43 protein-coding genes, 1 tRNA gene and 2 pseudogenes are annotated in these 54,216 nt (G+C 62.3%); 22 read left to right on the top strand and 24 right to left on the bottom strand.

Going from position 1 to position 54,216, the window contains the following annotated elements; all coding sequences use genetic code 11:
* Nucleotides 1-161: 161 nt before the first annotated feature.
* Nucleotides 162-1,250 carry a TRAP transporter substrate-binding protein gene (locus ACVIHF_RS30250; protein WP_456778864.1) on the bottom strand — a complete coding sequence of 363 codons (1,089 nt, stop codon included), beginning with the start codon at nucleotides 1,248-1,250 and terminating at the stop codon, nucleotides 162-164.
* Between the two features lie 308 nt (nucleotides 1,251-1,558).
* On the opposite strand from ACVIHF_RS30250, the gene ACVIHF_RS30245 reads away from it, so the two are divergent.
* The gene (locus ACVIHF_RS30245; protein WP_456778865.1) at nucleotides 1,559-2,644 is read left to right on the top strand and encodes an NAD-dependent epimerase/dehydratase family protein; all 1,086 of its coding nucleotides are present in this window, start codon (nucleotides 1,559-1,561) and stop codon (nucleotides 2,642-2,644) included.
* A 234-nt stretch (nucleotides 2,645-2,878) separates the two neighbouring features.
* Here the strand turns inward: ACVIHF_RS30245 and ACVIHF_RS30240 are convergent, their stop codons facing one another.
* The 5 genes from ACVIHF_RS30240 to ACVIHF_RS30220 form a co-directional block, all read right to left on the bottom strand.
* Entirely contained in the window at nucleotides 2,879-4,186 is a 1,308-nt protein-coding gene (locus ACVIHF_RS30240; RefSeq protein ID WP_456778866.1) for an NAD(P)H-dependent oxidoreductase, read from the bottom strand.
* A gap of 133 nt (nucleotides 4,187-4,319) precedes the next feature.
* Nucleotides 4,320-5,120: a phytanoyl-CoA dioxygenase family protein gene (locus ACVIHF_RS30235; protein ID WP_456778867.1), complete on the bottom strand. Its 801-nt coding sequence runs from the start codon at nucleotides 5,118-5,120 to the stop codon at nucleotides 4,320-4,322.
* Nucleotides 5,121-5,256: 136 nt separating this feature from the next.
* Nucleotides 5,257-5,931, bottom strand: a complete 675-nt coding sequence (locus ACVIHF_RS30230; RefSeq protein WP_092080653.1) for a GntR family transcriptional regulator — start codon at nucleotides 5,929-5,931, stop codon at nucleotides 5,257-5,259.
* 258 nt (nucleotides 5,932-6,189) lie between these two features.
* Nucleotides 6,190-7,440 (bottom strand): M20/M25/M40 family metallo-hydrolase, encoded by a 1,251-nt coding sequence (locus tag ACVIHF_RS30225; RefSeq protein ID WP_456778868.1) that lies wholly within the window; start codon nucleotides 7,438-7,440, stop codon nucleotides 6,190-6,192.
* Nucleotides 7,441-7,504: 64 nt separating this feature from the next.
* The gene (locus tag ACVIHF_RS30220) at nucleotides 7,505-8,371 is read right to left on the bottom strand and encodes a sigma-70 family RNA polymerase sigma factor (RefSeq protein ID WP_456778869.1); all 867 of its coding nucleotides are present in this window, start codon (nucleotides 8,369-8,371) and stop codon (nucleotides 7,505-7,507) included.
* 110 nt (nucleotides 8,372-8,481) lie between these two features.
* On the opposite strand from ACVIHF_RS30220, the gene ACVIHF_RS30215 reads away from it, so the two are divergent.
* Nucleotides 8,482-8,937: a carboxymuconolactone decarboxylase family protein gene (locus ACVIHF_RS30215; protein WP_456781824.1), complete on the top strand. Its 456-nt coding sequence runs from the start codon at nucleotides 8,482-8,484 to the stop codon at nucleotides 8,935-8,937.
* Between the two features lie 169 nt (nucleotides 8,938-9,106).
* On the opposite strand, the gene ACVIHF_RS30210 is transcribed toward ACVIHF_RS30215, so the two are convergent.
* The gene (locus ACVIHF_RS30210; RefSeq protein WP_456778870.1) at nucleotides 9,107-9,916 is read right to left on the bottom strand and encodes an alpha/beta fold hydrolase; all 810 of its coding nucleotides are present in this window, start codon (nucleotides 9,914-9,916) and stop codon (nucleotides 9,107-9,109) included.
* A 144-nt stretch (nucleotides 9,917-10,060) separates the two neighbouring features.
* Between ACVIHF_RS30210 and ACVIHF_RS30205 the strand changes: the two genes are divergently transcribed.
* On the top strand, nucleotides 10,061-10,603 hold the full coding sequence (locus tag ACVIHF_RS30205) for a methylated-DNA--[protein]-cysteine S-methyltransferase (protein WP_310881288.1): 543 nt from the start codon (nucleotides 10,061-10,063) through the stop codon (nucleotides 10,601-10,603).
* A gap of 182 nt (nucleotides 10,604-10,785) precedes the next feature.
* Here ACVIHF_RS30205 and ACVIHF_RS30200 read toward each other — a convergent pair whose 3' ends face one another.
* Nucleotides 10,786-11,655, bottom strand: coding sequence for an MBL fold metallo-hydrolase (locus ACVIHF_RS30200; RefSeq protein ID WP_310881289.1), 870 nt, complete (start codon nucleotides 11,653-11,655; stop codon nucleotides 10,786-10,788).
* On the opposite strand from ACVIHF_RS30200, the gene ACVIHF_RS30195 reads away from it, so the two are divergent.
* A complete protein-coding gene (locus ACVIHF_RS30195; protein ID WP_310881290.1) occupies nucleotides 11,617-11,868 on the top strand; it encodes a hypothetical protein in 252 nt (83 codons plus the stop codon). The two genes, ACVIHF_RS30200 and ACVIHF_RS30195, sit on opposite strands and share 39 nt — an antisense overlap.
* 101 nt (nucleotides 11,869-11,969) lie before the next feature.
* On the opposite strand, the gene ACVIHF_RS30190 is transcribed toward ACVIHF_RS30195, so the two are convergent.
* From ACVIHF_RS30190 to ACVIHF_RS30180, 3 genes are all read right to left on the bottom strand, one after another.
* On the bottom strand, nucleotides 11,970-12,584 hold the full coding sequence (locus ACVIHF_RS30190) for a glutathione S-transferase family protein (RefSeq protein ID WP_456792990.1): 615 nt from the start codon (nucleotides 12,582-12,584) through the stop codon (nucleotides 11,970-11,972).
* 142 nt (nucleotides 12,585-12,726) lie between these two features.
* Complete coding sequence (locus ACVIHF_RS30185; protein WP_050385678.1) at nucleotides 12,727-13,569, bottom strand: fumarylacetoacetate hydrolase family protein; 843 nt, start codon at nucleotides 13,567-13,569, stop codon at nucleotides 12,727-12,729.
* Between the two features lie 140 nt (nucleotides 13,570-13,709).
* Nucleotides 13,710-14,558 carry an MBL fold metallo-hydrolase gene (locus tag ACVIHF_RS30180; protein WP_456778872.1) on the bottom strand — a complete coding sequence of 283 codons (849 nt, stop codon included), beginning with the start codon at nucleotides 14,556-14,558 and terminating at the stop codon, nucleotides 13,710-13,712.
* Between the two features lie 119 nt (nucleotides 14,559-14,677).
* On the opposite strand from ACVIHF_RS30180, the gene ACVIHF_RS30175 reads away from it, so the two are divergent.
* On the top strand, nucleotides 14,678-15,091 hold the full coding sequence (locus ACVIHF_RS30175) for a DUF3775 domain-containing protein (RefSeq protein ID WP_225645345.1): 414 nt from the start codon (nucleotides 14,678-14,680) through the stop codon (nucleotides 15,089-15,091).
* A 98-nt stretch (nucleotides 15,092-15,189) separates the two neighbouring features.
* Here the strand turns inward: ACVIHF_RS30175 and ACVIHF_RS30170 are convergent, their stop codons facing one another.
* The 4 genes from ACVIHF_RS30170 to ACVIHF_RS30155 all read right to left on the bottom strand — a co-directional run bounded on the left by ACVIHF_RS30170 (nucleotide 15,190) and on the right by ACVIHF_RS30155 (nucleotide 19,022).
* A complete protein-coding gene (locus tag ACVIHF_RS30170) occupies nucleotides 15,190-16,365 on the bottom strand; it encodes an IS481 family transposase (RefSeq protein WP_310883542.1) in 1,176 nt (391 codons plus the stop codon).
* Nucleotides 16,366-16,604: 239 nt separating this feature from the next.
* Nucleotides 16,605-17,552 (bottom strand): NADPH:quinone reductase, encoded by a 948-nt coding sequence (locus tag ACVIHF_RS30165; RefSeq protein WP_456792989.1) that lies wholly within the window; start codon nucleotides 17,550-17,552, stop codon nucleotides 16,605-16,607.
* Between the two features lie 38 nt (nucleotides 17,553-17,590).
* Complete coding sequence (locus tag ACVIHF_RS30160; RefSeq protein ID WP_057017840.1) at nucleotides 17,591-18,373, bottom strand: SDR family oxidoreductase; 783 nt, start codon at nucleotides 18,371-18,373, stop codon at nucleotides 17,591-17,593.
* Between the two features lie 133 nt (nucleotides 18,374-18,506).
* On the bottom strand, nucleotides 18,507-19,022 hold the full coding sequence (locus tag ACVIHF_RS30155) for a CvpA family protein (RefSeq protein WP_456778873.1): 516 nt from the start codon (nucleotides 19,020-19,022) through the stop codon (nucleotides 18,507-18,509).
* 110 nt (nucleotides 19,023-19,132) lie between these two features.
* Between ACVIHF_RS30155 and ACVIHF_RS30150 the strand changes: the two genes are divergently transcribed.
* Nucleotides 19,133-19,894 (top strand): SDR family NAD(P)-dependent oxidoreductase, encoded by a 762-nt coding sequence (locus tag ACVIHF_RS30150; protein ID WP_456792988.1) that lies wholly within the window; start codon nucleotides 19,133-19,135, stop codon nucleotides 19,892-19,894.
* A 360-nt stretch (nucleotides 19,895-20,254) separates the two neighbouring features.
* Here the strand turns inward: ACVIHF_RS30150 and ACVIHF_RS30145 are convergent, their stop codons facing one another.
* Both ACVIHF_RS30145 and ACVIHF_RS30140 read right to left on the bottom strand, forming a co-directional pair.
* Nucleotides 20,255-21,862 (bottom strand): GMC family oxidoreductase, encoded by a 1,608-nt coding sequence (locus tag ACVIHF_RS30145; RefSeq protein ID WP_456778875.1) that lies wholly within the window; start codon nucleotides 21,860-21,862, stop codon nucleotides 20,255-20,257.
* Between the two features lie 124 nt (nucleotides 21,863-21,986).
* Nucleotides 21,987-23,420, bottom strand: coding sequence for a coniferyl aldehyde dehydrogenase (locus ACVIHF_RS30140; protein WP_456792987.1), 1,434 nt, complete (start codon nucleotides 23,418-23,420; stop codon nucleotides 21,987-21,989).
* Nucleotides 23,421-23,737: 317 nt separating this feature from the next.
* On the opposite strand from ACVIHF_RS30140, the gene ACVIHF_RS30135 reads away from it, so the two are divergent.
* Nucleotides 23,738-23,814: transfer RNA gene (locus tag ACVIHF_RS30135), tRNA-Met, on the top strand.
* Between the two features lie 13 nt (nucleotides 23,815-23,827).
* Here the strand turns inward: ACVIHF_RS30135 and ACVIHF_RS30130 are convergent.
* From ACVIHF_RS30130 to ACVIHF_RS30120, 3 genes are all read right to left on the bottom strand, one after another.
* Nucleotides 23,828-24,142 carry a hypothetical protein gene (locus tag ACVIHF_RS30130; protein ID WP_310881067.1) on the bottom strand — a complete coding sequence of 105 codons (315 nt, stop codon included), beginning with the start codon at nucleotides 24,140-24,142 and terminating at the stop codon, nucleotides 23,828-23,830.
* Nucleotides 24,106-24,279 carry a hypothetical protein gene (locus tag ACVIHF_RS30125; RefSeq protein WP_310881066.1) on the bottom strand — a complete coding sequence of 58 codons (174 nt, stop codon included), beginning with the start codon at nucleotides 24,277-24,279 and terminating at the stop codon, nucleotides 24,106-24,108. Before ACVIHF_RS30125 ends, ACVIHF_RS30130 begins: the two co-directional genes overlap by 37 nt.
* Before the next feature lie 194 nt (nucleotides 24,280-24,473).
* Entirely contained in the window at nucleotides 24,474-25,319 is an 846-nt protein-coding gene (locus ACVIHF_RS30120) for a hypothetical protein (protein ID WP_456778954.1), read from the bottom strand.
* A 356-nt stretch (nucleotides 25,320-25,675) separates the two neighbouring features.
* Between ACVIHF_RS30120 and ACVIHF_RS30115 the strand changes: the two genes are divergently transcribed.
* The 5 genes and pseudogenes from ACVIHF_RS30115 (at nucleotide 25,676) to ACVIHF_RS30095 (ending at nucleotide 39,055) form a co-directional block, all read left to right on the top strand.
* Nucleotides 25,676-26,011 carry a hypothetical protein gene (locus ACVIHF_RS30115; protein ID WP_456778955.1) on the top strand — a complete coding sequence of 112 codons (336 nt, stop codon included), beginning with the start codon at nucleotides 25,676-25,678 and terminating at the stop codon, nucleotides 26,009-26,011.
* Between the two features lie 807 nt (nucleotides 26,012-26,818).
* A pseudogene (locus ACVIHF_RS30110) lies at nucleotides 26,819-27,138 on the top strand (SOS response-associated peptidase family protein); the annotation flags it as partial.
* Nucleotides 27,139-27,328: 190 nt separating this feature from the next.
* Nucleotides 27,329-27,673 (top strand): annotated as a pseudogene (locus ACVIHF_RS30105) (Y-family DNA polymerase); the annotation flags it as partial.
* A gap of 1,387 nt (nucleotides 27,674-29,060) precedes the next feature.
* Nucleotides 29,061-29,504: a hypothetical protein gene (locus ACVIHF_RS30100; RefSeq protein ID WP_310881063.1), complete on the top strand. Its 444-nt coding sequence runs from the start codon at nucleotides 29,061-29,063 to the stop codon at nucleotides 29,502-29,504.
* 20 nt (nucleotides 29,505-29,524) lie between these two features.
* Nucleotides 29,525-39,055 carry a calcium-binding protein gene (locus tag ACVIHF_RS30095; RefSeq protein WP_456792986.1) on the top strand — a complete coding sequence of 3,177 codons (9,531 nt, stop codon included), beginning with the start codon at nucleotides 29,525-29,527 and terminating at the stop codon, nucleotides 39,053-39,055.
* A gap of 153 nt (nucleotides 39,056-39,208) precedes the next feature.
* On the opposite strand, the gene ACVIHF_RS30090 is transcribed toward ACVIHF_RS30095, so the two are convergent.
* Nucleotides 39,209-39,409 (bottom strand): hypothetical protein, encoded by a 201-nt coding sequence (locus ACVIHF_RS30090; RefSeq protein WP_310883511.1) that lies wholly within the window; start codon nucleotides 39,407-39,409, stop codon nucleotides 39,209-39,211.
* 35 nt (nucleotides 39,410-39,444) lie between these two features.
* On the opposite strand from ACVIHF_RS30090, the gene ACVIHF_RS30085 reads away from it, so the two are divergent.
* Nucleotides 39,445-40,014: an AAA family ATPase gene (locus tag ACVIHF_RS30085; RefSeq protein ID WP_456778957.1), complete on the top strand. Its 570-nt coding sequence runs from the start codon at nucleotides 39,445-39,447 to the stop codon at nucleotides 40,012-40,014.
* Nucleotides 40,015-40,193: 179 nt separating this feature from the next.
* Here ACVIHF_RS30085 and ACVIHF_RS30080 read toward each other — a convergent pair whose 3' ends face one another.
* Together ACVIHF_RS30080 and ACVIHF_RS30075 are read right to left on the bottom strand one after the other, a co-directional pair.
* Nucleotides 40,194-40,496 (bottom strand): conjugal transfer protein TraD, encoded by a 303-nt coding sequence (locus ACVIHF_RS30080; RefSeq protein WP_456792985.1) that lies wholly within the window; start codon nucleotides 40,494-40,496, stop codon nucleotides 40,194-40,196.
* 1 nt (nucleotide 40,497) lies between these two features.
* Nucleotides 40,498-40,824 carry a conjugal transfer protein TraD gene (locus tag ACVIHF_RS30075; RefSeq protein ID WP_310883509.1) on the bottom strand — a complete coding sequence of 109 codons (327 nt, stop codon included), beginning with the start codon at nucleotides 40,822-40,824 and terminating at the stop codon, nucleotides 40,498-40,500.
* 171 nt (nucleotides 40,825-40,995) lie between these two features.
* Here ACVIHF_RS30075 and traA point away from each other — a divergent pair, with 171 nt between their 5' ends.
* From traA to ACVIHF_RS30060, 3 genes are all read left to right on the top strand, one after another.
* Nucleotides 40,996-44,007, top strand: a complete 3,012-nt coding sequence (gene traA / locus ACVIHF_RS30070) for a Ti-type conjugative transfer relaxase TraA (protein WP_456792984.1) — start codon at nucleotides 40,996-40,998, stop codon at nucleotides 44,005-44,007.
* A gap of 116 nt (nucleotides 44,008-44,123) precedes the next feature.
* Nucleotides 44,124-44,348, top strand: coding sequence for a helix-turn-helix transcriptional regulator (locus ACVIHF_RS30065; RefSeq protein WP_310883506.1), 225 nt, complete (start codon nucleotides 44,124-44,126; stop codon nucleotides 44,346-44,348).
* A 1-nt stretch (nucleotide 44,349) separates the two neighbouring features.
* Nucleotides 44,350-44,574 carry a hypothetical protein gene (locus ACVIHF_RS30060; protein WP_456778959.1) on the top strand — a complete coding sequence of 75 codons (225 nt, stop codon included), beginning with the start codon at nucleotides 44,350-44,352 and terminating at the stop codon, nucleotides 44,572-44,574.
* Here the strand turns inward: ACVIHF_RS30060 and ACVIHF_RS30055 are convergent.
* Nucleotides 44,571-45,303, bottom strand: a protein-coding gene (locus ACVIHF_RS30055) for an IS5 family transposase (RefSeq protein ID WP_375166802.1) whose coding sequence is annotated in 2 segments (ribosomal slippage) — nucleotides 44,571-45,023 and nucleotides 45,025-45,303 — 732 coding nt in all. Because the reading frame shifts where the segments join, the coding sequence is not laid out codon by codon here. The genes ACVIHF_RS30060 and ACVIHF_RS30055 overlap by 4 nt on opposite strands.
* A gap of 355 nt (nucleotides 45,304-45,658) precedes the next feature.
* Between ACVIHF_RS30055 and ACVIHF_RS30050 the strand changes: the two genes are divergently transcribed.
* The 6 genes from ACVIHF_RS30050 (at nucleotide 45,659) to ACVIHF_RS30025 (ending at nucleotide 54,073) form a co-directional block, all read left to right on the top strand.
* Nucleotides 45,659-47,191, top strand: a complete 1,533-nt coding sequence (locus tag ACVIHF_RS30050) for a DUF1254 domain-containing protein (protein ID WP_456778960.1) — start codon at nucleotides 45,659-45,661, stop codon at nucleotides 47,189-47,191.
* Between the two features lie 117 nt (nucleotides 47,192-47,308).
* Entirely contained in the window at nucleotides 47,309-49,000 is a 1,692-nt protein-coding gene (locus ACVIHF_RS30045; RefSeq protein WP_456778961.1) for a hypothetical protein, read from the top strand.
* Nucleotides 49,001-49,068: 68 nt separating this feature from the next.
* Nucleotides 49,069-50,499, top strand: a complete 1,431-nt coding sequence (locus ACVIHF_RS30040) for a DUF1254 domain-containing protein (RefSeq protein WP_456792983.1) — start codon at nucleotides 49,069-49,071, stop codon at nucleotides 50,497-50,499.
* Between the two features lie 267 nt (nucleotides 50,500-50,766).
* Nucleotides 50,767-51,312 carry a hypothetical protein gene (locus ACVIHF_RS30035; protein WP_456778963.1) on the top strand — a complete coding sequence of 182 codons (546 nt, stop codon included), beginning with the start codon at nucleotides 50,767-50,769 and terminating at the stop codon, nucleotides 51,310-51,312.
* Nucleotides 51,313-51,791: 479 nt separating this feature from the next.
* A complete protein-coding gene (locus ACVIHF_RS30030; RefSeq protein WP_456778965.1) occupies nucleotides 51,792-52,034 on the top strand; it encodes a hypothetical protein in 243 nt (80 codons plus the stop codon).
* A gap of 17 nt (nucleotides 52,035-52,051) precedes the next feature.
* The gene (locus ACVIHF_RS30025) at nucleotides 52,052-54,073 is read left to right on the top strand and encodes a recombinase family protein (RefSeq protein WP_456792982.1); all 2,022 of its coding nucleotides are present in this window, start codon (nucleotides 52,052-52,054) and stop codon (nucleotides 54,071-54,073) included.
* Nucleotides 54,074-54,216: the final 143 nt, after the last annotated feature.

Raw genomic sequence — 54,216 nt, 5'->3', positions numbered from 1 at the left:
CTCGGAACGCGCCCGGCTCAAGATGAACGAAATAATAAGCGCTGCTCCAGCCCCGTCATTGCGAGCGAAGCGAAGCAATCCATCTCACCGCAAGCGGAGAAATGGATTGCTTCGTCGCTATCGCTCCTCGCAATGACGGCAGTGTAAAGCCATCGTCCGGTTCAGGTGCGCGTGCGCATCCGCATCATGAAGCTGTCGAACGAGAGCTCGGCGACCTGCATCCAGGCCAGCGATTCGTTGCGATAGGCGGCGAGGCTCGCATGCATCTTGCCGAAATGCGGATTGCTCTTGGAAAGATCCGCGTAGATATCGTTGGCCGCGTTGTAGCAGGCTTCCAGCACCTCCTGCGGGAATGGTCGCAACTGCGCGCCGGCCACGATCAGGCGCTTCAGCGCCGGCGGGTTGACCGCGTCATATTTGCCGGTCACCCAGGTGAAGGTGTCCTCGGAAGCCGCCTGGATCGCTGCCTGATAGTGCTTCGGCAGCGCGTTCCACTTGTCCTTGTTCATCACATTGTGGCCCTGGCCGGTGCCTTCCCACCAGCCGGGGTAGTAGTAGAACTTCGCGACCTTGACGAAGCCGAGCTTCTCGTCGTCATACGGCCCGACCCATTCGGCGGCGTCGATGGTGCCTTTTTCCAGCGCCGGATAGATGTCGCCGCCCGCGATCTGCTGCGGCACCCCGCCGACCTTGGCGATGATGGTGCCGGCGAAGCCGCCGACCCGGAATTTCAAGCCCTGGAAATCCGCCATCGACTTGATCTCCTTCCGGAACCAGCCGCCCATCTGGGCGCCGGTCGAGCCGGTCGGAATGCCGATGCAGTTGAATTCTGCGAGCAAATTGTTGAGCAGGTCGGTGCCACCGCCCCATTGCAGCCAGGAAATGTGCTGGCGCGTGTTGAGGCCGAACGGCAGCGACGTGCCGAAGGTGAAGGCGGGATTCTTGCCCCAGTAGTAATACAGCGCGGTATTGCCCATCTCGACCGTGCCGTTGGAGACGGCATCCAGCACCTGCAGGCCGGGCACGATCTCGCCGGCGGCGAACGGCTGGATCTGGAAGCGGTTGTCGGTGATCTCGGCGACGCGCTTGCAGAAGAATTCACACCCGCCATAGAGCGTATCGAGTGCCTTCGGCCAGCTCGCCGCGAGCCGCCACCTGACCTCCGGCATCGATTGCGCGACCGCGGGCGCGGCGACCGCCGTCGCAGCCAGGCCGACGCCGCCTGCCTTCAAGAATTCACGACGTTTCATGCGTATCCCTCCTGTGTGCCGATACCTCGACAAGGGGAACGATCTTGGTGTCGTCTTTCTTCGCCGATCGATCGACGTTCTGTGATGAATGTGTCCGGTGGCCCTCGACGGGCTCTTGTTGTGGAAATCCGAGTTTCCGGTTCCGCCGGTCAGGATGATCGTTTGCCGGAGGAAATCAAGCGCCTGCCTTCGTTGCAGGTGCGAAGGACAATCGGCGCTGTCGGTCTTATCCGATACCCGCCGCGATGGCTGCCGGCCCTGCTGCGATCTGCTACGCAGGGCGGGTGGGTTGATGGGAGTTCAAGGACATGGCCAACAAGAAAATCGTGGTTGCCGGCGCAACCGGCCTCGTGGGCAACGCCGCCTTGCGACACTTCGGCGCATCCGACGATTGCGAGCGCATTGCGCTGTCGCGCCGCAAGCCACGCGATCTCTACGGCGCACGGCATGTGCGAATCGATCTCACCAGCGCGGAGGATTGCCGTCGCGCCGCGGCCGAGCTCGCCGGCGCAACGCACCTGATCTACGCCGCGCTCTATGAGGCGCCCAGCCTGGTCGATGGCTGGCGCGATGCCGGGCAGATCGAAACCAACGACCGGATGCTGCGGAATTTGATGGGCGTGCTCGAACCCGTCGCGCCCGATCTCAAGCATGTCGCGCTGCTGCAGGGCACCAAGGCCTATGGCGTGCATGTCCGGCCGCTCACGGTGCCGGCGCGCGAGGGCCGTTCCGAGATGTACGAGCAGCCGAATTTCTATTGGGCACAGGAGAATTTCTTGCGCGAGCTGCAGCGGGGCAAGAACTGGCACTGGAGCATCCTGCGCCCGGTCCTGATCATCGGCGAAGCGATGGGCGGCGCGATGGACCTGATCCCGCCGCTCGGCGTCTATGCGGCGGTGCTGCGCGCGCAGGGCAGGCCGCTGGATTATCCCGGCGGCGCGCCGCGCGTCGCGCAGGCGGTCGATGTCGATCTGCTGGCACGCGCGATCGCCTGGTCGGGCGGCGCCGAGGCCGCGCGCAATGAAGCGTTCAACGTCACCAATGGCGACGTCTTCACCTGGGAAAATATCTGGCCGGCGGTCTCGGACGCGCTCGAGATGACGCCGGGCCGGCACGTGCCGCTGTCGCTGGCGCAGGAGTATCCGAAATGGATCGCGCCGTGGGACGAATTGCGCAGGACGCACGACCTGATCGCGCCCGGCCTGGAGGAATTCGTCGGCCTGTCCTTCCAATATGCCGATTACAGCATGCGCTACGGACAGACTGAAGCTGGTCCGCCGTCGATCGTCTCGACGGTGAAGATCAACCAGGCCGGCTTCACCGAGATGATGGATACGGAAGCGATGTTCCGCAAATGGTTCAGGCTGGCCAAGGCGAGCCGGCTGCTGCCGTAGTATTGAGCCCCGCTCTGTCTTCTCCCTCTCCCCGTTCTTACGGGGAGAGGGTTGGGGTGAGGGGCCTCCATCCGGCGAGCACTTCGCCGTTTGTTAAGCACCGTGCTTCGCCCCTCACCCGGATCACACCGGACGATGCTTCGCATCTCCGGGGCGATCCGACCTCTCCCCGCAAAGGGCGGGGAGAGGTGAAGGGCACACCCTCTCTTTCGGCGAGCGGAGCGACCGAAGACGTTACCGCGAGAATGCTACTTCCATCGCCTTGCGCGTCTTGATCGTATCGTTGCTCTCGTCGACCTCGACATCGCTCCAGCGCACGACAGCGCCATGGGCGACGTCGTTCTTCAGCTTCACCCGATGGGCAAGCCCGATCGGCAATGCGCCGGCGGCGAGGCTGGCGGCGGCCGGCATCAGCTTGCCCCACACGGTGTAGCCGCCTTCGCCGTCGAGCATCTCGCCGGCGCGCAGATTGCGCTTGGCCACCGCTGCGACGTCGCCGCGGAAGCCGCGCGGTTGCCCGGTCGGCTCGTTGCGCAGCGCCGCCGACAGCACGGAAATGTTCAGCTCGAGCCCGATCAGATGATACGGCTTGTACATCGCCGCATAGCGGCCGGAGGCGTCGGTCTTGAGGCCGTACTGCTTGAAGCAATCGGCGGCATAATCGTTGGGCGCCTCCAGCACCACATAGACGCCCCAGCGCAGATCGCGGAACACCGGACGGCCGTCGCGCTCCAGCGAGGACACCACTTCGACGATGCCGGATTTCTCCAGCACGCCGCCCTTGTCGCGCGGCCGCATCACATGCGGCAGGTCGTCGACGCCGCAGGGCGGAAACAGCAATCCCTCCGACGGCACCTCGAGGGTGCAGGCGTTGGCGATCGCCGCCATCTCGATCGCGGATTTGGTGCCGTCGAGGAAGGAGTTGAACATCTGCGGATTCATGCCGGCGGATTGCGCCTCGCCGGCGGTGAGCCCGTAATGCTGCCACACACCGTCCGGCGTGACGTCGTGATAGGCCGGCAAGTATTTCGTGCCCTTGCCGGCGGCGACGACGCGGAAGCCTGTCGCTCGGGCCCAGTCGACCAGCTCGGCCGTCAGCGCCGGCTGGTCGCCATAGGCCAGCGAATAGACCACGCCGGCCTTGCGTGCCTCCTCGGCGAGCAGCGGCCCCGCCAGCACATCGGCCTCGACATTGACCATCACGACATGTTTGCCGGCGGCAATCGCCGCGCGGGCATGGCGGATGCCGACGGCGGGATTGCCGGTCGCTTCCACCACGACATCGAATGCGCCGCCGGCGATCGCACGCGCGCCGTCGTCGGTGAAGGTGGTGGCGCTGATCCGCGCGTCGTCCCAGCCGACGGTGCGGCACGCCTCGCGCGCGCGGTCACGGTCGAGATCGACGATCACGGGCACTTCAAGCCCCGGCGTGTGCGGCACCTGCGACAGGAACATCGAGCCGAATTTTCCGGCGCCGATCAGGACAACGCGCACCGGCTTGCCGGCGGCGGCGCGGTTTTTGAGGAGGTGATGCAGGTTCATGATGCTTTCCAAACAAAAAGGGTCGTTCCGGGGCGCGTGAAACGCGAACCCGGAACCTCGAGATTCCCCGATGCGCAATTGCGCATCTGCGGTTCGACGCTAACGCACCGCCCCGGAATGACGGTCGAAGACTTTACTCCGCCGCCTGCCGCGGTGCACGAGCGAGCCGCAGCAGCGCGTCGTCGGCGACGGTCTTGATCGGCGTGAAGTCGCGGTGCGCAATGTAGTCGGGCCGCGTCGGGGTGCGGATGTAATTCGAGACCGCGTTCAGCGTCAGGTAGACGATCTTGCGCGGGTAGGGCGTGATGTTGCCGCTCGATCCGTGCACCAGATTGCCGTGGAACATCAGCATGCCGCCGGGCTTGCCGGTCGGCGCGACGATGCCGCCCTGCTTCACGAGGCGGGTCACGGTTTCCTCGTCCAGCGTCCACAGCGGATAGGATGTGGTTTCGAGATCGTGCGAGGCTTTCAGATCGCCCGCGGTCTGGCTCTGCGGCACCAGCATCAAGGGGCCGTTGATCGGCATCACCTCGTCGAGGAAGATCGCGATGTTCATCGCGCGCGGCTCCGGCATGCCGTCATCGCGCTTCCAGGTGCCGTAGTCCTGGTGCCACTGCCAGACGTCGCCGGTGAAGGCCGCCTTCGCGTTGATCTTGAACTGATGCATGTAGACCTTCTCGCCGAACAGCTGCTCGATGGGGTCGATCATGCGCGGATGCGCGCCGAGGGTGCCGAACGCCTCATTGTAGAGATGCGCGGCGAAGGCCGTGCGCGGCGCGCCGCTCTTCTCGCGCCACACCTCGGGGCGGTTGGCGTCATAGATCGAGACTGCTTCGCGCGCGAGGAAATCGACCTCTTCCTGGCTGAACAGCTCGGGCAGAAACAGCCAGCCTTCGCGATGGAAAAATTCGACCTGCTCTTGGGTCAGTTTCATGGTGCTTTCCTCCTGTTGTTATTGTCATTCCGGGGCGATGCGTGAGCATCGAACCCGGAATCTCGAGGTTCCCCGATGCGCAATTGCGCATCTGTGGTTCGGTGCTCCGCACCGCCCCGGAACGACGGCGTGAACGTCACGCCGCCACGTCGATTGCCCTCAGCTTCTCCTCGGTCATCCGCCCTGCCGTCTGCGCATGCGCCAGCGCCGCGGCTTCTGCCGCTGCGGCATTGCCGGAAAAAACATGCGCGGCGATGGTCTCGTGCTCGGTCCAGGCGCTGCCGCGGTAATCGAGCTCGGCGAGCACGGTCGCCATCGAGCGGCGCATATGCGGCCATTGCGGCGCGATCATCTCCTCGATCGCGGAATTGCCGGCGAGGCGATAGATCGCGCTGTGGAAATCGACGTCGAGTGCGATCAGGCGCGCCAGCGGCGTGCCGTCGTCAATCGCGCGTCCGGCTTCGAGCGCGGCTTCGAGCTGCGTACGTGCCGCGGCATCCTCCTTGACACGCGTAGCGGCAAGCCGTGCCGCCAGCGCATCGATGGCGCCGCGGACTTCATAGAGTTCGCGGATGCGCTGCGGATCGAGCTGCGTCACCTCGAAGCCGCGTCTGCCGCTCTCCGCGACGAGGCCCTGGCGATGCAACAGATGCAGGGCGTGCGAAATCGGCTGGCGCGAGACGCCGAGCCGATCGGCAAGTTCGTTCTGGGTGATGCGCTGGCCAGGCAGCAGCGTGCGGTCGATGATCGCTTCGAGCAATCGCCCGTAAACCTGGTCGATGAGGTTTGGAAGCGGGTCCAACGGGATCATACCGACCGTCCAGCTTGGAATACGGAATTCCGTGTTCGAAAAGGAGGCTACTGCGGGTTGCAGGAGCGGTCAAGGCCCCGGTTTGCGACCACGCTAAGCGATTGAGAATGGGTCGGTTTTTGACTGGGCCGCGCTGCGGCAGCCGTCCCAACGTCGTGATGGCCGGGCTTGGGCCGGCCGTCCGCGTCTTTCTTGATGCCGGGACCAGAGACGCGGATGCCCGGGACAAGCCCGGGCATGACGAGTTTTTCGGAAACGCTACTTCGCCTTGCCCAGCTCCATCAGCGTCCGCATCATCAGATAGAGCCGCGGCACGATCGAGTTGGTGTCGATGTATTCGTCGCGGGCGTGATAGCCCCAGCCGGCGAGGCCGAAGCTTTCGACCACGACGGCCTTGCCGCTGCGCGCGGCGTAGCCGGCGTCGGTCGCGCCGCCGGTCATTTCCGCGATGTCGAGCGTGCGCCCGAGCTCGGTGTAGATCGCCTGTCCCTGTCTGGCGAGCGCGCGGCCGCGATCATCGGCGACGAAGGGCGGACGGCCCGCGACGACCTTCACGGTCACCTCGGTGTCCGCGATCAGTCTGTTCTTCGCCTTCTCGTCGAGCGCGGCCTGCAGCTTTTGCACGCCGTCGGGAATGGTGAGGCGGATGTCGGCGCCGGCGGTGGCGTGATCGGGGATCTGGTTGCGCACGGTGCCGGCCTTCGCGGTGGTCCAGTTCAGCTGCGTGCCCGGAATCGATTTCGCAACGTCCTGGGTCTGCAGCAATTGATGCGCGAGCTCGATCAGCGCGTTGCGGCCGAGCTGCGGCGCGGCGCCGGCATGCGAGGCCTTGCCCTTCACATCGATCGTGCCGGTGGCGGTGCCGCTGGCGCCGAGCAGCAGGCTTTCATTTTTCGCGACCGGCGGCGCCACCGTCGGCTCGAAGGACAGCACCACGTCGTGCTGGTCGGCGAGCTCGGCGATGATCTCGCCGGAGCCGATCGAGCCGACCTCCTCATCCGGATTGAACGACACCGTGAGCTTGGCGTAGTCGCGCCAGCCTGCATCGTTCAGGATCTTCAGTGAATGCAGGATGACGGCGATGCCGCCCTTGTCGTCGGCAATGCCGGGTCCATAGATCCTGTTGCCGTCGACCTTGTAGGGCTGGGTGTCGAGAATGCCGTGCTCATACACCGTATCCATATGCGCGATCAGCATCAGCTTCTTCGTGCCAGTGCCCTCAAAGGTGCCGATCACCATGTCGGCGCCGGCGCCCTTCGTGGTCTTGCGGCGTTCGGTCTTGGCGCCGAGCGCCTTCAGCCGTGCCTCGGTGTAGTCGGCCATCTTCTTCAGGCCTTCGACATCGCCGGAGCCCGACTCGATCAGCACCATGTCGTGCAGGCTCTCGATCACCGCCGGCTGGGCCTGCTCGGCGGCCGCACGCAGCTTCTCGTCTGCGGCGGCAAAGGCGGAGGAGGAGGCAAGGGCGAGCAGGCCGGCCGACGCGAGCAATTTGATGGACAGTTTCATGATTGTCCTCCCTGCGCAGATGCAGAGAGACACTAGCATTGCGACTTTGCCGCCTCCAGCTGCGTCAGCTGCGCTCAAGCACCTCGACATCGAAGGTCTCGATCTCCGAGGCGTCGGCGGTCGCATCGATCGCCGCGATCCGGTCGCCTGAGACCGTGACCCGCAGCACGATGCGCAGCGCGCCGCCGAAGATGACGGCAACGCCGATCCCGCCGTCGACCAGAGCGGCTTTCGCCGCCTGTGCGCGTCCCTTGAAGCTTTCGGCCACCGCTGCGGCGCCGCGGATCACCGGCAGCGAGCCGAGCCGCTGTGCGGCCTGATCGGCGCGCACCACGACGTCGGGCGCCAGCACGGCCAGCAGCCCTTCGAAATCGCCGTTGCGGGACGCGGCAAGAAAGGCCTCGACGATGCCGCGCTGCCGGATGAGATCGGCATCCGGTGCGGGCGGCGCACCCTGCACGCGACGCCTGGCACGGCTGGCGAGCTGCCGCGCGGCGGCCGGCGTGCGGCCGACGATCGGCGCGATCTCCTCGAACGGCACCGCGAACATATCGTGCAGCACGAAAGCCAGCCGCTCGGCCGGCGCCAGCGTTTCCAGTACCACGAGCAGCGCGGCGCCGACGGAATCGGCCATCTCGGTCTCGCGCTCGGACGGATTGTCCGCGATCAGCTCCGGCACATGTGGGCCGATCGGCTCCTCGCGGCGCGATTTGCGCGAGCGCAGCATGTCGAGGCAGATGCGCGCGATCACCGTGGTCAGCCATCCCCCGAGATTGTCGACCGCAGCAGCGTCGGTGCGGCCGAGCCGCAGCCAGGTTTCCTGCACGGCATCGTCGACCTCGGCGGTCGAGCCCAGCATGCGGTAGGCCACAGCCCGCAAGCGCGGCCGGTTGGCCTCGAACTGTTCGCTGAGAGAATTTTTCTCGTCCATCGGTCACATTCCCTTTGTCCGCTCCGTCATGGCCATGACGAACGAAACTGCGCCGATGTGACAACAGATCGGCGCAGCGGCGTCAAAGGACAAATCAGGAGAATGACATGATGAAAGCCCGCATGAACCACCCGGTGATGGTTGTTCCCGGGGCCATGAAGGCTTTGCAGGCGCTGAGCGAGAGCACCAAGCCGGCATTGCCGGAAAAGCTGCTGGAACTGGTGCATCTGCGCGCCAGCCAGATCAATGGCTGCAGCGTCTGCGTCGATATGCACCCAAAGCTCGCCCGGCGTGCCGGCGAGACCGACGAGCGGCTGTTCGCGGTCGGTGCCTGGCGCGACGCGCCGTATTTCACCGAGGCAGAGCGCGCCGCGCTGGCGCTGACCGAAGCGGTGACCCGGCTCAGCGACCGCGAGGATCCGGTGACGGACGCGGTGTGGGACGAGGCCGCGAAGCATTTTGACGAGCAGCAGCTTGCGTCGCTGGTGCTGGGTATCGCGGCGATCAACGTCTGGAACCGGTTGAACGTCGCGGTGCGCCAGCCGGTCGGCGCCTGGAAGGTGTGAGAGAGTAGCTTTCTTACTTCGCCTCTCCCCTTGTGGGAGAGGCCGCCACCGATGCGTCGCATCGGTGGCGGGTGAGGGGTCCGCCTCCGCGGAGAGAACCCCTCACCCGGCACGATGCCGCTGCGCGCCATCGCGCCACCCTCTCCCACAAGGGGAGAGGGTGCATCGCTTACGCGGAGAGAAACTCCAGCACGATCTCGCAATAGCGCTGCGGCGCCTGCTCGAACATCGGATGCGTGGTGCCCGGGATCATCTCGATGCGCGAACCCTTCACATTGGCGGCGAGCGCGTGCAGCACCTTCGGCAGCACGCCCTTGGTGTTGGCGCCGCCGATGAACAGCGTCGGCGTCTTGATCGCCTCCGCGTCCGCCTTCGAGAATGGCGGGCGCTGGTCGCGGGTCTGGCCGATCAGCGTGGTCGCATTGTCGCGCAGCAGCTGCTTGGAGGTTGCCGGAATCCGTTTCCACGCGCCGGGGCCTTCGAGCGCGTCCATGAAGATCTGCAAGCCGCCGTCGATATCGCCCTTGGCGATTTCCGCCGCGCATGCCGCGAAGCGTGCCGCCAGCGGCGAGGGGCCCGGCTTGAAATCGGGGTCGAGGGTCTCGTCGAGCTCGCCGCCAGGCTCGGCAAGGATCAGCTTGCGTAACAGGTCCGGCCGGCGCTGTGCGGCGCGGAAGCAGATATGGCCACCGCGGGAATGCCCCATCAGGTCGACCGGTCTGGTGTCGAATTTTTCGATAAAGGCGATCACGTCGTCGACGTGCTGCGCGATCGAATAGGTGTCGCCGATGCCGTCCCACTGCGCCGGGAAGAAATGCCGCAGGCTGACCGCGATCACGCGGTGCCGCCGCGTCAGCGGGCCGAGCACCGCCGACCAGATCCGGAAGTCGCACAGCGAGCCGTGCACGCAGACCAGCGGCAGGCCCTCTCCGACATCGAGATAGGGCATGTCGAAACCGTTGACGTGGAGGCTGTGCATTTTGGGCTCGCGGAGGGGCAGGAGATGTTGTTGATTTGGCCGAAGTTCCCACGGAATTCGGGTGGATAGCAACATTCTCCAAGCCTAGATTCCGGATCAACAGCAAGCTCACGCGAGAGCTGAAGGGAACATCTGGAGCGAGCCATGACCGGCCAGCATTTTGCAATCTTCGAGACCATGATCGGCGCCTGCGGCGTCGTCTGGGGCGAGCACGGCGTCACCGGGGTGCAGCTGCCGATGGGCACTGAGGAGAAGACCCGCAAACGGATATTCCAGCGCGGCGGCGAGGTCACCGAGGCGGCGCCGCCGGCCGAGGTGCAGCACGCGATCGACGGTATGATCGAGCTGCTCGCCGGCAAGCCGAACGACCTTGCCGACATCGTGCTCGATCTCGACGGCGTGCCGGAGTTCAACCGCGGCGTCTACGACATCGCGCGGAAAATTCCGCCGGGCAAGACCATGACCTATGGCGACATCGCCAAGCAGCTCGGCGGGGTCGAGCTGTCACGCGATGTCGGCCAGGCGCTCGGCCGCAACCCGTGCCCGATCGTGGTGCCTTGCCATCGCGTGCTGGCGGCGGGCAACAAGCCGGGCGGCTTCTCGGCCAATGGCGGCGTCGTCACCAAGCTGAAGATGCTGCAGATCGAAGGCGCGATCGTGAACCACACGCCGAGCCTGTTCGATTAGGGCGGGCTCGATCTGCTCCCTCTCCCCGTTCTTACGGGGTCGAGACGAGCGAAGCTCGCTCTTAGAGGGCTGGGGTGAGGGGCTTTCACCGCGAGTAACGTCGCTGGCTAGGCCTGTACCCCCTCACCCGGATTGCATCTGCGATGCAATCCGACCTCTCCCCGCGCCGCAAGCCGCGTCGCCTACACCGTTTCGCACACAAACCCGCTGCCCTTCCGCCTGATCTTGCCAATCGACGGCGAGGGGAAATGCGCGGGGCAGCACAGCGTGTCGGTGTCGCAATAGCGCTCCAGGAAGCCGCGCCGCGCTTTTGCGGCTTGCGCCTGGTCGACATCGAACTTCGCCGACAGCTCCGGATAATGCGTCTGGATCGGCGAGTGCATCAGATCGCCCGAAAAGACCGCAGCGTCCTTGCCGCGGCCGAAGGCGAAGGCGACGTGGCCCGGCGTGTGGCCGGGCGTCGGCAGGATGCGGGCGTGGTCGCCGATCGCAAAGTCATGGCCGACGATCTCGGCCCGCTTGGCCTCGACCACCGGCAGCACGCTGTCCACGAAAGGCGGGACTTCCGCCTTCGCGTTGCTCTCGGTCCAGTAGTCGAACTCGGCCTTGTCGAACACGTAGCGCGCATTTGGAAAGGTCGGCACCCAGCGGCCGTTCTCCAGCCGCGTGTTCCAGCCGACATGATCGACATGCAGATGCGTGCACATCACATAGTCGATGTCACCGACCGAAAAGCCGGCTGACGCCAGACTGCGCAGATAGTTGTCGTCGGTCTTCATGTTCCATTTCGGCCGCGCCGGCCGCGGCTTGTCGTTGCCGATACAGCTGTCGATCAGGATGGTGTGGTGCGGCGTCTTCACGACATAGGACTGGAACGCCAGGATCAAGGTGTCGCTGTCGTCGAGTGCACCGGTGGCCTGCATCCAACCGCGGTTCTCGGCGAGCACGTCCGGCGTCAGTCCGGGCAGCATGTCGTGCGCGGGCAGGAACGTGGTCTCCTGCTCGACGATGCGATGAATGGTGAGATCGCCGGCGGCAAACTTCAGGCTCATGGTGATTCCTTGGCGTTAGCGCTTTCGAGCGAGGTGGAGTCCGGTTCGCGTGAGGAAAACGCGCAAAAAAATCTAGTTCGCGTCGCGCACGGCGGGAATGATGATGTTGGCAAGGATATCCATCGCCGCAAGGCCTTCCTTGGGCTGGCCGTACCGGGCTGCCGCCGCCATCATCACAAGGTCGAGATCGCGACAATGACGGCGAGATATTGACCGGTCGTGGTTGAGCCCGGCCGGCGATGCACAAGACCTGCGCCGGGAGGTGAGAGGCGGGGAGGCATTCGCGCGTCACATGCTCCCCGCTGTTGCCTTGGTTACGCCGCCGGCGGCGCCGAGATCTTCACCGACGGCCGCTCCAGCATTTTCTGGTAGAAGGCGTCGAGCTTGGGATAGGCCTTGCGCCAGCCGCAATCGGCGAAGCGGAAATCGGCATAGCCGAGCACGCACACGAGGCCGATCTGCGCGATATCGAACGACGAGCCGTTCAGCACGTCCGGCCGGTTCTCGAACCGCGCCATGCCGGCCCAGGCCCTGTTCCAGTGATCGTCGTGCCAGGCCTGCCACAGCGAGCCCTGCGGCCGCACCATTTTCTCGTAGCGGCACAGCAGCATGGAATCGAGCATGCCATTGAGCAGCGAGTGATCGGTCTTCAGCTTCCAGCGCCGCGGGCCGTAGCCCGGGATCAGCCGGCCGCCGCCGAACTCGTTGAGATATTCGACGATGACGTAGGAATCCAGAATCACGTCGCCATGGTCGAGGATCAGCACCGGCAGTTTCTTCAGCGGCGAGATCTTGGAATATTCGTCATTGGCCGTGCCCGGTGCGACGGTCGCCGGCACCAGCTCGATCTTGTCGATCAGGCCGAGCTCGATCGCCGCGATGCGCACCTTGCGGGCGAACGGAGAGGCGGGAGAGAAGGTGAGTTTCATTGGGGAATTCCTTGCGAAGGCTCTTTCCCCTGTCATGGCCGGGCTTGACCCGGCCATCCATGTCTTTGCCTCCGTGGAAGACCTAAGACGTGGATGCCCGGGTCAAGCCCGGGCATGACGAATTCAGGAACAGCGTGGGCGCTTACGCCCCAACGATTTCCTGGCGCTGCTCGCCGAGGCCTTCGATGCCGAGCGTCACGACGTCGCCGACATTGAGATATTGCGGCGGCTTCATGCCGGTGCCGACGCCGGGCGGGGTGCCGGTCGTGACGATGTCACCGGGCAGCAGCGTCATGAACTGCGAGACGTAGGAGATGCACTTCGCCATCGTGAAGATCATGGTCGAGGTCGTGCCGGTCTGGCGGCGCTGGCCGTTGACGTCGAGCCACATCGACAGTTTCTGCACGTCGGCGATTTCATCCTTGGTGGCGAGCCACGGGCCGACCGGGCCGAACGTGTCGTGCGACTTGCCCTTGGTCCACTGTCCGAGGCGCTCGATCTGGAAGTTGCGCTCGGAGACGTCGTTGCAGATGCAGTAGCCGGCGACGTGGTTCAGCGCGTCGGCCTCCGAGACATATTTGGCGCGGGTGCCGATGATGGCGGCGATCTCGACTTCCCAGTCGAGCTTGGTCGAACCGCGCGGCTTCTCGACCGCGTCGTTCGGGCCCGACAGTGCGGTGTTGGCCTTCAGGAAGAAGATCGGCTCGGACGGGATCGGGTTGCCGGTTTCCTTGGCGTGGTCGGAATAGTTCAGGCCGATCGCGACGAATTTCGAGATGCCGGTGACGGGTGCACCGAAGCGCGGCTTGCCGGCGACGGCGGGGAGGGAGGCGGGATCGAGGGCAGCAAGCTTCTTCAGCGATTCCGGCGTGTAGGCGTCGCCGGTCAGGTCCTTCAGATGGGCCGAGAGGTCGCGGAGCTGGCCGGATTTGTCGATCAGACCGGGCTTTTCCGCACCCTTTTCGCCATAACGAACAAGCTTCATGTTGATCACTCCCTACGATGTCCTGAGGATTGTTACTGGTATACCTCGAAACGCTTCATGGAACAGCGCGCCGGGAAATTCAACCGCCCTGAGCGCGCTGCATTGCTGCCAAGCCTTATTTCAAGGCCATTTCGGTCCAATCAGCCCAGCGCGATAAACCTGAAGGCGTCGCCGTCGCGCCTGATGTGGCCGGCATTGAAATGCCCGCCGATCACCAGCGTGGGCGTATCGGCAAAGCGCGAGAACAATTCGTGCCGCGTGGCGGCCGATTGCTTCTGATCGGAGTCCGCGGTCGACGACCAGTCGAGGTGGTACATCTGGCAGGGATGATGCGCGACGTCGCCGGTCAAGAGGCCTTCCTCGCCGCCGGACCTGATGTGGATGCTCATATGGCCGGGGCTGTGTCCCGGCGTCGGGATCAGCGTGATCTCCTCGGTCAGCCGGTGGTCGCTCGGCACCAGTTCGGCCTTGCCGGCATCCGCGATCGGCTTCACGGAATCGGCGAACACGGCGGCATGCGCGGGATCGTCGCTATGGTCACGCCAGTGCTCGTATTCGGTCTTGCCGAAGACGTAGCGCGCATTGGCGAAGGTCGGCACCCATTTGCCGCCGACGAGTTTGGTGTTCCAGCCGACATGGTCGACATGCAGATGCGTGCACAGCACGGTGTCGATGCTGTCTGGCGCAAATCCGGCGGCGGTCAGCTTCTCCAGGAACGGATCGCTGCGGTTGTTCCAGGTCGGCACGTTGCGGCCCTGCTTGTCGTTGCCGAGCCCGGTGTCGACGATGATGCGGTGCTCCGGCGTTTCCACTAGCAGCGAATGGATCGACATTTTCAGCCGGCCCTCCTCGTTGGCGAAATGCGGGATCAGCCAGGGCAGGCTCTGGATCTCCTCCCGGCCGGCCAGCGGCAGGATGAAGCGGGTGCTGCCGACGGTCTCGAACTCGACGACTTTGGTGATCCTGACCTTGCCAACGGTCCAGTGCATGCGGCGTGTCCTCTATTTTTTTGTTGCTCTTGCCGGACCATGCGGGTTTCCGCACGCCGACGCAATGGATCAAGTCGGCGCCTCCTGCGTTACCGCCTCGTTGGACGAAGGAGTGTGCAATGCCGGAACTCGCAATCTCCCCTGAAAAGGTCGGCTTCTTGATCGAGAAGGCGCGCGAATTCGACGTCAAGGAGGGGCTCGTCGATCCCGACTCCGGCTCGAACGGCGCCGACGACGACATGATCGATGTGCTGGAGGATGACGGCAGGGATCCGGTGGCGCGCGAGATCACCGGCTTCATCAACGCGCTCAGCGAGGACGAGCAGGTCGACCTCGTCGCCCTGATGCGGCTTGGCCGCGGCGACGGCACGATCGAGGAATGGGCCGATCTCCGCCGCGAGGCGGCGCGCGGACGCACCGGCCATGTCGCCAACTATCTGTTGGGCGAGCCGATGCTCGGCGATCTCCTGGCTGAAGGACTCGACGAGTTTGGCTTGGGGCCGAGCGACGAACGCATCACGCCGATCCACTAAGCAGCCGCATTGTTCACCTGACCGCGCCCCGCACGCGGCAGGGCAATCGCATATGGAATGAACCGATTCTTCCGCGCCGTCATGGCCGGGCTTGTTGTTTAGTCCGGAGACATGGCTGACACCTGTTCGGACACATCACTGACAGGTTGGCCATTGGTCAAGTCGATCGATGCGACCTGCCAGCTGGCGAAGAAGATTCCGTAGTGACCGTCGCGATCCAGCGGCCGGATGGCAAGCTGTTCGCGCGCGAAGGCCTGTGGAACCTTCCAGAAGCGTCCCTTGAAGGAGATGTAGGGTCTCGTCGATGAGACCCTGCGCACGATCTCGCCGCTGTCGTATTCGACGTTCGGGACGCGGGCCGGCATGGCACGGATACTCGGTCGGAAGCGATCGGCGGGAACGTGCATATCGAGGCCCTGGTGGGGACGCTGCAGATTGTAGACCGGCCGCCAGGCATCGAAGGCACGCTGGACTTCCGGGAGGGTGCGGAAGCGGCGCATTGCAAAGACCTCGGCCTTCAGGGTGCGATGGAAGCGTTCGTTCTTGCCGCGGGCCTGCGGGTGGCAAGGCCTGGCATGCACGACCCTGACGCCCAGCTTGAGCAGCCACACCTTCAGTCCGGTCCAGCGAATGCCGGACGTATCGCCCCAGGGTGAGCCGTTGTCGGTGTAGAACGCCTCCGGCAGGCCGTAGCAGCGGAACGTCGTCGTCAGGTGGTCCTGCACGGTGAGACGCTGCTCGTCGGCGCAGGCCTTCAGGCACAGCACATAGCGCGAGTGATCGTCGACGACCGTCAGCGGATGACACCGCGTCCCGTTGGCGAGCGGCAGGTGGCCCTTGAAGTCCATCTGCCACAGCAGATTGGGAGCCTCCTTCTCGAAGCGATGCCCTGGATTTGGCGGTGCATTCTCGCTCGGTTTGACCCGCCCGTTCCGGCACAGGATCCGGTGCACCGTCGACGGCACAGGCACCGTCTGCCCGCTCCGCTTCAGGCAGTGGGCGATCTTGCGTGCTCCCCAAGCCGGATGCTTGTCGCGCACAGCCAGGACCCCTGCCTCGACCGCGGCCTCGCTGCGCTTGGGCATCGCATGCGGGCACCGGGAACGGTCGGCCAGCTCCCGATCGCCGGCCTGCCAGCGCCGCAGCCACTTGTAGCCGACGTCAGGGCTGATGTTGAACCGACGGCAGAGCTCGCGCCGGTTGGCCCCCTCTTGCAAAGCAAGCCGCACAAACTCATGGCGCTGATCCATCACTGACACCTCACTCCAAGGCATGGACGGCCTCCCGAATCGGACCAATCCAGCCAATGTTGATGTGTCAGCTATGTCTCCGAACACCCGTCAGTGATCTGTCCGGGCTAAACACTTGTCCCGGCCATCCACGTCTTTTCTTCGCGTGGAAACGAAGACGTGGATGCCCGGGACAAGCCCGGGCATGACGAGTTTGTGGGAACTCCGATCGCCTCAAACGGCCATATGCGATTGCCCTACCGCGTACGGGGGGAGGGCGAAGATTAACGCGCGCAGTCGACGATCACGGTGCCGATCTTGTCGCCCTTCTCGACGGCGAGATGGGCGTCGGCGGTCTCGGCGAGTGCGAATTGCCCGGCGATATTGTGCACGCGGGTGCCCGACGCCAGCCATTGGGTGATGTCGGCCTGCGCGGCCGCGAGCAGCGGCGGCGGCAGCGCGAACAGCACCAGCGAGCGCACGGTGATGCATTTCTCCATCAATTCGCGCACCGGCAGTGTCGGCGTGCGGTTGCCGTTGGTGGCGTAGACCGCGATCGTCGAGTTCATCGCCATGATCTTCAGCGTGGTCGCGAGATTGCCGCCGAAATCGACGTCGATCACGCGGTCGACACCGCGGTTCTCGGTGAAGGCCATCACCTTCGAGACGACATCCTCGGTCCGGTAGTTGACGACGGAGTCGGCGCCGGCGAGCCGCGCCTCGACGTCCTTGACTTGCGAGCTCACCGTCGCGATTACGCGCGCGCCGCCCCACTTTGCCAATTGCACGGCATAGTGGCCGACTGCGCCGGCGCCGCCGGTGACCAGCACCGTTTGTCCGGAGATCGGACCGTCGGCGAACAGCGCGCACCACGCGGTCATGCAGGGGATGCCGAGCGTAGCTCCGGCTGCGAACGACACGTCCTGCGGCAGCGGCGTCACCAGATAGTCGGCCAGCGTGATGTATTCGGCCGCGGTGCCGAAGGCGCGGCCGTTGCGCTGGCCGTTGAACAGCCAGACGCGATCACCGACCGCAAAGCGCGTGACGCCTTCGCCGACCTGGTCGATGATTCCGGCGCCGTCGCTGTTCGGGATCACGCGCGGGAATTCCATCGCGCGATAGTTGCCGCTGCGGCGGCCGACATCGGCCGGGTTGACGCCGGACGCCTCGAGGCGAACCCGGACTTCACCGGGGCCCGCGTCAGGCGTCGACATCTCGCCGATGGTAAGCACCGTCGGCGCCGCGCCGGTCCGTTCGTACCAAACAGCTCTCACAACGTACCTGGGAAGGCACCGCCGTCGAGCAACAGGTTCTGCCCGGTGATGAAGCCGGCCTTGGCGCCGCACAGGAATGCGCAGGCATAGCCGAATTCGTCGGGATCGCCGAAGCGGCCGGCGGGGTTCAGCTTGGCGCGCTCGGCCAGGACTTGCTCGGCCGAGATGCCGCGCTTCTCGGCCTCGGGCTTTGCGGTGCCGCGCAGGCGGTCGGTCTCGAACGGGCCCGGCAGCAGGCCGTTGATGGTGACGTTGTTGATCACGGTCTTGCGCGACAGGCCGGCGACGAAGCCGGTGAGGCCGGCGCGGGCGCCGTTGGACAGGCCGAGGATCTCGATCGGCGCCTTCACCGCGGCCGAGGTGATGTTGACGATGCGGCCGAACTTGCGCGCCATCATGCCGTCGACGGTCGCCTTGATCAGCTCGATCGGCGTCAGCATGTTGGCGTCGATCGCCTTGATCCAGTCGTCGCGGGTCCAGTTGCGGAAATCGCCCGGCGGCGGGCCGCCGGCATTGTTGATCAGGATGTCGGGCTCGGGGCAGGCCTTGAGCACGGCTTCGCGTCCCGCCGCCGTCGTGATGTCGCCGACGATCTCGGTGACGGTGACGCCGGGGTGCGCCTTGCGGATTTCGTCGGCGGTCTGCTTCAGCGCCTCGGCGCCGCGCGCCGTCAGGGTAACGTGCACGCCCTCATTGGCGAGCGCGATCGCGCAGGCGCGGCCCAGTCCCTTGCTCGATGCGCATACGATGGCGCGGCGGCCTTTGATTCCAAGATCCACGGTTCACTCCCTGTGATATCGGTCGGTTTGTAAAGGTTTGATGGCACCAGTCTAGCCAAGCTCGGCGGCGCCGATAAGGGACGTGCAATGCATAAGTGCATGCCGGACAGGAACAGTGCGGTGGGCCGGCGGGCTAGATGCGTTGCTCGCGCCGCAGCCGCTCGATCGCCATGGTGGCTTCGGGCGGCAGCGACCGGAATCCGGCCTGTCCGGCCGCGGAGAACAACGGCCGCAATTGCGATCCGTTGAGGAATTGCGGCTGTCTGGCGAGCGGCACCAGCTGATCGAACACCAGCACCAGCGTGGTCACGACGAGGCCGACCCTGATGGCGCCGAGCAGCGCGCCGCCGAGGCGGTCGCCGATCCCGATCTCCGAGCCGATGGTGTCGTCGAGCATCGTCCGCGCCATCTTTCCGAGGATGACGCCAATCAGGAGAAAGAGGCCGAACAGCAGCACGCCATTGGGCGGAAACGGCGACGACGGCAGCGTCGCGATGTGGGGCCCGATCATCGCCAACGCGGCGACTGCAAGCGGCATGGCGACGAGATAGGCCAGGATGGTGACCGCGCTGCGCAGCAGGCCGGTCGTGAAGCCGGTCACCACTGCGAACATCAATCCGAGGATGACGGCCAAGTCGAAGAGATTCATGGATGAGGAATTCCTGCCCCAATCTCCTACTGTCCCCTGGTTGATCAAACCTGCTTACATCAAGGACAATTGTCGCTATCACTCGTCCGCTTCAATCCGGGAACCTGTCGATGTCCGACCTATTCGATGTCAGTAAAGAAATCATCCTCATCACCGGCGCCTCGCAGGGGCTCGGGCGGCAATTCGCCCGCGTGCTGGCGGCACATGGCGCCGCGGTGGTGCTGGCCGCGCGCCAGACCGCGAAGCTGAAAAGCCTCGAGGAGGAGATCAAGGCCAGGGGCGGCCGCGCTGCCGCGGTGCAGATGGACGTCGCGGATACTTCCGGCATCGCGAAAGCGCTCGACGTCGCGGAAGCCGCGCTCGGTCCGGTCACGGTCCTGATCAACAATGCCGGCATCGCGATCGAGAAGCTCGCGACCGAGCAGACCGAGGCGGATTGGGACGCCGTGATTGGCGCTAATCTGAAGGGCGCCTACTTCCTCGCCACCGAACTTGCGCGGCGCATGATGGCGCGCAAGCAGCCGGGCAATATCATCAACGTCGCGTCCGTGCTCGGACAGGGCGTGCTCAAGGCGGTGTCGCCCTATGCGATCTCCAAGGCCGGCATGATCCAGGGCACCAAGGCGATGGCGCTGGAGCTCGCCGGCAACAACATCCGCGTCAACGCGCTGGCGCCGGGCTATATCGATACCGAGATGAACCACGATTTCTGGTCGACGCCGGCAGGCGAGCGGCTCGCCAAGCGCATCCCGCAGCGCCGGGTCGGCGCCGAGTCCGATCTCGACGGTGCGATCATGCTGCTCGCCTCCAACGCCTCGCGCTACATGACCGGGACGGTGGTGACGGTGGATGGCGGGTTTCTGTTGAATTGAGGGACCGTCATTGCCGGGCTTGACCCGGCAATCCATCTCGTTTCACATCAGTGCGTAGCCCGGATGAAGCGCAGCGAAATCCGGGAAGCATGCGTGAAGGTCCCGGATTACGCTTCGCTTCATCCGGGCTACGATTCCAACGCATCAAGTCACGAGCACGGCCCGGGGCAGCCGGCGCGGTTTCTGGATAATAGAATAATGCCGCTGATTTGGCCGACGAGTCAAGTCGTCGTGTCGAAGCCGGCAGCCCCCGGTCCTTTGCATGGGGTTGTTTTCGATATTTTGGCCGTGCGGCCCTGCGACGGCAGTCTCATAGGGTGGGCAAAGGCGCTCTTGCGCCGCGCCCACCCTACGCATTGGTCACCCCGCCCGCATCTCCGCCCTGATCATGTCGGCGGCCTTCTCGCCGATCATGATGGTCGGTGCATTGGTGTTGCCGCCGATCAGGGTCGGCATGATGGAGGCGTCGACCACGCGCAGGCCTTCGAGCCCGTGCACGCGCAGCTTCGGATCGACCACCGCGAGCGGGTCGGCGGTGCCCATCTTGCAGGTGCCGACCGGGTGATAGACGGTGTCGACGCGCTCGCGCAGGATGCTGCGGATGTCGTCGTCGGTGCGGACGTCGGATGTGAATACATCCTTCTGCTGCAGGGCGCGCAGCGCCGGCGCCTCCATCAGCCGTCGTGTGGTCTTGTAGCCCGCGACCATCGATTCCAGATCGGCCTCCTCGCCGAGGAAGTTCGGGTCGATCAGCGGCGCCTGCATCGGGTCGCTGCCGGCCAGCGCGACGCTGCCACGGCTCTTCGGCCGGAGCAGGCAGACATGGCAGGAGAAGCCGGTGCCGCCGTGGCGCTTGCGGCCGTGGTCGTCGACCATCGCCATGCCGAAATGCAGCTGGATGTCGGGGATGTCGAGATCGGGCCGCGTCTTCAGGAAGCCGCCGCATTCGGCGAAGTTCGAGGTGAGGGGGCCGCGGCGCTCGCGCCGATATTGCATGATGGCGCGGACGAGCCGCGGCATGCCCTTCAGCGAGATGCCGGCGAAGTTCGGATTGTCGGACATGTAGCCGAAGATGAAATCGGGATGGTCCTGCAGGTTTTGGCCGACGCCGGGCAGATGATGCACGCTGGCGAGGCCGTGCTTGCCGAGCGCCGCGGCATCGCCGATGCCCGACAGCATCAACAGCTGCGGCGACTGGAACGCGCCGGCGGCAAGCAGGACTTCGCGCCGCGCGCGGATTTGCTTCAGCTCCTTGCCCTGCCGGTATTCGACGCCGACCGCGCGCTTGCCCTCGAACAGGATGCGCGTCGCGTGCGCATTGGTCTCGACGCGAAGGTTGGGACGCCTGCCGATATGCGGATGCACATAGGCGCGTGCCGCGCTCCAGCGCTCGCCGTTGCGTTGCGTCACCTGGTAGATGCCGAGGCCCTCATGGTCCTCGGCATTGAAATCCTCGCGGATGCGGAATTGCGCCTCCTGCGCCGCCTGCAGGAAGGTCTGCTGGATCGGATTGCCGGAGCGCAGCTTGTTGACGGCGAGCGGGCCGCCCTTGCCGTGATACTCGTCGTCGAAATCGGAATTGTCTTCCGAGCGCTTGAAATAGGGCAGCACGTCGGCGAACGCCCAGCCGGCATTGCCGAGCGCGGCCCAGTGGTCGTAGTCGGCGCGATGGCCGCGGATGTAGACCATCGCGTTGATCGCCGAGGAGCCGCCGAGCCCCTTGCCGCGCGGCTGGTAGCCGATGCGGCCATTGAGCCCCTTCTGCGGCACCGTGTTGAAGGCCCAGTTGTTGACGGTGCCCGCGACCATCAGCACCAGCGCGCCGGGCGTGGTGACGACCCAATTGTCGTTGGTGCCGCCGGCATCGAGCAGCGCCACCGACGTCGCCGGATCCTCCGACAGCCGCCCAGCCACCGCGCAGCCGCCGGAGCCTGCGCCTATCACGACGAAATCGAATGTGTCAGTCACGTTTCCCCCATTTCCTATTTGTCATTCCGGGGCGATGCGTCAGCATCGAACCCGGAATCTCGAGGTTCCCTGATGCGCAATTGCGCATCTGTGGTTCGCTTCGCGCCCCGGAACGACAGCACTTCTATGACAACATCCGCATCAGCTTCTCCAGCCGCGCGACCTTCGCGCCATAGGGCGGATAGAGATCGGCAAGCCGGTTGAAGCGCGAGCGGTAGAACACCGGCTTGAATTTGGTCAGCGTCTTGAATCCCCACTCGCCGTGATAGGCGCCCGTGCCGGAGGCGCCGACGCCGCCCATCGGTTGATAGGCCTGCGCGAAGTGGAACAGGCAGTCATTGACGGTGACGCCGCCGGACACCGTGCGCGCCAGCACCGCATCGCGGGCGGCGCTGTCGGTGCCGAACCAGTACAGCGCCAGTGGGCGATCGCGCCCATTGACGAAGGCGATCGCCTCCGCCGCATCGCGCACGCCGATGACCGGCAACAGCGGCCCGAAGACCTCCTCCTGCATCACCGTCATGTGCGGCCTCGCGTCGACGATCACGGTCGGCGGAAATTTGCGCCCCGCCTTCCACTCGCAGTCGTTCGGCGCTGCGGGCTGCATGATGGTCGCGCCTTTCGCGGCGGCGTCGGCGACCAGCCCCTCGAGCCGTGCATAGTGCCGATCCGAGACGATCGACGTGTAATCGACGTTACCGGGATCGGTACCGAACATGTGCTGCATGTGACCCTGCAGCCGCATCGCGAAGGGTTGCATCGCGGCCTGCGGCACCAGCACGTAATCGGGCGCGATGCAGGTCTGGCCGGCATTGAGCAGCTTGCCATAGGCGATGCGCTGCGCGGCTTCGTCGATGTCGGCGGAGCCGTCGACGATCACGGGCGACTTGCCGCCGAGCTCGAGCGTCACCGGCGTCAAATTGCGGCCACAGGCTTCGGCCACCAGCCGGCCGACGCGGGTCGAGCCGGTGAAGATCAGATGATCGAACGGCAGTGCGGCAAACGCCCTTGCGATTTCGTCGTCGATGTCGGTGACCACGAGCTCGGTGACGTCGAATTTCTTGGCGATCGTCTCCACCAGCAGCTCGGCGAAGCGCGGCACCAGCTCGCTCGGCTTGATGATGGCGCGGTTGCCGGCCGCGATCGCGGCGACCGCGGGCGCCAGGGTCAGCTGCAGCGGATAATTCCACGGCGCGATGATGCCGACCACGCCGAGCGGCTGCGGCATCAGCCGGTTTCTGGCCGGCGCGAACTGGACCGTGGTCGGGACCTTCCGCGGCGCCATCCAGCCCTTGAGGTGCTTGGCCGCGTGCTTGATCTCGCCGAGCACCAGCATGGTCTCGGCGATCGCGGTCTCGACGGTGGAGCGGTGGCCGAAATCGGCCGAGATCGCCGCCTCGAATCGCGCCTCATTCTCGGTCAGCGCAGCGCGCAGGCGACGCAGCCGGTCGAGCCGTGCCTGCAATGTCGGCGCCGGCTCGCTGCGCGACAGCTCGAACTGGCGATGAAAGGCCTCCTCAAGCCCATGCAGCCCCGGGCTCTTCAATGGCCGGTCCATGGCATTTCCCCCTCGGATGACGTTTTCTTGACGTATTTGTTGCGCGCCAAGCTCCGCTTTTGCGCGCGGTCTGGCAAGGTCCGGTTCCCGGCGGTAAATCGAGCCGGGACAGCCGGCGATTTCGACGTCACAAAATCCTCAAAAACCCGCATCCGGGGCTTTCCAAACCGGGCTCACGTTGATACATACGCCCCGCACCCGATGGCCTCGGCCCGGGTCGCCTTCTCAGGAAGCCCCCGGACGGATCGATCGGCGCCGTTGAAAAGCGTTGGCCGGCCGGCTCAGGCACCCTTTCTGCAAGGCACGCAACGGTTTAACGCGGGGTGGAGCAGCCCGGTAGCTCGTCAGGCTCATAACCTGAAGGTCATAGGTTCAAATCCTATCCCCGCAACCACTTCTGTCATAACTCACTCACCGTCCCGGTCTAACCGCCGGGGCGGATTCCGGGAATCAGGGATCGCGACGGTCCAGGTTCGGCTGCGCGCAACGCTATCGTTGGGGTTCATCGAGAGTGAAGGATATGCGTGGCTGGCGACGACATCTGACGCCCGCACGCTGCGGAACATCGTTAGATACATCAGGACGCAGGTGGCATAGTTCTGCTCCGCCTGTGGCCAGCCTATCTTGTTGTTGAGTTCGATTTGCTCCAGCAGCGTCTGTCCGAAGAAATCGAGAAAGCACTCCGTCAGGATGCGCGCGCCGTAGTAGGTGTCATTGAACACCCCCCGATCTTTTTCTCCGCTTCAAAGACCGGGCCGAAGGTTCGTCCGCCGTAGATCCCGTCATGACCGAAAGCTTCGAAGAGCAGCGTCTGGCGTTGCTTAATTTCTTCCGCTTTGACCTTGTCCGGTTCTGCCATCCTATCCTCCCTATCTCCCGTTCCGTGGCACGCTATGCCCTTTCCGAGCTGCTCCAAAAATCGCGTGATCGCGCCATGCTCACGCAAAAGAAGGTAAGGGAGGCACCTATTAAGTGTGCTGTCGCGTTGGCGGAACGTTCCCGCCCTAGCGCGCGAGGACAATCATTGAAATCGCTTAGTCGGGGAAACTATGGCTACTTCTTCGCCTTCGTCTTGACCTCGGCGTGAACCTTGTTGAATGCAGCGTCCAATCGCTCCAAAGCTAGGCGCTTGCTTCGTGCGGCCAAGTGTTCGTCCAGAATGACCATAATGATTTCCTGCAGGACTGGAAAATATCGTTTGCAAGTCTTTTCATCGAGCGTGTGAACGCCCGCGCTCAGCACGCCATAGGCAAGTTTGTATTTCACCAATGCAGGCGGCAACCGATGTTGAAGGGCTTCAATTTTTTGATCGAGCGGCATTCCATCGAAGCCGGCAAGAGCTTCCCCGGCGGCACGAGCTGCGTCGGCTTCATCATGGATGAGCTTTTCGAATACCCGCCGCAAGTAGACGAAAGAACCGGCGCCAACATCGTGCGAGAACAGGCCCAATGCGATCTTCAGTTCCTTCAGGTAAGCCCGATCCAGAATGGGTTCGTAGGCATCAAGCTGCGGGAAAGCCAGCTCGGCAACGGATGGTGATTGCCCGATCTTTTGGAGGGTCTGCCTTTTGACCTCGAAGATGTAGAAGTACGAATGCTTCTCATTACGCTGGCAATAAAACGTCAGCGAAAACATCCGATCATTGAGGTACGTTTTATCGTCGGGCGGGCTTCTGCCAGATCCTGCGCCTCTCGTCACACGCTCTTTGAACGTGCTTCTCTCTTTGCAATAGACGCAGTGCGCGTCGAATTGCAGATCAGGACCGCCGATTAGCCGCTTTACGTACGACCAATCACCTTCCAGATGCCGTTCGCGATACAATCCGTCTTCGGTAAACAGGGTTTGGACCGGCGGTAGTTGCCCGGAATCATCGTCGTCTTCGACTTCAGTGTCGGCCATGCATTCTCCTGCCGGATTCGGTATCGATATAGCATGCGAGCGTCCCTTGCGCACTGCAACCTGTGAGTAATACAGCATCAGTGTTGGGAAAATCTCCCGCCGAAGAACGCAGGAAGCCCGCCTTAAGCCATGCGAGTAAGGACGTGCGCGTTGAGCTCCTTAGTGGAGGCGCCCTAAGGGACTTCCGGATTATCTGCTGGCGGTGTGAAAGTGTAGATCGTCCTACCGCCCATGTGGGGGGTCGCATCGAGCTCGCTTGTCTCGTGCGGCGAGAATCCGGCGCTATCATTCTGTTGCTGCTTGTCGAGTCTCGGCCGGACCTCGTTCTCTCCGTCCTGGAGCCGCTCGTCTCTCCCGTGTCGCAAAAGCTCTCAAACTCGCATCCGAGTTCCTGGCGTGACGCCCATCTCTTTTTCCATGCGATTCGCCAGTTCGAGCCGGGCTTCCTCGAACGGATGCTCGATGGTGTCGATCCTGCCACGGCGGAGCCGAATTGGATCACGGGTATCAAGTCTCCTTCGGACATCCGACGTGCGACGGCTCTTCTGATCGACGCCGCCGTGTCGCGCGAGGATAGGATCGGTGAGATGGCCCGACGCATCCGCAAGAAGTATCCTTCGAAATCCAAGCCGACCGCCGAGGACGTCGAAGAGATCAGGCTCAGCAGCAGCAACGCTGGAAACAATCGCTGACAGGACCCGCCTTTCTCGGAGACCGCGTGGCCCGGGACGAGAAAGCTTGCGTTATTGGCGGCCGCCGGAGGTGCCCACGTTGTCTGCCGGAACACCTATGGTGTCATCGGCGGCCTTAACGCGGCAGCGCCAGAATGAGCGGTCTCGCCACCGCGTCTCCGAGCCGTACCAGAAGGCAAGCCGCTCGGTGTAAGCGTGTCGAATATCGGCGATCGTTCGCTCGTAGTCCGACAATACGTTGGGTACGTTCGATAGGTAGTGTTCCGCAGTCTCCGCGGCAGCAAGCACCGTATATAATGCGTTGAGTAACCCTGGCGATGACAGTGGATCGAAGCTGAGAGCGGCGTCGCGGGCTGCGAGCCACCACTCGCCAGTGCAGCGAGTGAGGTGCGCGCTATGCGCTGCTGTGAAACCGGAGTGCTTATACGGTGCGAACTTCACTGAGGCCAGCAGTTCACGAAGATGCCTGGTGGATGTCATGTAACGAAACATTGCGTCGCGATTGCGCGCGATTCCAGTGCTCGTCAGGTTCGCATCGGTGTGGAACGCGATAACGCGGCGGTTCTCGGGCAGCGGCGCGCTGTACCACCATCCGTCTTCGACGGCCTCTATGGTTAGGCCGTTGCCGCCGAACGACTGCCCGTGGATTCAACCGCAGGAGAGATGGTCATGCCTGATGTGCTGTGCACCGAGGCGTCGCGCAATCGGGGCCGCGCGTCCGCCGGCATCGATCAGAATGCGCGCATGTATGCCAACCTGTCCCGCCGCCGTCGACACGGACACGCACCAGGCGTCTCCAATCCATTCAAGAAAGTGCCGGTGTGGTTTGCGCCCGACGTGAGCCGGCCGCTGGCGTTTGGCGGCTTGTCGACGAACTGGACCAGCGTGCGCAAGGCGAAGGAGCGCGAAGTCACCGCGGATCTCTTCGGCTTCCTAACCTGCGATCCGAACGCCGAGGTGAAGCGCGTCCACCCGCAGGCGATGCCGGTGATCCTGACGACGACCGAGGAATATGACACCTGGATGCGCGCGCCGTGGGAGGAGGCGAAGGCGCTGCAGCGCTTCCTGACGGCGCTCTGAAGATCGTAGCAACCGGCGAAAAGAAAGACCCGCGAGCGGACTCCTAGCACTTTTCCTCGCAGCGGGTTGACCGGGGATCGCTGTCGTCGACGGAATCGGGTCCTGAAGCGGCGCCACGTCCTTAGATGGCCGGCAAATCGCCAGGAACCCCTCGTTGCCGCGGCGCGCGTTTATGCCCACGCGACATTCATGCTTCGACCTGCAGACTTGTGGATCCGGATTTCGTATCCTGCGGCGATGCCACCATCCGATCCGGATCATGACGCCACTGCGGCTTGCCAGCGCAAAATCATCCATATCGATATGGACGCCTTCTATGCGTCCGTCGAGCAGCGGGACAATCCGGAACTGCGCGGAAGGCCGGTTGCGGTCGGAGGCTCGGCCGAGCGCGGCGTGGTAGCCGCCGCGAGCTATGAAGCCCGCAAGTTCGGGGTGCGGTCGGCGATGCCTTCCGAGACAGCCAGGCGGCAATGTCCAGACCTCGTTTTCGTGAAGCCGCGCTTCGAGGTGTACAAGGCGATAAGTCTTCAAATCCGCGGGATATTCGGCGAGCATACCGCGATCATCGAGCCGCTATCACTCCCGCTGTCAGAAAATATCGATAAATCAGCAGGTGACTTCAGAGCGCGCGCAGTGATGCCAATCCCGTAGGAGATCAGCGGCGCTTTCTCTTATCGTCGCGCGGCGGTAACGGCTGTCAGCAATACGCACAATCGCGTCGTAACCGGCTGCCGGGACCGATGCGAAGTGAATACGCGTTCGCCAAGTGCGCACGCCATAGGTATAAAGGACGATGGCGATTAGACCGGAGTCGCCAATCGGCGCGTCAAAAGAGTTACAATGAAAGTCAAATTGCACGGCTTAGCTGCGCCAAGGCCGTCTGAGATACCCCGAGATACGTGATACCGCTGTAACTCAGCGAAGCAGCCCACACACGGCTAGTTGGGTCTGCCCCGGAGGCTTCTCAGAATCTTGTTGATCCCTTGCTTCATGGAAACCGTCACCATCATGGCGATAATGCCATTATGAGATGTTTTCTTTCCTTGCGTAGGAGGCTGCGTCTACGTCGTACGGTGTTGCGCTGAGCGGCAGTCCATACTTTCTAACAATACGCCAGCCGAGCGCATACCCTATGAGTCCTCCCAAGAGAGCCGATAGAAATGTGGGTAACAGGGAGCCAGAAATGAACTGACTGAAAAGCCTTTCAGTCAGTAGATCGAGCAGTCCAAAAACGACAAAGCCAATGGTCGCAAGCAAAATCGAGACCGGAACCTTCGCTCTTATGAATGTCAACGGCATTACCTCTATGTACGGAGAAGCGCCGGCTCTTATAGCGCAAAGCCTTTAAAGCTTGATCACCGTTCCGGTTCAATTCGAGTCGACGACTCGAAAAAATAGCGTCCTTCCCTCAACGGATCGAAATGTGACCCAGCGGCTGGGAGATGTCGGCATGCGCTGAACTGTCGCAGTGCTGGGCTGGTTTGAAATTTCCGGTGAGAGAGCTTGATCATACCCGTGCACCATCTGCCTCGAATCAGTAGCGTTTTTTTGAGCTGCGATGCTCAGCAGTCTCTACCGAGACTTGCCGCAAACGAGTCGCATGCGTCATCTCGCGGCTTGAGGAGTGGCTTGCAACGTATGGACGCGTCTTTTATCAACTACATTGTGGAGTTGATTTCGCATTTGAGCGAGAGAGGGGCGGATGGAGAATCGCGCGGACACAGAAGTGCATCGCAGCGCTGCACCTCGTGCCGGGCATCTCTGCTGAGCGCACTCGAATCGTCGATGCGAAACGAAGCTGCCGATCAATCGTGCCGAGCGTCGACTCGCCCAACTCGTCCGTTCTTCGTTGGACGCCAACGGGGGGCTGCTTGGCTGGCGAGCCTGCACTCTAAGGCTACAAGCAGCTGACTTCAGCGTGCTCGGGTCGGAAGAATGAAGAATATCGAGTGTACCAAGTGGAGTAACTATGGGCGTGAAGGCAATGTACGTCTTTCGGGAGCTTAACGAGAAGTACCGCTCGGAAATGCGATCGTTACTGTTGATATACTTGATCGCCGCTGCCGGATCTTGGACTGCGCTGTCGTTCCTCGTTGGTGATGCAACCACGGCTCTCTCGGGAGCGCTGGCGGTAATGCTGGTCTTTCATGTTGCCGCTCTGAGATACTTTGTGCCGACATTGAACCTGACGCTAACGGTGGGGCAGCGCATTGCTTTGATAGCTATGAGCTTAGGCATCTTCCTGCTCGTTATTTTCGCCTTCTCTATAACGACGGCGTCTACGCCAACAGCGTTTTGGCAGGCTTACAAATCGGTTCTGATCTCGGTCTCGATGGCGAGCTATCTTGCTGTCTACGTCGAGCTGGGGATCGTGTCGTTGTTGTTCAACACGTCACGTAAACGAATCAAATAATTAAGAAGCAGGCCCAGCAAATGCCCAGCTCTACAGTGTTTCTAAACTTCGAAAATACCGCTTTCCAACTATTTGACAACCTGAAGCAGGCTGTTGAGTTGGGCAATAAGGGGGACATTCTCAGCAGCACCGTAGCTCTCGGTAACTTTCTCAATGCTGGATTGACAGGTACGGGGGCTATTACTGAATTTGGTGCATGGGCCGCCGGTGGCGCCACTGCTGCGGAGATTGAAGTGTTCATGCCGCGTTTTGCGGCAGCCGGCTTAGCCCTCGATTTCGGTCTTTCGATACTAAATATTGGTCGCCTCTATAACGCTTACGACGCAAATCCGAATTTCGATACTCATAAGGCTCTTACCGACGCCTGTGCGAAGCTGTTCATGCAAGTGTTGATTGCCGGCTGTTTCTTTGCTGCAGGCGGCATAGTGCCTGCGGCGCTCGCTTTTGGCATTGCCGGACAGTTGTTCGATCCAGAGAGCCTTAAGGACTTCTTTAACGCTATCGGGTCTGGCTGGGATCGCTTTGTAGCGAACCCGTTTCACCGTGCGTTGCATGATCCGATTGTGCTTGATCTCGATGGCGACGGCATCCAGCTGTCGACCCTCGCCGGCTCTGCGGTCCATTTCGATTTTGGTGGTGACGGCTTTTCGGAAAGGACAGGGTGGGTCTCTGCAAACGACGGCATACTCGCGATCGATGCCAATGACAATGGAACGATCGACAATGGCTTGGAGCTATTCGGCTCTACAATCCAAGACGGATTTGCGATCCTCGAGAAGCTGGATACAAATCAGGACGGAAAGATCGACGCGCAGGATGCGGATTTTGGCAAGCTCCGAGTGTGGCGGGATCTGAACCAGGACGGAGTGTCGGATGCCGGCGAACTGCAATCCCTATCGAGCGCCGGCATAACGTCGATTTCCCTGCAGCGAGATAAGCTCACCGGCACGAACGCTGGGCATGGGCTCGGATATGAAGCTGTGTTTGTCCGCGACGACGGGACAACAGGTCCCGCGCAGTCCGTTTATTTTCAAACAGACCCAAAAGACTCCGCACCAGACAACACGCCGGACTTCGTTCCGGCAGATGGTGTCCTTAATCTGCCACAGCTTCCCGGCTCCGGGTTGATCAACAATACCGCATATAAGCTAACCAACGATGGGGAGTTTTTCTCAGATTGGACTGCTCTTACGGACGGCGCGGCGAATATGAGCAGCGCCGAGATGCGTGTCGCATTCGAAGCGATACTACTGCGCTGGGCTGGAGTGGATAATGTTGACTCAAGCAGTCGCGGGCCATACGTCGATGCCCGTCATTTGGCCTTCCTGGAGAAATTCTACGGCGAAGGTTATCGTTGGCTGGAGTTCGGAGAAGAGGCAACGACGTCGCCGCCGTCAGGTCGCGTAGGCGACATACTTGAGGGCGCGTATCAAGCGCTGTTCGAGGTCTACGAGACTCTTTTCCTTGGGCAGGTAGCTGCCAGCACGTATGTGCGTGGTACCAGCGACTTGTCCGCCGCGCTCGATAACCCCTACTTTTACTATAGCCTTCTTGATATGGGCGTTCATGCGCCAGGGGATCCGTTGCCGGATACACCTGGTAACGTCGGAATGGTCGTTGATCTCATTGTGCGTCTTTCCTCCTTTGATGCCGGCCAGGAGACCTCGTATCTCACCAAGGCTCTCAGCGGCCTAAACGGGATGGTCTACTTCGCATTTGAAGGCGACCGGGGGGCGTATGCAGCGGCGGTGACGCCATACTTGGCGAACATAACTGACGACACCATTCGGAGCATTGCGACCCATATCGTGGACGGCACTGCCCTGTTTGGAACGCTGGAGGCGGAAGGCATTAATGGTGCTACTGGCCAGGACGTCTTTATCGGAGGCGGAGGTGGCGACGTCCTCGACGGTCGCGACGGCAGTGACATTTACGTCTACGCAAAACACGACGGAAATTTGTGGATCAAGGACTACGGGTCTGCGGCAGACAGCGACAAGCTGGTGCTAACCGATCTCAACTCTGCTGACCTCAGCTTCGTACGCATCGGCGACAACCTCCTGATCAAGGTGACCGAGACGGGCAAGTCGATGACTGTCGAGGGCTTCTTTTCGGGGTGGGGCATCGAAGTTCTGCGCTTCGCCGACGGCACGGAGTGGAGCCGAGAGCAGATCAAGGGTGCCAGCACGTATCAGGGCGATGGTCACGACAATCAGATCAACGATTCGCCATCCGACGATGTCATCTACGGCGGGCGCGGCGACGATTCCATCCAGATCAGCGGCGGCAATGATACGATCCTTTACGGCAAGGGCGATGGGTATGATGTCGTCACGGATTCATTCAACTCGCTCACTGAGCATGACAGGCTGGTTCTGACCGACCTCAATTCGAACGACATCCAGCTTGCGCGGGTTGGCTGGCATCTCGTTCTAACCGTGAAGGCGACGGGCGAGTATATCGATTTCACCAATTTCTTTCCGTTCGACAGCGACTGGAACAGGTACGCGCCCAGTATCGACGAGATCAAGTTCGCCAATGGCGAGTCCTGGAACAGGGCGCAGATCCAGCAGAACGCCTGGTATCGCGGGACCGATCGTTCCGACAGCATCACCGCGTCCAACCTGAATGACACGATCGAGGGCGGCAAGGGCGACGATTTTCTTGATGGTTGGGCCGGTAGCGACACCTATGTCTGGAACAAGGGAGACGGTAATGACCAGATAACTGATTCAATGTCGAGCTCGACCGACGTCGATACGCTGTGGTTACAGAACGTCACGTCGGATGACGTTTCCTATTCCTATCAGGGCAAGACGCTGCTCCTGACCATCAAATCGACCGGCGAGATAATTACGGTTCAGAGCTTCTTCGCCGGTGTGTCCGATCTGCTCACCGGCGCCGGTGACTACGGATATGGCATCGACGTCATCAAGTTCGCTGATGGCAGTTCCATCGACCGGCTGCAGATCATGCACAACGCCGGTGCCGAGTATCTCGGCATGAAGCCCGAAGTGTCGAGTTTCTCGATCCAGTATCTGGGCTTGGTGTGGTCGATGTTCGTCGACGAGTTCGGCCACAGCGGCAACATCGCCGGACAGCACGCAACCGGGATTAACGATATCTGGACTGCGTATGCCTATGGCGGTCCAGGTGGCATGATCGGCATTCCGGGCCAGTATCAGCCGAATCCCTTCAACGGTGGTGGCAAGAACTTCCTCAACGGCGGAGACGGCAATGACATCTTCGTTGCTGGTGGCGATCAGGACGTCCTGAGCGGAGGTGGCGGCGACGACATCCTGTTCGGCGACTTCATGGACGAGAATGTCGGCTACGGCAACGACGTCATCGATGGCGGCAACGGCAACGACGCGATCTATGGCGGTCCCGGGATGGACTTCATCGATGGCGGCAGCGGCGACGATTACCTGTCCGGCGGCAGCGGCAAGGACTACATTTTCGGCAACCTTGGCAACAACACGTTCGTCGGCGGAACCGGCGACGACGTCCTCTACGCCACCCAGGCGGGTGCCTCCGGCAACGACACCTACATTTATGCCGTCGGCGACGGCAACGACATCATCTTTGAAACGAGCAACGTCAATGCGCCCGACACCAACGACGTTCTGGTTCTGACCGATATCGCCTCGTCGGATGTCGAGCTCTCCCGCTCCGGCTCCGATCTTCTGGTTCGCATCAAGGCGACCGGCGACATCATCACGGTCGCCTCCCACTTCGTAGGCCGAAGCGCCGACAGCGACATCGCCGGTGCCGGACTGGAGTTTATCCGTTTCGCCGACGGGGAGTGGGATCGAAAGCAGATCCGCGAAGCCGCCTGGATTCGCGGAACCGATGGCCGCGATATCCTCAGCGACTCAAGCGTCGACGCCAACACCTTTGACGGTGGCAAGGGCAACGATGTCCTGTTGGGCGGGCAGAACAACACTACCTTTATCTACAGGAGCGGCGACGGCAGCGATGTCATCGACGATGGCACCACCAATGCGTTCAGGCCGTTGTCGGTCGACACGTTGAAATTCACCGACCTCGGCGTTGCGGATCTCGAATTCTCCCGCTCCGGAGACGATGTGCTGGTGAAGGTTCTTGCGACTGGCGATGTCATCACGCTGGTTGGCCAGTTTCGCGACGGCGTCACCGCCACCGGTGTCGGCATGGAACGGGTCCAGTTTGCCGACGGGACCGTCTGGGACCGGCAGCAAATCCGCCAGCAGGCCTGGTTCAGGGGTACCGATGGCAAGGATGTCATCCAACTCTCCAGCGGGTCTGACGACACCGTCGAGGCAGGCAAGGGCGACGACGTGATCTATTCCGGAGACTATGTCGGCAGCGGAAGTGACACGTTCGTCTACTCGCGGGGCGACGGCAACGACGTCATCAGCGAGCAGTCGAAGAACGTGTTTGCGTCGCAGGAAACGGACATCCTTCTGTTCAGGGATATCGACGCCTCCGACGTGCTTTTGACCCGCTCGGGCAACGATCTGCTCGTCAAGATCCTGTCGACCAACGAAACCATCACGGTGCTCGGCCAGTTCATCGACGGCCTCAGCGAGGCCGCCGGCAGCGGGCTTGAAGCCATCAAGTTCGCCAATGGTGATCAGTGGGGACGCCAGACGATCTTCAGCGTCGCCTTGAGCATGAGCCCGTTTATCGCCGGCACCAACGGCAACGACACGCTGATTGGCGCTTCGACTTCGCAAAACGTTTATGGCGAGGCTGGCAATGACACCCTGGACGGTCGCGGCGGCAGCGACCTGCTCTATGGTGGCCTCGGCGACGACCGGCTCATCATCAGCATCAGCGCGCCCGGCGACCTCGTAACAGCGGATGGCGGCGTCGGAACGGATACGCTGGATCTATCAGGGTTTGGCGCTGCCGCCTGGGTCGATCTCGTGACCAATGGCGCGGAGGTCCGAACCAGGGACCAGGGCGACCTGTCGAGCGGGACGTGGCGCGATGTCGCCGAGGTGGCCCGGGTCGAAAACATCACCGGCACCGCGTTCTCCGATCAGATCTCGGGTGACGCCGGCGACAACGTTATCATCGGTGGCGGCGGAAACGATACCCTCGATGGCCGCTCCGGCAACGACATCCTGCTCGGCGGAAGCGGCGATGACAATCTGACCGGCGGCATGGGGGCGGACCTCCTCGACGGTGGCGACGGCGCGGATGTGCTGAGCGGCGGTCTCGGAACCGACATGCTGATCGGCGGTGCGGGTAACGACGTGCTGACGGGCGGAACCGAGGCCGACGTGTTTGTCTTCGGCGCCGGCTCGGGCTCCGACACGATCACCGATTTCGTGGCCGGGAGTGGGACGGACCACGACCTGATCAGGTTCGATCGCGTGGTGTTTTCAAGCTACACCTCGGTTCTCGCCGCGGCGAGCCAGGTTGGTTCGGACGTCGTCATTGCGCTGGCAGGCGGCGACAGTATTACGTTGCAGAACGTTTTCCTGAGCGACCTGACGGCCGACAATTTCGAATTCCGGCGGCTGGATAACGTGGCGCCCACGGCGGTCTCGGTGACGGGCGGATCGGTGAGCGAAAATGCCACCCCAGGTACGGTGGTTGCGACGCTGTCGGCGGTCGATGGCGGCGATATCGGGGCGCACAGCTTCAGCATTGTCGGTAACGACGACTTCTTCGAGATCGTCGGCAACGAAATCCGCGTCAAGAGCGGCGCTGTCATCGACTACGAGCGGGGTGCCCAGCATCAGCTCGCCATCAAGGTCACGGACGATGACGGGCTGTCGCTGACCACGACAATCGCAGTCAACATCCTCGACGAGGTCAAGGTCTACACCGGCACCGCCGGGGACGACGTGCTGTCCGGCGGTTCGGGGGCGGATATCCTGATCGGCGGGGCGGGCAATGACCGGCTCGTTGGCGCCGGCGGCTCCGACGAATACCATTATAGCAGCGGCGATGGACGCGACCGCATCATCGACACTGGCGGGGCGGCCGACACCGACCGGCTCGTGCTCGGTGCCGGGATCACTCCGTCGCAGGTGGTCGTCGCGCGCTCGTCGCTCGGCAATTCCGATGTGGTGCTGCTGCTCGCGAGCGGCGCGACCATCGTTCTCCAGGATCAACTGTCGAGCGCGCCCGGCGCCGGGCTTGAGGAGATCAAGTTCGCCGACAATACGACATGGACCCGCGCGGACATTTTGGGTCGGTTGGACAATCATCTGATCGTCGGCAGCGTCGGCGTCGAAGCGCTCACCGGAGGCCAGGGCGCCGATATCTTCATCGCCGGTGCCGGCAACGAGACGTTGAGCGGCTATGGCGGCAGCGATACCTATCGCATCGGTCAGGGCATCGGTGACGACGTCATCGTCGAGGGCAGCGAGGAAGGCACCGACAGGATCGAACTTGTCGGCCTCGACATCGACGATGTCCAAGTCCTGCGCAGCGGCACGGACCTCGTCATCAGGATCCTTGCAACCGGCCACACCACGACCGTGTGCGGCCAGTTTGGGGTGTCATCCGCGGGCGTGGAGCAGATCGCCTTCGCCGACGGGACCGTGTGGGACCGGACGCAGATCATCCATAACGCCGTGACGTTCGGATCGGCTGGCAACGACACGGTGGTGGGCACGCCGGGCGACGATGTCCTGCAGCCCGGCGGTGGCGACGACATGATCAACGCCAGCGCCGGCAACGACACGATCATCTATTCGCGCGGCGATGGCAACGACACGATCAACACAGGCGCCAATGCGCCGGATCAAATCGACGTTCTGCGCTTCACCGATCTCAATGTCGATGACCTGTCGTTCATGCGCAGAGACAACGACCTTGTGATCAAGGTTCGGAGCTCGGGCGAGACGATCACCGCCAAGCAGCAGTTTACGACCGCAACCGACGATTGGGGGATCGGCCGCATCCAGTTCGCGAACGGCATCATCTGGGACAAGGCGGCGATCGTCGCGGCGGCGGTGATCACCGGCACGGCCTTCGGTGAGACCGTCAGAGGCACGGACGCAGCTGACGTCATCGATGGCCTCGCCGGCAACGACGATTTGCGTGGCGGCAATGGCGGCGACACCTATCTCTACCGCGCCGGGTCGGGCAACGACACGATTTACGAAACGTCGACCGATAGCGGGATCGACGTCGTCAATCTGATTGGATTGACGTCCACGGACGTGACTTTCCGGCGCAGCGGCGGTGACCTGTTGATCACCGTCGTTGCAACCAGCGAAGTGCTCAAGATCGTCGACCAGTTCAACGGAACTGGCGGCGTTGAGCAGGTCGTGTTCGCGAACGGAGCGAGCTGGGACCGCAACCAGATTCTGGAGGCGGCCTCGTTCGTTCCCGGCACCAACGGCGATGACACATTGCGTGGCACCACCGGCAACGAAATCTTTCTCGGCGGATTTGGTAACGACTATCTCAACGGCATCGCCGGCAGCGACACGTACATCTATCGGCTCGGCGACGGCAACGACACCATCTACGACGGATCGTGGTCGACGCCGGATATCGATGTGCTTCGCTTCACCGATCTGAACGCGTCGGATCTCAGCTTTACACATTCTGGCACGTACCTGATTGTCACGGTCAATGCCAACGGCCAGACCGTGACGGTTCAGGATGAGTTCAACTCAGGTGGCGGTGTCGAGCGTATCGAATTTGCCGATGGCACAGCCTGGGATTTCGCTGCGATCACCGCCAATGCCTGGTTCCGAGGCACATCCGGCGATGACACGCTGCGCGGGACCGGGGGCAACGAAATCTTCTTCGGTCTTCTGGGCAACGACTATCTGAATGGCGCCGCCGGCAGCGACACCTACCTCTATCGGCTCGGCGACGGCAACGACACCATCTACGATGGATCGTGGTCAACGCCGGATGTCGATGTGCTTCGCTTCGCCGACCTCAAAGCGTCGGATCTCAGCTTCTCGCGTTCAGGTACGTACCTGATCGCCACGGTCAATGCCAACGGCCAGACCGTGACGGTTCAGGATGAGTTCAACGCAAGTGGCGGCGTCGAGCGCATTGAATTTGCGGACGGCACGTCGTGGGATTTCGCGGCGATCACCGCCAATGCCTGGTTCCGCGGCACGTCGTCCGGCGACACCTTGAATGGAACGAGTGGCAACGATACCTTCGTCGGCGGCCTCGGCAACGATACCCTCAAGGGCACCGCCGGCAGCGACACCTACATCTACCGGCGCGGAGACGGGAGCGACACCATCAACGATGACTCCGGTTCGACGGTGGATATTGATGTACTCCGATTGACCGATCTCAACGCCTCGGATCTGACGCTGAACCGCTCCGGTACGAGCCTGATCATGGCCATCAATGGAACGGGACAGGCCATCACGGTTCAGTACCAGTTTTATTCGCAAACCGCGAACTGGGGGATTGAAAGGGTTGAGTTCGCCGACGGCACGGTCTGGGACCTCGCGGCAATCATCGCCAATGCCTGGATCCGAGGGACGGCCGGAAACGATCAATTGACCGGATCGAGCGGGAACGACATCTTCTTCGGTGACCTAGGCAACGACAATTTCAGCAGCGGTCCGGGCAGCGACACCTACATCTATCGCCTCGGAGATGGCAACGATTACATCAACGACGAGTCGGGCTCAACGACCGACGTCGACGTCGTCCACTTCTCTGACCTCAACGCCTCGGATCTAACGTTCAGCCGCGTTGGCGTGAATCTAGTCATGACCGTCAATTCGAATGGTCAGACAGTCACGATCGATGAGCAGTATTACTCGACCTCCGCGAACTGGGGCATCGAGAAGATCGAGTTCGCAAATGGCGAGACCTGGGGCCTGGCGGCAATCAACTCCGCCGGGTGGATCCGCGGCACGGCCGGCAACGAAACGCTGAACGGTACTGGCTGGAACGATACGTTCCAGGGTGGGCTCGGTGATGACACCTTCAACAGTGGTGCCGGAAGCGACACCTATGTGTACGCGCGAGGCGACGGAAACGACTATATCAACGATGAGTCCGGCTCAACCGCCGATGTCGACGTTCTTCGCTTCACGGACATCAATCCGGACGACCTGACATTGAGCCGTGTTGGCGTCAATCTGGTTGCGACCGCGAATTCAAATGGTCAGACGATCACCATCGATGAGCAGTTCTATTCTCAAAGCGCGAATTGGGGCATCGAGAAGTTCGAGTTTGCAAACGGCAGTTCGTGGGACTTGCAGACCATCAATGCGAACGCTTGGTATCGCGGCACAGCCGGCGATGACGCGATCTCCGGCTCGTCGTGGAACGACACCATTGCCGGCGGTGCTGGCAACGACGTGATGTCCGGCGGAGCCGGAAACGACACGTTCGTGTTCCGCGCAGGGTTGGGACAGGACACCGTGACCGATTTCACGCCGGGTCAGGATGCGTTGCAGTTTCGCGACGGTCTCTTCGCCGATGCTGCGTCGGCTCTGGCTTCCGCGACCGCGTCGGGTAGTGACACCTTGATCACGATCGATCCCGACGACAGCGTACTCCTCAAGAATGTGAACGTCGCGAGCCTGAGCCAAGGTGATTTCCACATCGTCTAGCCAATGGCTTGTGCGCCGTAACCGATGTCAAGGGGCGAGGGGGGCGCCCCGAACGGAATAGTGAATTTGACGTAAGGTCATGTGAGTAGGGAGAAGTACCTGGACTGCCGTTATGGCTAATGTTGACCTAGTTCGCCCTGCCGAAAATCGCTTTCATTGCGACGGTAGCCTTGAAATCGAATGAACGTGGTTATCGAAATAGCCTTCGAGCTCGGCCACCGCTTGTCGCTCCCAATCCTCCGCTTGAGTCAGCAACGAGAACTTTTGAACCGGTCGGAATGCTGCTGTCTGGCGGCACAGTGATGCTATAGCTCGGTAGCGGCGCACATTTTCCATAACGGCCAAGCCGGTCATGTTTGTATCTCCCAATTCCATTCCCGGGCGCGAAGGTGTGGCAGAACGATTTGCGATTGGTTAGCAGCCAGAGCCGAAGGCCCGCATGGTTGGCAAATGCTTTCAATCGGATCATCCATTCCGAATCATGGAAGGTTATCGGATCGCTGCGCGGTGCGAATCCTTGGGTTTCCCCCGCTGACATCTCCTTCTTCCTGAAGGCGTTCGGAGTCTCCGAGTTCGCGGAACCGGTCGCGCCCGAAGCCTTCGCGCTGCCTGGTCGTCCGGCTCTCGAAGCCTTCTTTCGCGAATATGTCATAGAGCCGAGCGCAGACCCTGACAGGTACCAAGCACTAAGGGGGCAACTGCCAAACGGAATCCTGCTCTATGGATCGCCGGGGTCGGGCAAGACCCATGCGGTCGACACGCTTGTCGCCGCGCTCAGGCGACCGACGTTCAGGCTGGATCTCGGAGAGGTCGGAAGCCCTTCAACCATCAGACGGCGGTCGCGATGCGGCAGGCGTTCGAACAAGCCAAGCGCAGCGCCCCGAGTCATTCCTGCAAGAAGCGTTGAGCCGCCTGCATCCTGCGCCGCCAAATCTCGTATAGGATGCTGCCGGCAGTGAACAGAGTTCGTTCTGCAGGGTGGCGTAGATCGCGAAAGAAGACGTAGAAGTTGAACTGCCACTTCGTGTTGACGGGGCTTGCGGAACTGGGCGCGCTCTTGTCGCGGAGGGCGCCGCACGAGCACGGCCCGAACCCACCATTTGAGCTACAGCGAGAAATGGCGTTTCGCTTGCGACTATCAGGCCCGATGGCGAGACATCAAGCGGTAAGCGCGCGGTTGCGCGCCATTGTCGTGCGTTAACGATCTTATCTCGTGTGTTGCGGTGTCCGCCTCGAATGCCTGCTTCCCTTTTGCGGCCCACAGCGCTCGCGCATGTTCGCCCTGATCGCTTTTGAGCCTGTCGGCCATCCACAGTAGTGCGCCGAAAAAGGTAGCCCGGTCGTCGCCAGTCAGGTCCACGATACCGGCCTTGACGACCAGGCCGCCCAGTTCGATGAGGTGCCGCGTACGCTTGCGACGCTCGGCTTGCCACGCGCGCATATCATCCCGCGCCCTTGCCGCCTGACGACGGTCGTGGGCCGCCCGGTTGCGCCGGAGCGCCGCTAGCGTCACGGTCAGGTGCCGGAGTAGGTCGACGCGACCTTCCTTGAAAGAAAGCGGCCCCGCGTTTGGCCCATGCCTCCCTCTTTCCGGTTTCTTTTGTCTCGGCCAGCACGATCAGTGCGCCCGCCAGCTCCGCGACGCTTAACGCATCGGCGCCGGTGGCGATTACCAGTTCGCCAAGCTGCTGCACCTTGCGGCTCTTGAGGTCGCGCGCCTTGTCCCCAAGCGCCTTTAGTTCGGCATCGAAGTCCCGTGGCTTGCGCATCATCATCTCCCGGAGCGTTGATGAAGAAATGATAGTTCAACATCCCGCGTAATGCTGTAGGATCACCGGGACTGGCCGGGACGGGCTGGTCCCTTCCGAGATTTTTTCGAGGGAGGGCGCGCTTATACGTCGTGCCGACGTACGCTTCGCCGTGTAGATGATCTGGTCGCGATGGCGATCTATCATCTTCACGTCAAGGTCATTGGCCGCAAATCCGGCTCAAGCGCGGTGGCGTCAGCCGCCTACCGTTCGGGCTCGCGGCTGCGCGACGAGCGCTTGGACCGCAGCCACGACTTTTCCGGCAAGCGCGGCGTCGTCCATTCCGAGGTGATGCTGCCGGAGAACGCGCCAGAGGCATGGAGCGACCGCGAACGGCTCTGGAACGATGTCGAGGCCTTCGAAATCCGCAAGGACGCTCAGCTTGCCCGCGAGGTGGAGTTCGCCATCCCGCGCGAGATGACACAGGCTCAGGGGATCGAGCTTGCCCGCGACTTCGCTCGGGCCGAATTCGTCGAGCGGGGCATGATCGCCGATCTCAACGTGCATTGGGACGTGACCGAGGACGGCATGCCCAAACCGCACGCCCATGTCATGCTCACCATGCGCGCGGTGGACGAGAACGGCTTTGGCCAAAAGGTGCGGGATTGGAACTGCACGGAGATGGTCGAGCGCTGGCGCGAACGCTGGGCGGAGATCGCCAATGAGCGTCTCGCCGAACTCGACATCGACGCGCGGATCGACCATCGCAGTCTGGAAGCGCAGGGTATCGCACTGGAGCCGCAAAGCCAGATCGGCGCACCCGCCAAACGCATTGAGAACCGCGGCATCGAGGGCGAAGGCAGCGAGGCCGATCGCGCCGAGATGCACCGCGAGATCGCGCGCAGCAATGGCGCGCAGATCATCGCCGATCCCTCCATTGGGTTGGGCGCTATCACCCGGCAACAATCGACCTTCACACGCCGCGACATTGCGAAATTCGCGCACCGGCACAGCGACGGGATCGACCAGTTCAACGAGGTCATGAGTGCGATGCGTAGCGCACCTGGTCTGGTCGAACTCGGCAACGACGGTCGCGGCGAGGATCGCTTCACCACCCGCGAGATGATTGAGGCCGAACAGCGCCTGCACCGCGCGGCCGAACTCATGGCGGAACGGGAATGCCATGCGACGCGGGACGCGGACCGCGAGGCCGTTTTGGCACGCGCGGAAGCGCGCGGCCTTGTCCTTTCCGGCGAACAAGCCGAGGCGCTGGCGCATATCACCGATGGGCGCGATCTCGGCGTTGTCGTCGGCCACGCCGGCACCGGCAAGAGCGCGATGCTGGGCGTGGCGCGGGAGGCCTGGGAAGCGGTGGGCTATGAGGTCCGGGGCGTGGCGCTGTCCGGCATTGCGGCGGAAAATCTCGAAAGCGGATCGGGCATTGTGTCACGCACCATCGCCAGCATGGAGCATGGCTGGGCACAGGGCCGCGACCTGCTCACGTCGCGCGATGTGCTGGTGATCGACGAGGCGGGTATGGTCGGGACGCGCCAGTTGGAGCGCGTGCTGTCCCATGCTGCCGAGGCTGGCGCAAAGGTCGTGCTGGTCGGCGATCCGCAACAACTGCAGGCCATCGAGGCCGGCGCGGCGTTCCGCTCGATCCATGAGCGTCACGGCGGGGCGGAAATCGGCGAAGTGCGCCGTCAGCGAGAGGACTGGCAGCGCGACGCCACGCGCGATCTCGCCAGTGGCAAAACCGGTCATGCGCTTGAGGTCTATCGCTCCCATGGCATGGTGCATGAGGCCCAGACCCGCGGGCAGGCGCGCGGCGATCTGATCGAGCGCTGGAACCACGACCGGCAGGCGTCGCCCGATAGGAGCCGGATCATCCTCACCCACACCAACGATGAAGTCCGCGCACTCAATGAGGCAGCCCGCGAGCGGATGCGGACCGCCGGCGATCTAGGAGATGACGTCCGCCTGACCGTCGAACGCGGCGCGAGAAATTTCGCCAGCGGGGATCGCGTCATGTTCCTGCAGAATGAGCGTGGTCTTGGCGTGAAGAACGGCACGCTCGGAACTATCGAACAGGTCGGCAGGCAATCGATATCCGTGCAGACAGACGATGGCCGATCCGTGAAGTTCGACCTGAAAGACTACAACAAGATCGACCACGGCTATGCCGCGACCATCCACAAGGCGCAGGGCATGACGGTAGACCGCGCCCACGTGCTGGCGACGCCCGGCATGGACGCCCATGGCAGCTATGTCGCCTTGTCACGGCACCGCGACGGCGTGGACCTGCATTATGGCCGCGATGACTTTACGGGTCGGGACCGGCTTGTCCGCACCCTGTCGCGCGACCGGTCCAAGGACATGGCCTCGGACTACGACCGTGCCGATCCGGTCCAGAGCTATGCCGAGCTGCGCGGAATCACCTTCCGCGAGCGCGTGGCCGAGATCGTGCGCAGCGTCGTACCCGAGAAGGTACGCAACATGTTCGACGGCCTTCGCTCTCCTTCAGATATGCCCCACCCGGATGGTGGGCAGAGGCCAGAGCGGGAAACGCCGGAAAGGGACAGGAGCGGTACGGGAGCCGCGCGGCGCGAGACCGAAGCGCCGGACAGGAAGGTGGCGGAAGAGGCAGAAAAGGAATTGCGTCGCGTGCGTACCCGCGCGCTCGTGCGTCATGCCGGCGCCGTGGATGCGATCTTCGAGGCGCAGGAGATGGGCGGCGAGGCCAGTCCCGAGCAAGTGAAAGAACTACAAAAGGCCCGCCGGGTCTTCGAGGAGGTGCGGCCTCACGGCTCACACGATGCTGAAGCCGCCTACAAGAAGAACCCGGAGCTTGCCCGCGAGGCGGCTGGCGGTCGGGTCAACCGCGCCATCCGCGCGCTCCAGCTCGAGACCGAACTGCGCATCGCCCCTAGCCGCCGCGCCGACCGCTTCGTGGAGGACTGGCAGAGGCTTGACCAAGCCAGCCTGCGCCAGTATCAGGCGGGCGATTTCTCCGGCTACAGGGCCACGCGTGCGGCGATGGGCGACATGGCAAGAAGCCTCGAACGCGATCCGCAACTGGAATCGCTCCTCGACAATCGCAAGCGGGAGCTCGGCATCGCGTTCGAGTCAAGCCGCCGGCTCGGCCTCGAACTCGCCTTCGTCCACGGCATCGACCTTGGTAGAGGCCGCGGCATCGGAATCTGATCCATCCTATTTTCCGCCGGCTCTACGCCACAGTACGACGCCGTGAAAAACGCTGTTGCGCGCGCAACTGCTTGCTCTGTGTAGATCAGGAGCAGTCAGCAGGAGGCAGCGCAGCCATGCGCGAACCAGACCGGATCGTCCGCCTGAAAACCGTTCTTGCCCGTACCGGCCTGTCCCGATCCACCATCTACCGCAAGATCGGCGAAGGCACATTCCCGGCCCAACTCAGGATCAGCGTCAACGGCGCAGGCTGGCGGGAATCCGACATCAACCGATGGATCGCCGATCCCGCGGCGTGGCGTCCGACATGCCTGTCCGGCTCTCACCCAAACGGAGACTGACATGATGGACCAGCAACTCGTTGCGCGCATCAAGCGACGCAGCAAATACTGGGGCCAGACTGCACCTAATCAATGGTTCGCTGTACGTGTCGTAGAGGACACAGGCTACCGCCTTAGAGGCAACAACAATAACTACCGATTGGACGACGTAATTATCGGCGTGCGTCTAGCCAATGGCTGCATCGTCGATCTCGCCAACGGCAAGACTAGGACGCGGACTTATTAAGGCGCAGCCATAGCCTGATTGACGCGAACAAATGCGAGGTAGTTCGCGGCGAGCCTCTCGTAGCGCGTCGCCACCCGACGGCATTGTTTGATCTTGTTGAAGAACCGCTTGACCTGGTTGCGAGCACGATAGGGGCTAAAGCAGATTGGATCGCTGCGATTGCTTTTCGGCGGGATGTTGGCCCACGCGCCCGTCTTCATGGCAAGCTCCCTGATCCAATCCGCGTCATAGCCACGGTCGGCAAGCAGCATTGACCCGGATTTCAGAAGAGACAGCAGTTTTCCGGCGAGCCGAACGTCATGAGCCTCACCGGGGCTCAGCGCCAGCCGTACCGGCAGACCATTGCCATCGACCACCGCATGGATTTTGCTCGTCAAGCCGCCGCGGGACCGTCCCATCGATTGGCGCTGATTCCTTGTGATGCAGGCTCCATGCTGATGCACGCGAACCAATGGAGGTGTCGATCATCTGGACAGCGGCATCATGGGCAGTCGCAAGCGCTTCTATGATGCGGACCCAAACACCGGCCCGCCGCCACCTGACGAAGCGGTTGTAGCAAGTGGTGTATGGGTCAAACGCCGTCGGCAGATCACGCCAGGGTGCTCCTGATCGGAGGACCCAGAAGATGCCATTCAGGACCCGTCTGTCGTTGACCCGAGGGCCACGCGGCTTGTTCGGCAGCATCGGCTTGATGGCGATCCGTTCATGGTCGGCGAGTTCGTAGCGCATGAATCGAGCCCCCAGTTCGGGAGTTTGAATCACGGCAGTCCGGCCAAACGCAACGCTCCTGGCCCGCTCCTGGTACGGCGCTTACGGACAGGAGCGGACATCAACCAGCCCTCAATCTCTGCCAAATGCGTCGAAAATGACCCTAACCGGAAGTCTATTGATCTAAATCAACGGTACGTAGTGGGGGTGGATTTTTTATCGGATGTCGCTTGCGCGCGAATGAGCCAGATCACTCTGAGCCCACTCGCAAGCGCCAGCTAATTTTGCAGCCCGGTCGTTCGCCTTATGCGCCGCGCGGCATTGACTGTCATCTGTGCCGCTGTCCGCGCGCTCCTCGCGAACCAAGGAGGATGGCATGAATAATCAAGCCACTCTGACGCGCCGCGATACATTGCTCGCAGCCACCGCACTCGCGGCTTTATCAACGCTGGTATCCGAACCACCGGCAAATGCCCAACAAGCGACGCCATCAACTGGCGGAGCTTCTTACACATTCGAACATGGCTTCCCTACCAAGAACGCTGCGCAACGCGCCCGTGACGACGCGGACTTCCAGCGCGCCATGACAGCCTACCGCTTCTGGTACCCCACAGTTTCAGCGGAGGGCATTTTCAACGGTATTCGAGAGGTGGGCATAAAAGACAATGAGGACATGATAATACAAGTAACTGAACCGCATCATGTGATGTTCACTCCCAACTCCGACACACCTTACGGTCTTGCCGTCATCGACGTAAAGGAAGAGCCTTACGTCATCGAAGTGCCGCCCGGCCCGTTCATAGGATTGGCCGACAATCACCATCAGGGCTGGATACTCGATATGGGGTTGCCTGGCCCTGCGGGCGACAAAGGCGGCAAACATCTCATCGTTCCGCCAGACTACAAAGGACAGGTGCCTGCCGGGTATTTCACCGGCACCTCGACCTCGTTCAAGGTCATAGCGGCTTTTCGATCTCTGCCGATAGGAGGCGACGTTAGAGCAGCGACGGACGGTCTGCGACGCTTGAAGATTTACCCGCTCTCGACCGCCGCCGATCCGAAGCCGCTCAGGATTGTCGATGTCACCGACAAGGCGGTTGATGGCACCTGTCTCCGATGGGAGGACAACATCCAATACTGGCAGAAGCTGCATGAAGTGATCGATGCCGAACCTCTGGTGCCGATCTTTCTTCCGATGTACGGCGAGCTTGCCGCGCTCGGCATCGAAAAGGGAAAGCCGTTCGCACCGGACGCCCGAATGAAGGTGATCCTCGAAAACGCTGCGAAAGCGGGTCGCGACCAGTTGCTGGTGTCTGCGTTCGACAGTGACCGTCCAGATCGGCTGGCTTGGCCAGACCGCAAGTGGGAATGGGCAGGACTTGTACCGGGGAGCGCGCAGTTCGAGACCAAGAGCGGAGTAGATCTAGAAGCACGTGACCGCTGGTTCGCGCAGGCGATTGTGACTTCGCCCGCGATGTTCCGCCGTACGGTTGGAGCAGGCTCGCTTTACTGGCTTGGTAATCGCGACGCGAGCGGTGCCTTTGTAGAGGGCGGCAAGACATACAAGCTGACGGTGCCACTTCCGGTGCCCGGCAATCTTTTTTGGTCAGTCACGATTTACGACGCAACCACCCGCTCCGAAGTTCAAACCGCACAAAAGAAAGCCGCACTAAGATCACTGTTCGAACTGAAGGAAACCGGCAACGCGAAATCCGTTGATCTGTACTTCGGCCCGCAAGCGCCCGCCGGTCAGGAGGGGCGATGGATACAGACGACGCCCGGCAAAGGCTGGTTCGCGTATTTCCGCATCTACGGCCCACAAGGACCTGCGTTCGACGGCAGTTGGAAGCCGGGGGATTTCGAAGAGGCGCAAGTTAGCAGTGGCAGCGGTACCGTTGGCCGTCAGTGAACTCGGATAAGCCTATTCGCGAAAACGGAGTTGACTGATCCGCCCGATTTTGATGGCGGCGCTTGCAAGCGACATGATGGCAAGCCCGATCGCTGGGTCAACCGAACGGAGGACGTTATGATCAATCATGATGCAATCACCCGACGCGATACCCTGCTCGGCGCAACAACACTCGTAGCTCTCGGCCTCACGAGCATCGTCAGGAGCGCCCCGGCACGCGCACAGGCACCGACTGTCGGTGTCGGCATCGCACCGTCGGCAAGCGCACTTCCAAACATGCCGAAACGCAATCCCTGGCTCGCCGATAGCGTTTACCCGCAATCCCACTTTAATCCTGGCGCAACCGATTCCGTTCTGCATGCCGGCCCAGCCAGGGGGCGCCCGTTGGCGGCTGCCGACGTGAAGACGATTCCGCTCGTCTTTGTCTCCAATCCGACGGTGAAAAAGGTGGGCAATGAGACGATCATCATCGCCGCAACCGATACCGAGATCAAAAAGATCAACGCGACCGGCACCTCACTGCAGTTGGTGTCGTCTATTCCGGTCCCGGGTCTCGAAGCGGTGGCCGCAAAGGGCACGCCGGCGGCCATCGCCGCGGTGCTGGCCGAAGCCGACGCCGCAGCGCGTGCCAAGGACGAGTCGAAGATTGTCGCCTTGGCCAAAACGATGGCCGGGTTGGGATTCAGCTACGAAACGATCCCCTACGGCGTTTACAACCTGATCGACAGGGACGGTTTCAACTACGCGGCTTACGATCTCAAGATTGTCAAGACGACAGACGACAACGATCCGAAGGCACCGCTGCGCGTCGCGAAGGTGAAGGACTTTACGGCGGATATTCCGGCGGAGCTGAAACAGAGCATCACGTCGTTCACGGCTCTGAATATGACGTACGACGGCTACATCGCCGCCGCAGCGCGAGGCGGCATGCTGCTGGTTGACCGTGACCTGAACACCAAAGGGATTATCCCGTTTGCCGGAGAGGCGGTGGAGAACGGGATCTGCGTCGATGAGACCGGTGTCTATGTCGTCACCTCCAGGCGCATGCTCAAGATCGTGTGGACCGGCTCCAAGCTGTCTTACGACGAAGCCGACGGAGGATGGCAGTCCGAGTACAACACTATGACGCACGAAGAGGCGGTCGCGGCAGGCGCCTTGACCCAATCCGGTGGCTCCGGGACGACGCCGACGCTAATGGGCTTCGGTGACGACCCCGACAAGCTCGTGATCATTGCCGACGGAGATCGCGACGGCACCCACGTCGTCGCCTTCTGGCGCGACAAGATTCCGGATGGCTTCCAGCAGAAGCCCGGCACGAAGTCGCGGCGCATAGCGGATCAGATTCGCACCGACATTTCGAAGGTCACCATCGAGCCTTCGCCTAACGTGCTCGGCTACGGGACCATGGTGCTCAACTGCCGCTACCCGCAGCCCGTCCCCGGCACAATCTACGAAAACGCCATGACCGCCGGTCTGACGCGCCCAGCCCCGATGGGCGCCCAGAAGTTCACCTGGAACACGCGAACGAAGTCGTTCGAGAAGGCCTGGATCAACGGGGAGGTCGACAACTCGGACGTCATGGTGCCGGTCGTCTCCGCGGCCACTAACATGGTCTACGCCGCAACAAAAACGAACGGCCGCTACGAATACGTGGGTCTCGACTGGGATACGGGCGAAATCAAAGCACGCTGGCCGTTCCCGGACGACAGCCGACAATGGAACGCCTATGGCGGCATCACAACCATACTCGAAAACGGCGATCTTCTGATCGGAGGGCTCTTCGCCTTGAAGCGGGTCACGGTGGGATAAGCGTGCATGGTGGCTCCTTAACCCCGTATGCGGGGCTGTTCAGCGCTCCCGCGAACCATGAGGACGTCATGATCGATCATACGGGGATTACCCGACGCGACGCCCTGCTTGGCGCCACGACGCTCGCAGCAATGGGCGCCGGCATCGTCGGGACTGCGCCGGCACACGCACAGTCGCCAAGCCCGGCCGAAACGCAAGCCATCGCAAAAGACGCCTATATCTTCGGCTTTCCGCTCGTCGACAACTACCGCATCCAGCATTCCTACTTCGTGGATCGCAGCGGGCATGAATACAAGGCGCCGTGGAATCAACTGTTCAACAATGCCCGAGTCTACACGCCGGAAGACAAGGCCATTCAGACCCCCAATTCGGACACGCCGTATTCCTATGTTGGCGCTGACCTCAGAGCCGAGCCGCTGGTGTTCACGGTGCCGGCTGTCGAAAAGGGCCGCTACTATTCGCTTCAATTCATCGACATGTACACCTTCAACTTCGCCTATGTCGGCAGCCGCGCGACCGGTAACGATGCAGGATCGTACTTGCTGGCGGGGCCGAGTTGGAAGGGAGAGAAGCCGGCGGGCGTGAAGGACGTTCTGCGCTCCGAAACCGAGTTTGCGTTCATTCTCTACTGGACGCAGCTTTTCAATCCGGCCGACATCGAGAACGTGAAGAAGATCCAAGCTGGCTACCGGGTGCAGCCGCTCTCCAGCTTCCTCGGCCGACCGGCTGCGTCTGCGCCGAATGTGGACTTCGTGAAACCATTGACGCCAGATCAGCAGCGAACTTCATTGGAGTTTTTTAGAGTTCTCAACTTCGTTCTGCAATTCTGTGCGATCCATCCGACCGAACAAGAGTTGATGGCCCGGTTTGCAAAGATTGGCATCGAGGCCGGCAAACCGTTCGAACCGAACGCGATGTCACCCGAGCAGAGGAAAGCATTCGAAGACGGGATAGTGGACGCCTGGCAGACGTTCAACAGCTTCAAAATGAACGAGATCGATACCGGCAAACTGACCAGTGGCGACCTGACCGGATCGCGCGAAGCCCTGGGAAACAACTACCTCCGTCGCATGGGCGGAACTGTGGTCGGCATCTACGGCAACTCCAAAGAAGAAGCGATTTATCCGCTCTATTTTGTCGATGCGGAGGGCAACACGCCGAACGGCGCGAAGCACTACACCCTTCGTTTTGCGAAGGATCGATTGCCGCCGGTCAACTCCTTCTGGTCGGTCACGATGTACGAGATGCCGGCGAGCCTCCTGGTCGCGAATCCGCTCAACCGCTATCTGATCAACTCGCCGATGTTGCCCGACCTGAAGCGCGATAGCGACGGCGGCCTCACGATCTACGTCCAACAGGAACCGCCGGGCAAAGACAAGGAATCAAACTGGCTGCCCGCGCCAAAGGGTCCGTTCTTCATGGCGATGCGTCTCTATTGGCCAAAGCCGGAAGCGTTGGATGGCCGATGGAAGGCCCCACCTCTGACGAGAGCGAGCTGATATGCGATTTCCGTTATTGCCCATCGCGACATATTGCGCTGCCGCACGAAGTCGGTCGCTATAGGGGCAAAGCAGACATTGCTTTAGTCGCATCACGCCGCCGGGTTTATGGGTACACGGCCTGGCCGTGGGTGAAAACCGGATATCCGTTGACGTAACGAATCGGCCGTGATTCGATTCGCGGCACTGGCCGCGACAGGCCAGGCAAGCGGCCCGCACAGATGCAGCAACACCTGCGCGAGCCTAACCCTCAACATGGAGCAAGCCATGTCTCAGGCTGATTCTGCCTATACCACGAGTCGTTCAATCTTTCCTGCCGGCCCGGCCATTCGGCGCCGGCAGTTCGTCACCGGCAGCGCCGCCATCCTGGCCGGGGTCATCACTCCCTCATGGGCTGAAAGTGTTGGCGTTTCGACCGCGCCCGACCCGGTCCTTGATGCCATCGAGGGCCACCGCCGAGTCTTTGAGGAACTGGGGCGCCTGCTCGCCGAGCAGGATGCTGCCGAGCGCGAGCTGCGCCGTGCGCCCTGCGGCAGGCGGGCCGAGCTGGAGGCCAAGTTAAGTGGCCTCTGCGAGGCTGAAGGCGCACTCGGTCGGGCTGAGATGAAGGCCTCGCGTCAGCTCGCCGGCATCGTGCCGGGAGGCCTCAAAGGAGCGGCCGCGGCGTTAAAGTATGTGCGCGAGTGTTACGAAGTTGGCCAGTACCCCCTTTACGATGAGGATGGCTACCGGCTGCTGCTGCTCTCGACTGAACGCGCGATTTGTGCGGCCGTTGGTCTCGCTATTCCGCATCGCGGTGTTGATCCTCGATAACGATTGCGCGCCTTCTTACGAGCGGGATGTGGAAACGAAGTCCTGGTCGAACCACTAAGGCACCGCCAGACGAAAGCGGTGGGAACGGATATCTCCGACCTACGACCATCGTTCCACATCTCGGCTCCACAAAGGGCCGAAGAACAAGATCGACGTGAAGGCGATCCGGGGTGGGCCTAGACATGACGCAGGAAGAGTTCGCAGGTCGCTTCGGATTCAGCGTCAATACGCTGTGCCATTGGGAACAAGGCTCGCGACAGCCGGAAGGGCCGACACGCGCTTATCTTCTCGCGATCGAGCGCGCCCGAAGGCAGTGCGGAAGGCTTTGCAGGCCGTGTGATGCGTTCGACATCTACGACAAAACCGCTGTTCGCAAGTATTTGCGCGCTCCCGTACGATGCCAGGATTTTTGGTCTTCTCTTCCTGATCCTGAGGCTGCTTGATGCCCGTTTGACTCCGCAAATCGAGCGAGCGACGGTATGGCAGAGGACACAGAACCGAAGCCGGACGACATCAGACCGGCTAACGACAATCAAGGTCCGGATGGCGGACGGAATGAGGCGGATCACAAGACGCGGCAACAGTTGGAGCAGGTGACCCTGACCATTGCCCGGCTGATCGGATGCCGGATTGCACGGAAACAGTTCGCGGCGCTCAGCGCCGCCAATGATAACAGGCCTCAAGCCACGAACGATGCGGAGGACGAGGCCGGCAAGGATTAGACAGAACGGAGACCGCCATGCCCCGCGTTGCGCTTTACGCCCGCTACTCGTCCGACAATCAGAGCGAAAGCTCGATCGAGGATCAGTTCCGACTCTGCCGAGAGCACGCAAAGCGCGAGCGATGGAAGGTCACGAGCACCTATCACGACGCCGCCATTTCGGGCGCGAGCATGATCCTGCGGCCCGGCATCCAGTTGTTGTTGCAGGATGCGCAGCGCGGTCTGTTCGATGTCGTGTTGGGCGAGGCGCTGGACCGGATTTCTCGAGACCAGGCGGATGTCGCCACTCTGTTCAAGCATCTGCGCTTCGCGGGCGTCTCCATCGTCACCCTCGCCGAAGGCGAGATCACGGAGCTTCACGTTGGCCTCAAGGGCACCATGAATGCCCTGTTCCTCAAGGATCTTGCCCTGAAGACCCATCGCGGTTTGCGCGGCCGGGTGGAGAAGGGCAAAGCCGGCGGCGGCCTCTGCTACGGCTATAACGTCGTGAAGAAGCTCGACGCCAACGGTGAGCCGATCCGGGGCGATCGCGAAATCATCGTGGAGGAGGCCAGGATCGTTCGGCGCATTTTCCGCGCCTTTGCCGCCGGCAAGAGCCCGAAGGCCATCGCGGTCGAACTAAACAAGGACGGCATTCGCGGTCCGCTCGGCCGGGCCTGGGGCGACACCAGTATCCGAGGCCACGTCTCGCGCGGCACCGGCATCCTCAACAACGAACTCTATGCTGGGGTCCTGGTCTGGAATAGGCAGCGTTTCGTCAAGGACCCGGCGACCGGCAAGCGCGTGTCACGGCCGAACCCGGAAAGCCAGTGGATCAGGAAGGAAGTGCCGCATCTCAAGATCGTCGACGATGAACTGTGGCAGGCCGCGCGGGCGCGGCAACAGCAAATCTCGGCCCTCTTCGGTCCCAGCCCGGCCAATACGCGGGAGGGCAGGGCCAAGCGGCTGCACCTCGCCAATCGGCCCGTTTCCCTCCTTTCCGGCCTTCTCACCTGCGGCTGCTGCGGCGGCAAGATCGGCATCCTGACGCCGAACCGCTACGGCTGCCTCAACCACCATCGTCGCGCGACTTGTGCGAATAACCGCACCATCACGCGCGACAAGATCGAGGCGCGGGTGCTGGCGGGTTTGAAGGATTGCCTCGTCTCTTCTCAGGCGGTCGCAGAAGCCGTGCGCGCCTATGCCGCGGAGATGAACCGCTTGAACCACGACCGGCGGGCACAGGCGGAAACAGATCACCGTGCGCTCCAGAAGATCGAGCGGGCGGTTGCCGGCATAATGGCGGCGATCGAGGACGGCCTCTACCAGCCGTCGATGAGGGCGCGGATGGACGAGCTTGAACGGCAGAAGGCGGAGATCACAGCGCGCCAGTCACAGGCTCCCGCCAACATTACCGATGTGCATCCCAACATTGCCAACGTCTATCGCAGGAACGTGGCCCGGTTCACCGAGGCGCTCGCCGAACCGGATGGCGGGCGCGAGGCAGTCGAGGCGCTGCGCTCGCTCATCGGCGAAATCGTGCTCAATCCTGGCAAGAAGCGTGGCGAGGTCCTCGCCGAGCTACGCGGCGAATTGATGGGTATCCTTGAATTCTCGAATACCCAAGAAAATCAACGGACTAATCGTCTTATGCCGGCAGTGGCAGCACGTCCCCGCAACCAAAGTCCGGACCAACCGGTTCCGATAAAATGGCCCGCGTTTCGCGGGCCATTTTTGCTTTGGGAGGACAATCGGGCCTCGTGTCGTCGACCGATTGGGCGCAGATCACGGCGTTTCCGCAACGCGGGCCGCTCCCTAGACGATGAAATGGAATTCGTGCCACGCACTCCAGCTGATGCCATCGCTGGCGCGAACCCAGAGGTCGTCAGGCACGGTACCGCCCTGGAATGTCGTGCTCGCAATTTGGGCCGCGCTGACGTTGATGGCGGTGCCGGTGGGCTGCGCATTCCCGCCAATGCTCCAGTGGCCGCTGCTTGCCGATGGCGTCGAATCCCAGAGTTGATATTGTGCGATACTGTCGCCGTCGGCATCCGTGACTGAAAACAGGCTCAAGGCGGCCACGCTCTGATTGGCCGTCGCATGGAAGTCGGACGCGGTCACGAACGGAGCGCTGTCAACCGGCGCGGTGACGTGAAACTCCTTCCACGCGCCCCAGGCAAAGCCGTCGTAAGCCCTCACCCAGA

This window comes from Bradyrhizobium sp. USDA 4506, assembly GCF_054058795.1.
The sequence above is the reverse complement of the archived record's forward strand: the minus strand, read 5'-3'. Positions and strand labels throughout refer to the sequence as shown.

Coding starts and splice junctions, on each gene's coding strand:
- ACVIHF_RS30240 (WP_456778866.1), bottom strand. CDS start 4,186: ATGAACCTGCATCACCTCCTCAAAAACCGCGCCGCCGCCGGCAAGCCG.
- ACVIHF_RS30230 (WP_092080653.1), bottom strand. CDS start 5,931: ATGATCCCGTTGGACCCGCTTCCAAACCTCATCGACCAGGTTTACGGG.
- ACVIHF_RS30125 (WP_310881066.1), bottom strand. CDS start 24,279: ATGGCAGAACCGGACAAGGTCAAAGCGGAAGAAATTAAGCAACGCCAG.
- ACVIHF_RS30050 (WP_456778960.1), top strand. CDS start 45,659: ATGAATAATCAAGCCACTCTGACGCGCCGCGATACATTGCTCGCAGCC.
- ACVIHF_RS30170 (WP_310883542.1), bottom strand. CDS start 16,365: ATGCCTTGGAGTGAGGTGTCAGTGATGGATCAGCGCCATGAGTTTGTG.
- ACVIHF_RS30220 (WP_456778869.1), bottom strand. CDS start 8,371: ATGGACGAGAAAAATTCTCTCAGCGAACAGTTCGAGGCCAACCGGCCG.
- ACVIHF_RS30120 (WP_456778954.1), bottom strand. CDS start 25,319: ATGGCCGACACTGAAGTCGAAGACGACGATGATTCCGGGCAACTACCG.
- ACVIHF_RS30025 (WP_456792982.1), top strand. CDS start 52,052: ATGCCCCGCGTTGCGCTTTACGCCCGCTACTCGTCCGACAATCAGAGC.
- ACVIHF_RS30235 (WP_456778867.1), bottom strand. CDS start 5,120: ATGAAACTGACCCAAGAGCAGGTCGAATTTTTCCATCGCGAAGGCTGG.
- ACVIHF_RS30180 (WP_456778872.1), bottom strand. CDS start 14,558: ATGCACTGGACCGTTGGCAAGGTCAGGATCACCAAAGTCGTCGAGTTC.
- ACVIHF_RS30035 (WP_456778963.1), top strand. CDS start 50,767: ATGTCTCAGGCTGATTCTGCCTATACCACGAGTCGTTCAATCTTTCCT.
- ACVIHF_RS30100 (WP_310881063.1), top strand. CDS start 29,061: ATGGGCGTGAAGGCAATGTACGTCTTTCGGGAGCTTAACGAGAAGTAC.
- ACVIHF_RS30090 (WP_310883511.1), bottom strand. CDS start 39,409: ATGACCGGCTTGGCCGTTATGGAAAATGTGCGCCGCTACCGAGCTATA.
- ACVIHF_RS30190 (WP_456792990.1), bottom strand. CDS start 12,584: ATGAAACTCACCTTCTCTCCCGCCTCTCCGTTCGCCCGCAAGGTGCGC.
- ACVIHF_RS30080 (WP_456792985.1), bottom strand. CDS start 40,496: ATGCGCGCGTGGCAAGCCGAGCGTCGCAAGCGTACGCGGCACCTCATC.
- ACVIHF_RS30095 (WP_456792986.1), top strand. CDS start 29,525: ATGCCCAGCTCTACAGTGTTTCTAAACTTCGAAAATACCGCTTTCCAA.
- ACVIHF_RS30040 (WP_456792983.1), top strand. CDS start 49,069: ATGATCGATCATACGGGGATTACCCGACGCGACGCCCTGCTTGGCGCC.
- ACVIHF_RS30225 (WP_456778868.1), bottom strand. CDS start 7,440: ATGAAACTGTCCATCAAATTGCTCGCGTCGGCCGGCCTGCTCGCCCTT.
- ACVIHF_RS30250 (WP_456778864.1), bottom strand. CDS start 1,250: ATGAAACGTCGTGAATTCTTGAAGGCAGGCGGCGTCGGCCTGGCTGCG.
- ACVIHF_RS30060 (WP_456778959.1), top strand. CDS start 44,350: ATGATGGACCAGCAACTCGTTGCGCGCATCAAGCGACGCAGCAAATAC.
- ACVIHF_RS30175 (WP_225645345.1), top strand. CDS start 14,678: ATGCCGGAACTCGCAATCTCCCCTGAAAAGGTCGGCTTCTTGATCGAG.
- ACVIHF_RS30245 (WP_456778865.1), top strand. CDS start 1,559: ATGGCCAACAAGAAAATCGTGGTTGCCGGCGCAACCGGCCTCGTGGGC.
- ACVIHF_RS30030 (WP_456778965.1), top strand. CDS start 51,792: ATGGCAGAGGACACAGAACCGAAGCCGGACGACATCAGACCGGCTAAC.
- ACVIHF_RS30185 (WP_050385678.1), bottom strand. CDS start 13,569: ATGAAGCTTGTTCGTTATGGCGAAAAGGGTGCGGAAAAGCCCGGTCTG.
- ACVIHF_RS30065 (WP_310883506.1), top strand. CDS start 44,124: ATGCGCGAACCAGACCGGATCGTCCGCCTGAAAACCGTTCTTGCCCGT.
- ACVIHF_RS30140 (WP_456792987.1), bottom strand. CDS start 23,420: ATGGACCGGCCATTGAAGAGCCCGGGGCTGCATGGGCTTGAGGAGGCC.
- ACVIHF_RS30150 (WP_456792988.1), top strand. CDS start 19,133: ATGTCCGACCTATTCGATGTCAGTAAAGAAATCATCCTCATCACCGGC.
- ACVIHF_RS30210 (WP_456778870.1), bottom strand. CDS start 9,916: ATGCACAGCCTCCACGTCAACGGTTTCGACATGCCCTATCTCGATGTC.
- ACVIHF_RS30215 (WP_456781824.1), top strand. CDS start 8,482: ATGAAAGCCCGCATGAACCACCCGGTGATGGTTGTTCCCGGGGCCATG.
- traA (WP_456792984.1), top strand. CDS start 40,996: ATGGCGATCTATCATCTTCACGTCAAGGTCATTGGCCGCAAATCCGGC.
- ACVIHF_RS30045 (WP_456778961.1), top strand. CDS start 47,309: ATGATCAATCATGATGCAATCACCCGACGCGATACCCTGCTCGGCGCA.
- ACVIHF_RS30200 (WP_310881289.1), bottom strand. CDS start 11,655: ATGAGCCTGAAGTTTGCCGCCGGCGATCTCACCATTCATCGCATCGTC.
- ACVIHF_RS30195 (WP_310881290.1), top strand. CDS start 11,617: ATGAATGGTGAGATCGCCGGCGGCAAACTTCAGGCTCATGGTGATTCC.
- ACVIHF_RS30155 (WP_456778873.1), bottom strand. CDS start 19,022: ATGAATCTCTTCGACTTGGCCGTCATCCTCGGATTGATGTTCGCAGTG.
- ACVIHF_RS30075 (WP_310883509.1), bottom strand. CDS start 40,824: ATGCGCAAGCCACGGGACTTCGATGCCGAACTAAAGGCGCTTGGGGAC.
- ACVIHF_RS30205 (WP_310881288.1), top strand. CDS start 10,061: ATGACCGGCCAGCATTTTGCAATCTTCGAGACCATGATCGGCGCCTGC.